The following is a 57671-nucleotide window of genomic DNA, read 5'->3' as shown; positions in this document are numbered from 1 at the left end:
ACGCCTGGCTTAAAGCTATTCATGATGATAATCTTACCTGGACACATGTAAGCGATCTCCAGTTCTGGAATAATGCAGCCGCAAGATTATATGGTATTGAATCTATCCCCCAGAATTTTTTATTAGACCCACAGGGAAAAATCATCGGGAAAAATTTAAGAGGAGCGGAATTACTTGAGACGCTGGAAGAGGTGTTGGGGAAGTAGAGATTTGAAATGTCACATACATAAAACTTGATTATATACCCCCGTTTCAGATTTCTCAATTTCAAATTTGAAATTTCAAATCTGAAACGTACCTTTGCCGCCCCAAAAAGTTCTTTTTTGAATTTGGGAGTCTCGCCTTAGGCGGGACGCTATCACCAAAAACGTATAAAACATGGCAAAAGAAATCAGTGGCTTTGTAAAGCTACAGGTAAAAGGCGGCCAGGCGAACCCTGCGCCTCCGGTAGGTCCTGCTTTGGGTTCCAAAGGTGTGAATATCATGGAATTCTGCAAGCAGTTTAACGCTCGCACACAGGACAAAATAGGAAAAGTACTTCCCGTATTAATCACTGTTTATTCAGACAAATCTTTCGAGTTTGTCATCAAAACTCCCCCCGCAGCCGTTCAGTTATTGGAAGCCGCTAAGGTGCAGAGTGGTTCTAAAGAACCTAACCGCAACAAAGTAGGTAAAGTAAACTGGAACCAGGTAGAAGCTATCGCAAAAGATAAAATGCCTGATCTTAACTGCTTTACACTTGAAAGCGCCATGCGCATGGTGGCAGGTACAGCACGCAGCATGGGTCTTACTGTTGAAGGTAATGCCCCATGGGAAAACTAAGTAATCACTTCCAAAAATTGAATGAAAATGGCGATCACTAAAAAAAGAAAAGCTGCACAAGCTAAAATAGATAAAAACAAATCGTATTCGCTGAAGGAAGCCTCATCTCTGGTGAAGGAAGTGAATACTACAAAATTTGACAGTTCTGTTGATATTCACCTGCGTTTAGGTGTTGACCCTAAAAAAGCAGACCAGGCTATCCGCGGTACTGTAACGCTTCCTCACGGCACAGGTAAAACGAAAAGAGTATTGGTGCTTTGCACACCTGATAAAGAAGAAGCTGCAAAAGCAGCCGGCGCTGACTATGTAGGACTGGATGAGTTTGTAGCAAAAATTGAAGGTGGCTGGGTTGATATTGACGTAATTGTTGCAACACCTGCCGTAATGCCTAAAATTGGTAAGCTGGGTAAAATATTAGGTCCCCGTAACCTGATGCCAAACCCTAAAACCGGAACAGTTACTAATGATGTTGCTGCTGCGGTAAACGAAGTAAAAGGTGGTAAAATAGCCTTTAAGGTAGATAAAGCAGGTATTATACATGCTTCCGTGGGACGCGTTAGCTTTTCTCCTGAAAAAATTGCTGAGAACAGCCAGGAGTTTATCAACGCCATCATTAAGGCAAAGCCTTCAACCGCTAAAGGAACCTACCTTAAGAGCGCGTATATGGCAAGCACCATGAGCCCCGGCATTGCTATCGACACAAAATCATTAATGAACTAATGCTTTTTACAGCATAAAAATCTTTTTGTATGACCAAACAGGAAAAAAACGAAGTGATTGAGTTGCTTAAAGGCAAGTTCTCACAATACAATAACTTTTATGTTACCGATACTGAATCTCTTTCAGTAGAGCAGATTGGTAAATTACGCCGCGCATGTTTCGACAAAAAAGTTGAAATGAAAGTGGCAAAAAATACTTTGATCAAGAAAGCGCTTGAATCTATTGACAGCACAAGGTATACCGGCGTATACGAATCGCTGAACAATGTAACCGCTTTGTTGTTCTCTGAAAACCCGAAAGAGCCTGCTTTGATACTGAGCACCTTCCGTAAAGAAACCAACGGACAAAAGCCTGAATTGAAAGCTGCTTTTATTGATGGTGATGTGTTTGCGGGTGATAACCAGCTTACTGCACTTACTACCCTTAAGAGCAAAAACGATCTTATCGGAGAAATCATCGGCTTATTACAATCTCCTGCTAAGAATGTTATTAGCGCATTAAATGCCGGTAACAAATTAGCCGGGTTGATAAAGGCTTTGGAAGATAGAGCACAATAATAATGTGACAATTTGAAAATATGCTAATTTGAAAATGCAGTAAGCTGCTTTCATTTTCAAATTTTCAAATTGATTCATTTTCAAATTACTTATCCCAGCCTGAGGGATAATATACAACCAAATTTTTTTAATATCTCCGCCGGAGCACAGGCAATGAAGGCGGTAAAAATTTGAAACAATGGCAGATTTAAAAGCATTCGCAGAACAATTAGTAAATCTTACTGTAAAAGAAGTAAACGAATTAGCAACTATTTTGAAAGATGAGTATGGTATTGAGCCTGCAGCTGCTGCAGTAGCTATAACCGGCCCTGCTGCCGGCGGCGGCGCTCCTGCTGCTGAAGAAAAAACTTCTTTCAACGTAGTATTGAAAGCAGCTGGCGCTAACAAACTTGGCGTGGTGAAAGTTGTGAAAGATCTTACAGGTCTTGGCTTAAAAGAAGCTAAAGATTTAGTAGATGGCGCACCAAAACCAGTTAAAGAAGGCGTTGCAAAAGCTGAAGCTGATGAAATCGCAGCTAAATTGAAAGAAGCTGGCGCTGAAGTAGAAATCGCTTAATCCGGTTTTGAAAATAATGAAAAGGTCATCCTTTAAAAGGGATGACTTTTTTTTATTGTGGATAATGGAACGCAGAGGATACGGATAGTATGGAATGACACGGATACCTTCCGTGTATATCCGCCTAATCCATCTCATCCGTATTCCATTCTTTGCGGTCGTATTTCAATTTTTCGCTGGGGTGCTGGTATGCTGGCAGATTCCTCCTGCGTAGGAATAACAAGCTGAAGCATACCTGTTGAACAATTGTACTAATGTCGAACAATTGCTCAATAGCCGAACATACCCCCATCGCCTGTCATTCCTACGCAGGAGGAATCTGTAGAAAATTGCCTTATCGCGAAAAATCTAAATACACCCCTTCTTTGCGCCCTCTCAATTTACTCGTTGCTAATAACTATTTTCGCTAAAGATTAACCGAAACTATGCATTCACACAAAGCGATTGTTACAGGAAGCGGTGTTGCCGGTCTGGCTGTTGCTATAAGATTGTCTGTTCAGGGATACGCCGTAACTGTCTATGAAAAAAATGGGGAGCCTGGCGGCAAACTTTCCATATACAAAAAAGATGGCTACAGTTTTGACACCGGTCCTTCGCTATTTACCGATGCCGATGAATTAAAGGAGCTGTTTGATTTTGCAGGAGAAGATATTGCAGCATATCTCAGCTACCATCAGTTAGATTCCGGCTGCAAATATTTTTTTGTAAACGGAAAGACTTTTAACACATGGACAGATAAAGAAAAACTGGCGCAGGAGTCTACAGAAAAAATTGGTGAACCAGCTAAAAATATTTTGCGATACCTGCAGAAATCGGAAAAGTTATATGAGCGAATAGGGAAAGTTTTCCTGAATAATCCGTTGCAAAAAAGATATACCTGGAAAAAGAAAGCATTTTTTAAAGCATTGACCTCCGTTCGCCCCCGGTTTTTATTTTCAACACTCAATGAATACCACGAATCAGCTTTCACCACAGGAGAAGCTATACAGGTTTTTAACCGCTTTGCTACCTATAACGGTTCTAATCCCTATACTACACCGGCAATGCTTAGTATTATTCCGCATATCGAGCTGAATAAAGGCGTATTTTATCCTGAAGGAGGCATGATAAGCATAACCGATGCGCTATATGAACTTGCCCTTAAAAAAGGGGTTCAGTTTATTTTTAACACGCCTGTGCAACGTATCATCTGTGTCAATAACAATGCGAAAGGTATAGTGGTCAATGATAAAAATATATTTTCAGATATAGTGATCAGCAATGCTGATATTTATTTCACCTACAAAAATCTTTTACTCGATAACCGCAAGGCAAAGCGAATTGAGAAAAAAGAAAAAAGCAGCAGCGCTGTTGTTTTTTTATGGGGTATAAAAAAACAGTTCTCTCAAATGCATTTGCATAATATTTTTTTCAGCGGTGATTATAAAGCAGAATTTAAAACACTTTTCCAGTTAAAATCTGTTTTTAAAGACCCTACTATATACGTCAATATCACTTCAAAAATGGAAGATGGTCATGCACCGGAAGGAAAAGAAAACTGGTTTGTAATGATAAATGTGCCGGCAGATAGCGGGCAGGATTGGACAAAGATCATTGCTTTTTTAAAACAACAGGTTTTAAAAAAGCTTCGTGGCATGTTGAAAGAAGATATTGAACCATTGATTGAAACAGAAAAAATTATCAGCCCGCCTGAATTGGCAGCTGCCACTTTCGCAAATGCCGGCGCTATATATGGCGTCAGCGCTAACACATGGAAAAATGCTTTCCTCCGTCATCCCAATTTCAGTAAAGAAATAAATGGCTTATACTTTTGTGGAGGCACTGTTCACCCCGGAGGGGGAATACCATTATGCTTGAAGAGTGCAAAGATTGTGGGGGAAATGGTTAGCAATAGTGAATAGGCAATCGGTACACTTCACTATTGCCTATTCACAAGTTGTTTTATTTCTGATCCGCAACATAAATACCGCTTACCTCAGGAGCGCTTAATGCTTTGGTATAAACCCTGAAATCATCTACAAATCCTGCAAGTGCTTTCCTGGTATCGCTGCTTGCATTATATTGCCCTGTTCCATCTTCCCATATTGTAAAAGGATAATCGTTGACACTGTCCCATAAAGGTCCTTTCAGGTTATTAAGATCAAGAGGGGGTGCATATTCATACACATTTCCATCAAGATACATATTCCAGCGCTTGAGAGACTGATCAACTACAATGGTTATCATATGCCATTGGTCATCAGCCAGTGCCGGCGCCTGCGGTGTTGTTTCGTTTGCTCTCCAGTTTATCCGGTTACTCTCTCCTCCTGCATCGCCGGCCAGCTTACCCAGCCAACCCCTGCCCGTTGATCCAGGACCCGTATAGGTGAGCGCACCATCTGTTGCAAATATGAAGCCGGGGTTGCCGCCACTATCCCAATCGGAATTACCAAAAAAGCAAGGATCCGAACCAATGGCTGCAAGCTTTATCCAGAAGCTGACACTAAAACTTTCTGTAAGTCCTGGCCTTAATAAATTATGTTTAGGCAATACAGCATAGGAGCCTGCCGCAAATGATGCCACTCTTCCTCTATGCGCATCCGTTACAAAAGTTACTTTAGCTGAGGCTGTTGGTCCCTGCATGGCATCAAACCTGTTTCCACTCACATCGCTCAGATCATTATCCATCGGCAGGTAAACCAGCAGGCTGTTACCGCTGCCGCTTGTGGTAGTAAAGCTCCAGGAGGCGGGCGTTAAAAACCCTTCAAAGGCCTTACCACCGGCATCTGTAATACTGCCCGCATCGGCAAGCACATAGTAAGCGGTACCAAAGTCAAGCGGGGTTCCCAACGTAAAGGATACGGATTTACCATCAACGGCTACGGAATTGCCGCTAACCGGTATTTCTGCAACCTTTACATTTCCATCAGTTTTATATACACTGATATTACCACTACCTTTTTGTACATCAGCGGCAAAGGTTAATCCCAAAGTAAACAAAGATGCGTCTGTGCTACCGGGCACAGGGCTCATTGCACTTAATGCCAGTCCGCTGGCACCAACAGTTTTAAAAGTCCATACTGTGCCGGACGGCATTCCCATATACTGGTTTCCCAACAGGTCTGTAAAGGTTCCTGTTCCTATGGTAACGGTATAATGCTCATCAGCTTCCAGGTCAGCCGGCGGATTAATGGTTACTACCCGTGCATCTTTATCTATGGTTACAGCATCTGATTCTACATTGATATGCATGGTATCAGACTCACCCATGATCATTACTTCGCCACTTCCTTTTTTCACATTTTCGCTGAAGGTTAATACCAGGTTACTGGTAACTGCAACACCTTCAACTGCTGTAGCAGGATTATAACTTACAACAACCGGATTGGCTGTATCGATGGTATGATCGAATTTTTCTTTACACGATATCACCAGCACAATAATCAACACCAGCACTGATACCAGCAAACCAAATAACTTATTATTTTTTCTCATCCGTATGTTTTTTAAAAATTTTTTAATGTTGCCCCGCTGTGGTTCGTGTCTCACGAACCTCCTGTAATATCTTGCCGTTTTGTGATACGCAAATCACGTACTCATAACAAACACTTCCGTTTATTGCCGGGTGAGTGTTACTTTAAAATCTCCCCCTGCCGTGGTTCGTGTCTCACGAACCACTTACCCAACCCAGTTTATGATTCGTGAGACACGAACCATGGCGACCCGCGACCCGTCTCTTTTATTGCCGGGTGAGTGTTACCTTAAAATCTCCTTTACCGGTTTCTTTTGTATCCGTATTTTCCCATCCCATATAAAAAGATAGTGTTAGTGTAGACCCGGTAACCTTTACACTAAATTCATCCAGGGGTTCCACTCCCACTATATTTACCATGGCGCTGTCCTGTGCCCCGGTAACAGTCCAGCTGCCTGCACCTGCAGTGCCAAATACAATCGGGCAACCCTCTGCCAGGAATTTTGAAGGCTTGCCTTCAGCATCTGTAGTAAACACAAGGCGCATCGCTCCGAATACCTCCGGCGGAACATTGCCAGGCGTAACAATATTGCCGGGGTTCGCCCAGGTACCGGCTATCCGGCCCGATACCAATTGCTCCGGAGACAACACTTCATGTTTCAGCTTGTCTTTTGTGCAGGATGCTGCTCCTGTAATACCTGCAATCAGCAGCGCTGCAATGATTTTTGCATTCAGTCTCATTTCCTTGTTTTTTATCTGGGCACTTTAAATAAACGGTAAGGCACATTTGATTTCAATACACTTCCTTCCAATCCCCAACCGGAGTTTACACTAATTCCAAAGTGACTCAATATATTAACGGCAATATCGGTCAATCCCATTCCATAGTAAGGATGCCGCTCGCTGGCAGGGCCAACCAGTTCCCCATTATGACCTTTACCGCTATAATCGGTAATTACAGTACCTCTTACTTCATCCAGCTTCAGGTAAAGATTAAGAGAAGCTTTGTTGGGATGATTACCGTTTTCAATATTGCGGAGGTACATGTATTTTTTAATTGTTTCGCCGGAAAGCGCGTCGGTAAATATTCTCAATTCATTTAAAGAGCCTGCCCAATTGGGCGCTCCGCCGCCATATACCTGTGAGCCATCCTGGCCCAGGCATATATAATCGTAAGGAGAAGCCATATTATCCGCGTCTTTATACGTAAGCACTGATTCATTTACCTTTTCCCCATCCTGGTATATGGTACAAAGCTTTGTTTTATCAAATACAACAGCAATATGATGCCAGTTACCATCTTCCAGCACTTTGGAGGAGCCAATATCATAACGCTCGGTTTTCTGGTTGGCGATATTAATCTTCCATGTTGATCCGCTCCTGCAAATGGTAAAGCCCGGATTACCACCTGAGTCCCAGTTCTTATCTCCGATAATGGAAGGATCACTGGAATTTGCATCTGCTTTCGCCCAGAATTCGATAGTGAATTTATTCATGCCCTGCAACGGGGTACCCTTGATGGGAATACGCACATATGTTTTATCGCCGGAAGCCGCCTTATTAATCCTTAATATATTATCCGCGTTTTCACGTGGCGCCAGCGCTGTGCCGATCATTTCTTTCTTATCCATTTCAGCGCCTGAAAAAATGATAGGCACATTTATTTCTTCAGGTGTGGAACTTTGCGGGATGCCTGATTCAGTTCCTCCACGGGTAGATGCCAGGAAAATATTCCAGTCTTCATTAGCATAGCTGCTGCGGGATTCAATAGCAGCGTGTAATCCCGCCACATATTCATCAATCTTCTGGATAGCCAGCACATACTGTGCCTGCCGCAACTGGAAGCCTACTGCTTGCCCTACTTCTGCAGGACTGCTGAATTGCAGGAATACCGCGCCCATATCTGCCTGCTTCAACAACTCCACCGATTTACTATAAACCTCATCATCAGTTGAAAATTGAAATTTCTGGTCTGCAGCCCCGTTGAGCAAAGTATTTACTTCCGGTGTGCGCACAACAGAAGCAACAACCAAAGAAGATAGCGCTGACTTCATACGGCTGACTACCGAAGGGTATTGTGCAAAATTATTTCCTGAAAAAGATTCATTAACAGTAACGCCGTGCTTATCAGACGAAACGCCTGTGAGCATGGTAGACCAGCCCGAACTGGTATAAGCAGGAACACCGCCGTAACCACTCATGGTATAGGAGCCATTTACCCTGAGCGCACCAATACCAGGCGTAGCCGCATAATCAATGGCGGTATTAATAATGCCATCTATACCAATTACCAGTATTTTTTTGGCTTTTGTTTGTGCAGAAACCAAACCACCCTTTAGCAGCAGAACCACCAGTACCAAACAAGCATATTTAAACAAGTGTCTCATTTGTATATCTTTTTAATGCGCCGCTTCGCGGCTTGTATTTTCGTTTACTGTTTATACCCTACACCTTACTTATACAATCTAACCACATAACTACCGGGAAGCCCTATCACAAAGTTGAAATTGTACGACTCATAGCTCACCTGTTCCACGCCTCCAACTTCGGTAACTATTTTCCAGGTAGCGTAGGTATCTGCTTCCTTTACCGGAAATTTTACACTCCATATCTCTCCATCATTCGTATCGTTTACAAAAGTGCCTTTAAAACCTGCAGCACGGTCTTTGGTAAAGTCAATATAATCTCCGGGAAGCGGCTGACCATTGAGATATGCCACAAAACGGATCTGGTTCGGCGTCTCACCCACGCGTTCAATTTCCGGCACCTGTGCCATGCCCGACGACCAGGAGAGTACATCCATTTCCTTAAACTCCACTACAAGTGCATCTGTCAATAATTTACTTCCCGACTGGTTTGTTACCGATATATCAAAATGATACTCACCCGCAGGAACTTTGTTGCCTTCCTGTATCTCCAGCACACCGGTATATTCATTAATAGCTACGGCAGGTACCATCACAGTATCAGACTTCAGCGCCAGCTCTGCAGCGTTTTCATTGCCGGAGATCGCTTCTTTATAGCGTATCACAGGAATTTCCTCATTCAAAGCGTTCACATTTTTGCCACCGGTTTCCCGTATCTGCACAATTTCAAACTTCAGGGGCAGCGTGGAGGTGGAAGGCTGAAAATCGCCGATATTCAGTTGCAACCCGGATATAGCATACTGTTTCCTGTTTTTATATGTAATATCCGGAGCAATACTACCCTCCTGCGGAATTTTAGTGCAGGCACCGGTGAGCAGTAAGGCAGATGCCGATACCGCCACTGTTAAAAATTGAAATATCCTGTTGCTGTGTGTCATCTCTTAGCTAATTAAATCCAAAAATGTGTGAATCAGCAGCGAGCACATGTACTACGCCGTTTGTTGAATGCAGGTCAGCAGTTTCTACCTGTACAGACTGGTATCGTTCCGCTCCTCCCGGCGCTCCCTGGTTAAGCGAAAAAATAATATACTTCGCGCCCATATTCAGGTTTCCGAGGTAATCATCCTGCACTATATTAAACCGCGCTTTGGTGCCGCCATAAGTGGTGTTATAACTATACGTAGTGGCCAGTCCGCTGCGAACAATTTCTTTCCCGGGAATAATATAGTTCTTCAATATTTCCGCAATTATTTCCATATCCTCCTCAGTGATCTCGCTGAATGTTTTAGGCCGCTTCTCCGGATCAGGGTATACCAGGTTAAAATAATTATGAATGGAATAATTTTTCGGTGCCAGGAATGTAGAGCCGCTGGTATTCACAGCCGATTCCAACCCTGTCATACTAATTAATGTGGTTAATGTATCAAATATTTCAGGATGGCTTTTCAGGTAATCCATGGTAGATACTCCAAGCGTTTCTGTTTCATCCAGGCTGAGCGTACCTCCGTCTGCATAATAATCCTTGCTGCAACCCGAAATAAACACCACCACTACAAGCGCTATTGCGATAATTGGTTTCATTCTTGTTTGTTGTTTAGGTTTCAGCTGTCAGCCGTCAGCTGTCAGCCTTTGGTTTCAGTATCTTTACATTTTGCGTTTCATATTTCACCTCTCACGTTTCACTATTGCCTATTCGCTATTGCCCCTATTGATTGAACTGCCAGTAATAGGTTTGCTCCATATTAGGATTGTTGGCAAAAGCTTCGTCGCTTACAGGATAAAAACCAGCGCCATTCTTTTCTCCATCAGCAGTGATGGCTGTATTAAACTCGTGTAAACGTCCCAGCCTTACCAGGTCGTACACACGTTGAAATTCACCTATCAGCTCCCTGCGTCTTTCTTCCAGCACTTCTTCAATCACCGTAGGTGCATCATCACGGGTAAATACGGGAATGCCCGCGCGGGTACGCACCGCGTTGAGGTTAGTAAGGGCTTCGGCCACATTACCCAGCCTGGCATCTGCTTCCGCCTTCAGCAACACTATATCTGCATACCTGAAAACAGGCACCGGCGCCTCCATCAGGCTGTAGCTGCGGTCTTTTACTTTTCTGAATTTGGCAAACATGATAGCTCTTTCCCCGTTAGCGAGCGGATCTGATAATACAGGCCGCAGCTCACTGGCACTTACTGAAAAATCGATGCTTTCAAAAAATGCAGGAACTCTTTTGTCTGACTTATCCCTGGCATAATCAGGATATATTTCCAGTATTCTCGACTTCGTTACTGCCAGTGTGAGATTACTCCTTGATGTGTAGGGATTGGTAAGATAGTAAGTCATGATATGACCATAGTAATCCGCATACTCACCCTTCTTTATATCATAATACATTTCGAGGATCACTTCTTCTGATTCACCGGCATCAAATAAATTGTGGAACTGGTCTATCGGCACCAGTTTAAAAATATTGGCATTCATGATCTCTTTCATAGTGTCAGAAGCACCCTGGTAATCCTTTAACCACATTAATGCATGAGCTTTCATGGCTAGCGCCGCGCCTTTTGTACCCCTCGACATTGATTCTTTGATGGTACCATCATATTTCCAGGGAAGGTCGGGTATAGCAATATTGGCTTCTTCCACCACCATCTTCATTACATCATTAAGTGGTTCCCTGCCGAGTGGTTTTACATTACGGGCTTCGAGGTTTACCGGCACATCCCCCCAAATACGTGCCGCGTAAAAATGTGCTAAGGCACGCAGAAAATGAGCTTCTGCCAACAATTGCTTTTTCTTATCCTCAGTAAGCCCATCGGTAATGGCCGGGATTTTTTCGAGCACCAGATTGCACTGTTCAATAGCTCTGTAAAAAAGCCTCCAGTTGGTCATGGGCTCCAGCTCTGTACGCTCAATTAAATGATTAGCGAAACAAGCCTTCCAGTCGCCATCATCATTGGGTGTTATCCAGTCGCCGGAGCGGGCATCACCCCAGAAATAATAATCACCCCAGGATCCGTTGCGGGTGGTTGCGGGTGTATCATCCTTGGTTAATCCCGACAAAGCCCTTCTGAAGATAGCGAAAGCTGCCGCTACCGCGCCCTCAGCATCAGCCCCGGTTTTCCATGCCTGGTCTTCTGTTACGGTATTAACAGGCAACTGGTCAAGCCACTTTTTGCACGACTCGCCCAAAAGAGAAAAGAGTACTATGCAAATAATAATGCTATGTTTATTTTTCATATTCAACTTACTTTATTTTATCTGGATCAGACGCATCATAATATTTATAGTGAAATAGAAACACCGAACAACAACATTCTTCGCATCGGATATCCTTTTGAATCGTCAAAACCATCAATTGTAATGAGCTCCGCATCTGGTCCGCTATATTTCTGGAAAGTAACCAGGTTATCCGCCGTAACATATACACGCATTCTTTCAAAAGGAAGCCGCTGTATTACTCTTTTATTAAAAGTGTAAGACAAGGTAGCAGACCTGATCTTGAAATAAGAACCGTCTTCTATATACTCGGAATCATAATTGATAACCTGTGTGGCATCGCTCCAGGGATTGAGCGTTGGATATTTGGCGTTATCACCGCTTTTTTCCCAGATGGAATATTTGTCGAAATCGGGAAGGGATGAACTTCCAGCAAATCCTTTACCCAATTTGAGCCGGTCGAGCAGGGCAGTATTCACAATATCCCTGCCTATCACGAAAGTAGTGACCAGGTTAAGGCTGAATCCTTTATAGGTAAAATCATTGGTCCATCCGCCATTCCATTTCGGGTTGGGATCGCCGGAATACACACGGTCTGATACATCAATAAGATAGTCCCCGTTCTGATCGCTGAAATTACGATCGCCTACCTCCAGTTTTTTGTTTTGCAGCCCAACCAGTTTTTTACCGGTTTTGGGGTCTACCGGAATTTGATTTTCTGCCTGATAAATGCCCTGCGATTCATAGAAGAAGAAACCATTGAGCGGAGCGCCTACGCGAACAATAGAGCCGAAATCCTGGCCTGAAGTGCTGACTTTAATAATATCGGCATTACCATCCGGCAACCTGATAACCCTGTTTTTATTATACGCGAAGTTGAGATTGGTGCTCCAGGTAAAATCACTGCCAAATTTGAGATTGTTATTTACAGTAAACTCCAACCCACGGTTCAGCACATCTGCCGCGTTGCGGTAGACTTCGTTATAGCCCGATGTAGTAGGGAGTGCGGTAGACAACAGCAACCCTTTGGTTACTTTTTCATACGCGTCAAAAATGAATTCCACCTTGCCCTTGAATAAACTTAAATCTACACCAAGATTGGCCATATTGGTTTTAACCCAGGTAAGATTATCGTTTTTAAAACCATCATACCAGGTAGGTGTGAATCCTGAAATACCACCATAAGCTATTTGTATCAAAGAATTATACTGGTCGAGTTTACCACCATCCATAATACCCAGTGCCAGGTAGTTATTATCCCAGGTAGTTCCGGAAAGCCCATAACTACCCCTGATCTTACCGCTGGTTAACCAGCCGGCATTACGAAAAATATCTTCTTTATAGAAATTCCAGCCGGCAGAGATAGAAGGGAAAACACCCCAGCGGTTGGCCTTACCAAACTTGGAGGATCCATCTGTACGGATAGAAGCACCCAGCAGGTACTTTTGTTGAAAATTATAATCAAGACGGCTGAAGTAAGACATGAGGGTACTTGCTCCATAATTACTTGAGCCGATACTATTACCCTGGGGCCAGTTCACCGTTTGGGAAAGGCTGGGCGCATCGGCAACACTGCTCACCTTTGTTATTTTCGCTTCTGTTTTTTCCATGCTCTGCCCCAGCAATATGCTCAGGCTGTGCCCGTTTCCAAACTTAGGCGTATACGTTACCGTATTCTGGAAAAGCATATTCTGGTTTTCACCGGCAACGCTCTTATTACCCAACCTGAGCGTACGTCTTGATGAAGCCAGTGAGTCAAACATTGTACGCAGGTACTCCAGGCTAAGACTGGCTTTATAAGCTACATTACGGGCAATGTTAAGGGTAGCATCAGAACTGAAACGAACACGGTCATTAAGATTAGACATATACCCCGGGGTATATACTTCTGCACCCTGTACCATAGGGTTATCCGGTAGTGGCAGCAGGGTTGACTTATTAACTGAAAGCGCGTCACCATTTCTGCTCTGGTCTGTTCTTGAAACAGCCAGCGTATTATTAATGACCAGCTTATTCTTAAGAGCATTGAAGCCTGTGCTGGCCATTAAGCTATAGCGTTTAAACCCTGTATTGAACAGGATACCTTTGCTATCCATATAACCCATGCTGATACTGTATTGCCCAAAATCGCCTGCCCCGCGAATGGAGGCGCTGTAATCCTGTGTAACAGAAGTATTATACAAATAACCCTGCCAGTCTGATGAATTATTGTAGAAAGGATTGGTAACATCCGTATACATTGATGGCATGGATACGCCGTAAGGCGCATAGAGATCATAGAGGCGTTTAACCTGCACCCGCTCTTTAGCGCCACCGGCAACATCACGCAACTGCGGCACAAAATTTACGCCTGTGCGAATATTAAGATTTATCTGAGGCTTACCTCTTTTTCCTTTTTTAGTAGTGATAAGGATCACGCCATTTGCTGCCCTGGAGCCGTATATAGCGGCAGCAGAAGCATCTTTTAATACTACCACATCTTCTATATCGCTGGGGTTAAGATCTGCCAGCACATTGGTGCTGGTAACCGCAAACTCACTGCTCATTCTTGAAATAATGGGAATACCATCCACCACATACAAAGGTTCTGAAATGGCGGAAGCATCGCCACGGCTCACGGCGGCCAATCCACGGATTATAATAGCAGGAGTGGCGCCGGGTTCTCCTGAATTCAACTGTATATTAACACCGGCTACTTTACCCTGCAACAGGGAACCAAAGGATTCCGCGGCCTGCCCTTCTGTTATCTTATCCATTTTAATAGTGGATACAGCACCTGTTATTTCTGTTTTAGCCTGGCTTTTATACCCTGTAACGACTACATCGCTGAGGGTCCTATTTTCCTCGGTAAGCCTGATAGAGAGATCCCCGGCTTTTCTGAATACAACCTGGCGTGACTCAAATCCTATAGATGAAAGCGTCAGCGTATCGCCCACGTTCAACCGTATCCGGAAATTACCGGCGGCATCGGTAGTAGCACCGGTACTTTTACCCTTGATTCCTACAGAGGCGCCAACAACAGGTTTACCATTTGAGTCGGTAATTTTACCCGTCATTACTGACTGCGCATAACCCATTAAGGAGATCATCAGTACTGCAACAAGGAAACAGGCTCCTTTCATTAATGCCTTCATTACATTAGTTTTTTCGGTTGAACTTTTTATTCGTTCCAAGGTTACTTCCAATAATTGTTCTGGCTCCATCCATTACCCTTAATACTGGTTGCCGACAATGGCCAATACGCAGCGCCGTTGGCAACATCAGCTTCAGTAAATACAGGTATATAGGTGGATACTTCATCAAACCTGATCAAATCAAACATGCGTTGCCCGGTTGCCACCAGTTGGCGTTGTCTTTCCTGCAGCAATGCATTTCCGAATGTTTCTTCGGTTAAGGTGCTATAATCTTCTGTGGCACCGCCGGAGGCGTTGATCAGTCTTTCTTTGGCTTCTTCAAGCCGGTCTGAACGCCAGGCAGCTTCTGCCAGCAACAAATCGATTTCATTCACCCGCAGCAGGTCTACCTTACTAACATCACTTACAATAAGCGTAGCACTATTGCCTGAAACATTAAACATGCTGCTACGGCGTGTATCACCAACCGGATAAATTGTATTGAATGTTGCAATAGGCATGCTTAGCACATTCTTGCTTAATGGCGCTTCCGGTATCTCTGTACGCCTGTCTTCTCCAATTGCCAGTCCAAAACCGGACAAACTATCTGCCGCACTGCCGGTAAAAGTATTAGTGAGTATATCATATGCGCTTTGTCCATTGCCAAGCCAAAGTGCCTGCTGGGCAATAAGTGAGGTTACAGCGGTTTTGCTAAACCGTACTGCTGTCAGGGCAGCGCTTTCTATACCATCATCATTAAGTAATCTCCAGGGAAGCAGCTTTTGTGCTTCTGTTGCATATCCCATTGCCTGGGTTACTGCCTGTTGTGCGGTAAGATGTGCGCCAAAATTATTTTCTTCGGCTGAGGGCACTTCTCCCCAAATCCTGGCCACGTAGAAATAGGCCATAGATTTAAGGGCAAGCGCTTCGCCCCTGTATGTATTTTTCTGGTACGTGCTTAATATATCTTCTTCAGCATTATCTACAATATCCAGCACATCGTTGGCATCTTTAATTACATCATAGAAATAACCCCAATCTGATAACTGCACCAGGTTTTCGTTAGCGGCAGTAAGTTGCTGGTTGGCCACCTGTTGCTGATAGTTAACTGCAACCTTCAGGTCTCCTGCTCTTGCTTCGCCATACATCATCCATGCGTAATTAGCAAAAAGCGCTCTCCGTAAATCCGTATATCCTCCTATTACTGCCTGCTGAATACGAGGCGCTGAATTATAATATCCTTCTTCAACAGTGTTGTTTTCCTGGTCTACGGTAAGGCTCTTTCGGCAGGAACCAAGGAGCAGCATTACTACCAATACAGCAAAGTATTGTTTACACAATCCAGGCATAAGCAATTTCCGGTATTTCATCCAATGTGTCATGTTGTTCATTTTTAATAGCATCATGCTTAAAAAACCACTTTAATACCCAGCGCTACCGAAGCAGGCAGAGGTGTTCCTGTATACATCAGATCATATCGCCGGCTTCCTGTAATATTCTCTTCCGGGTTAATCCCGCTGTACCGGCTAAGGGTAAGCAGGTTATCACCACGTACAAATATTTCCAGGTCGCTTAATGCTTCCACTTTTTTAGATATAGCGTTGAAACGATACGAAACCACAGCCCTGCTCAGCCGCATAAAGCTGCCGTCTTCAATCGTTCTGATGCCCTGGTAAACCGTACGTCCATCAGCGTCTTTATCAATAAAATAATAAGGCGTTTCAGCATTTTTAACTGGGAAATCGTAATTGATACTTTGCGCATCATAGCGGCTGTTGAAAGATGCTGCAGCAACATCAGCACCCCATGCATAGGTTACAACAAAAGCTGCTGAAATATTACGGTAGCGCAATGTATTTGTAAATCCTCCAAAAGCTTTTGGCTCACTGTTGCCAATCTTTTTTGCAGTACTGCCCTGCCATGCAACAAGTGAAGTAACCGGCGCACCGGAAACCGCAGCAAGATGCGCTAAGCTGGTATTGTCAATATCTCCGGGTAATGATTTTACTTTGTTTTTGTAGAAGGCAATATTCAGGTTAGTGCCCCAGGAAAAATTGGTGGAATGTATCCAGTTGCCGTCAAGCGTTATTTCAATACCTGACAAGCCGAGCTTGCCGCCGGTTTCAAATGTATACTCAATCCCACTGATATTAGGCTGGTATCGCTGATACATGAAATCGCTGTATGTTTTATTAAAGTAATCAACAGAAAGATTAAGCAGGGAACCAAGTGCAACCGTTACTCCGGCATCTACCTGAATCACACCAATGCTCTTAGCACCGCTGAACCCGGGATACAATTGTCCTATGCCCAGGTAATTGCCTCCATAATAATCTCCATAAGCATCCAACTGGCCACGGTATACTTCCGGTCTGTTCAACACACCTGTTTTACCAATGCCCGCATTGATCTTTACAGGTATGTCCAGGCTGTTCTTCAAATCATAATGAATACCGAGCGCAGGGTAAAATGCCCATTTCTTATCATATAAAGAGCTGCCATCAGCACGGGCTACCAGGTTAACGTCAAGGTCTTTTTTGTATTTAAACTTCCATGTTCCGTAAAAAGATAAGAGCTTCTCTATATTATGATTGGATAATGCGATTGTTTGACCCGCGTTGTAGCCTGTCACCACTTTCACGAAGTTCGATCCGCCGTTTTCCAAACTGCGCTGCCCGTTTACAGAGGTTAGCCGGTCATCAGTATTACGCAGCTCCCCGCCTAGTGTCATATCCATTTGCAGGGCATCAGAAAAATCATGCAACCAGTTCGCGGAAGTATTCCAGGTGATGAGTTGTCTTTTGTAGGCTGCACTTGATGCGTAAATTTCACCGTCAAGCAAATTGGAAGGGATATACATATCCCTGCTAGCGCCTTCATATGATAAACCTGCTACAGTGCGGATGGTAATGCCGTATCCGAGAAGATAATTTAAACCCATAGAAGATACAAGCCCCAGGTTCCGGTTCCTATCCATAAAAAATTCTTCACTGCCAACAACCGGGAGGATTAAATCGCGGCTGTATTCCCCGCTATAACGCCCGTTGCGGTTGGCCATCGTCATATTATTATAGAAATGGGCCGTGAAGCGATCGGTAATATTATATTTAGCATTCAGGAATAAATTTTGACGACCAAATCCTGATCCTTTAATAATGCCTTTATCCTGGTGATTGGAAAGTCCAAACAAATAAGAGCCATAACTACCCGCGCCATCTACAAGCAGTGTCTCATCATTCATCATTCCACCATCTTCATATACATCTCTGCGGGCTGTGGTATTAAAGTTGTAGAAGGCATCCCTTTTGTAATCCATATTCTGGAGAAAGTTTACACCGGCGTATGCGCTGCCGCGAACATGGATGGAGCCTGACTGCCCCTCCTTCATAATAATATTCAAAGCCCCGTTAGGCGCCTGCACACCATAAGCTGCGAGGCGATCAATATCTTTAATTACTTCTATGCGGTCAATTTGTTCGGGCGTAAAATAAGTGAGCGGGTTGATGCCGGTTATATTGGATGGACCGGCCACCATGGGTATACCGTTGATAAGAATCAGCGGCATAGTAGATTGATCTGTGGGATCGAGGCTTAAACCGCGTAAATTAAGCGTGGATTGGGCACCTGTGGTACCAGACCAGCTTTTGACTCTAAGCCCGGCAACGCTTCCTTGTATAATATTCTCCAGCCCGCTTCTGTTGGCTAAGACCAGGCTATCTACCCTTAGCGAATCCTGGGCCGGAACACTCATAGCAGCACCAAAAGATACGAGCAGGAAAAACAGGATTTTTCCACCCGGTTTAGGGATTAATCTCATAATATATAGTTAGTTCTATTTATTAATAGTCCTTGGTATTTCTCAGGAGCATCTATAATCGGGGAAGGTGTAAATGGCTTAAATAAATGTGTTTATACTGTTTTCAAATATTTAGTTAAAATAAACAAAAGTTTACAATTACTAACTATGGAAGTACAAAAAAAGTTATCCACATTGTTTGCTTTTTTAATGATTGCAACTAAAAAATCAACACCTGCAATTGTTTAACAATATTAAACTTTGTTTATTACCGCTATGTTTTATTAAGATTAAGTTATTGTAAAGTTGCGATGAGCTATCAGTTGTCAGCAATTAGCTTTCAGCAGTCGCTATTCGCTATTGCCCTATTGTCCATTGCTTCCTTTTCACAATCTTTCTCCCCAAACTTTTCCTGCTCTTTTCCTTTTCTTAACTTGCGCCCATGCAGGATTATTTAAAAGGATTGAATGAGAGACAAAGAGAAGCAGTAACCCATATTAATGGGCCGCTGATGATCATAGCCGGTGCCGGAAGCGGCAAAACCAAAGTGCTTACTACCCGCATAGCCCACCTGATGGCAAATGGCGTGGATGCTTTTAATATACTGGCGCTCACCTTTACCAATAAGGCGGCAAAGGAAATGAAGGAAAGGATTGAGCACATTCTTGGCAATGGAGAAGCACGTAATTTATATATAGGTACATTCCACAGTGTTTTTGCCAGAATATTGAGAGGCGAAGCACAGCGCCTGGGCTATCCCAGCAATTTTACCATTTACGATACAGAAGACGCGAAAAGTGTTGTAAAAACCGTCGTTAACGAAATGAATCTTGATGACAAGCATTATAAGCCCAATACGGTATACAACCGTATTTCTTCTGCCAAAAATGCCCTGGTAACGCCTGAAGAATATGCCAATGATTATGCTATTCAGCAGGAAGATATGCGCAGCAACCGGCCTGCTATCGCGAAAATTTTTGACGCGTACAGTAAGCGCTGCTTCAAAAACGGCGCAATGGATTTTGACGACCTGCTGGTAAAAATGTATGAGCTGCTCAAAAATTTTCCTGAGGCCTTGAGTAAGTACCAGCGCAAGTTCAAATATATTTTGATTGATGAGTACCAGGATACCAACCCTGCCCAGTATGAAATTATAAAGCTGCTTGGCGCAATGCATGAAAATGTATGTGTGGTGGGGGATGATGCGCAGAGTATTTATAGTTTCCGTGGCGCTACCATTGAAAATATATTGCAGTTCCAGAAAGATTATGATGATGTGAAAGTGGTAAAGCTTGAACAGAATTACCGCAGCACGCAGAATATCCTGAATGTAGCGAATGAAGTGATCAGTAATAATAAAGGACAGATTGAAAAAACTTTATTCACTGAAAATACGGTTGGTGAAAAGATCCGTCTTGTGCGCACCATGAGCGATAATGATGAAGGGAAATTTGTGGCTGATACCATACAGGAACAAAAGCTGAGAAATCATTTTCACAATAAAGACTTTGCCATTCTTTACCGCACCAACTCGCAAAGCCGTGCTTTTGAAGAAGCATTGAGAAGAATGGGTATTGCCTATACGATTTATGGCGGCATCAGTTTCTATCAGCGAAAAGAGATAAAAGATTATATCGCATACCTGAGGGTATTGGTTAATCCGCATGATGAAGAAGCTTTAAAACGCATCATCAATTACCCGGCAAGAGGTATAGGAAAAACATCGGTAGACAGGGCGATACTTGCAGCTAATGAAAATAATATTTCGTTCTGGCAGGTATTGGAACGTGCAAAAGAGTTTGGGTTTAAAGCAGGCACATTAGAGTCTGTTGAAAATTTTGTACTGATGATCAAAAGCTTTTCAAGCATGCTAAAACATAAGAATGCTTATGAAGTGGCTGTGCATGTTGGCAAGCAAACCAATTTTGTAAAAGAATTGTTTAACGATAAAAGCGCCGAAGGCCTTGCCCGTTATGAAAACATACAGGAATTGCTCAACTCTATAAAAGAATGGGTAGATGATCCTCAGCAGAAAGAAGGCGATTTTGAACTGAAGGAATACGATGACGATTTTATTGATGATAATTTTGCAGAAGGACTATTCAGTAAAGATGAAGTAAAGGAAACCATTGATACTATTAATACAACGGCAACAGACGATGAGAATGCACCGGCGCCAGAAGATAAAAGCCTTGGTGCTTACCTGCAGCAAATCACTTTGCTTACAGATGCAGATGATAAAATGCAGGACGCAGACACAGTAAAGCTTATGACCATACATGCCGCAAAAGGGCTGGAATTTGGTTGTGTGTTTGCTGCCGGGCTTGAAGAAAATCTTTTTCCCAATGCAATGAGCATTAATACAAGGGAAGAACTGGAAGAAGAGCGGCGTTTGTTTTATGTGGTGATAACAAGAGCCAAACAAAAGCTGTGGATAACACATGCTGCTTCACGTTACCGCTTTGGATCTTTAATACAAAATGAACCCAGCCGTTTTATTGCTGAAATACCGGAAACATTTATGGACAGAAGTTTTGCCGGAAGCTCATCACGCAATAATGGCAGCTCAGGATTAGGCAGTGCATTTGAAAGAATGAATCGGGGAGGTTTTGGCGGTGCTGCTTACCAGGCTGAAAAGCAATATGGACCCCCTCCTGCTAAAAAGGCGAATACTGCGCCTTCTTATCTTGCACCCAAACCACAAAACAGGGTGGTTGAACATAAGGCATCTGCTGATTTTGTAGCAAGTGATATCAGGCTGCTTAAAGAAGGTGATAAAATTGAGCACCAGAAATTTGGTTTCGGGTATGTGGTGAAAATAGAAGGCAGTTCACAAAATCCTATTGCGCTGGTAAAATTTGATATAAACGGCGAAAAGAAGATCATGCTGAATTATGCTAAACTCCGCATCATTTCCTGATGAGTTATGCAAACAGAATACCTCGTCATAGGTGGAGGAATTGCGGGTACGCTTATCAGTTATGAGCTGATGAAGCACAACAGACCTGTTGTTGTTATTGATAATACCAGCGCTGTTAAGGCAAGCACTGTTGCAGGCGCAGTACTCAACCCCGTAAATATCAAGCAATGGAGCATAGCAAAAGATTACCGGCAATATATTGCTGAAGCGCTTGACAGTTATGCATCATTGCAGAATTTACTCAAGGTTCCTGTGATCAGCGAAATACCGATCATAGCTTTTGATGCCCCTGCCACAAGGGAAGATATTTTGGTTCAGCCGTTCCTGCATAATATTACGGAGGAAAATGCTGTATTGATCAATAATGCTTTTGCAACTCCGCTTACAACCAAAATAATTGCGCCGGTTTCTCAAATATATGCAGAGTCATTACTCAATGCGTGGCAGAAATTCCTCCATACCCAAAATGCATTTTTAAGCGAACGTTTTGAAGCAGAGAAGCTAAGCATTACCAATGGAATAGTTGTGTATAAAGATATCCGCGCAGCAAAAATTATTTTTTGCGAAGGTGTTGCGGCCATACAAAATCCGTGGTTCAATAACCTGCCATTTACAAAAAACCGTGGTGATGCTTTATTGGTATCGGTTCCCGGTTTGCCTGAAAAATTTATTTATCATTATGGTATACGGCTGATCCCTACAAGCAACCGGTTATTCTGGTGCGGAACTAATTATACCTGGAACTATACAAACCTTGCGCCCGATGCTGAATGGAGAAACTACACAGAAGAAAAATTATCGCGGTGGTTAAAGATACCATTTAGTGTAGAAGATCATATTGTTGCAGAACGACCAACCACTGCCGGGCAACAGCCATTACTGTTAATGCACCATTCATTGCCTGCCGCTTTATTTAACGGCTTGGGAACAAAGGGCTTTTTAATAGCGCCATTGCTGGCAAAGCAGTTCGCAAAACAGTTGATTGGCTGGCGTCTCTGAGGCGGGGTCAGCTATCCTGTTTTCATTTATTTTATTCAGGTTACTCTGCATACGAAGTGTTTAAATAGCTGCAGCACCGCGATAATTTTTGTAGCACTATAATGGATGTGACATTTTCGGATGCAGCGCACCGTAATATTAAAATATAAATGCGTCAGGTTAATATAACGCCGCTCTGCGGCTTGCTCCATATTATTTGCTGTGCTACAAATATTAAGATGCGCTGCACCTGATCCGGGCATTAGCAATTAAAAACATCTATTTGTGAATACAGGTAGCTCCCCAAATGGGAAAAAGGTTAAAACACAAAATCCAACGCTACAAAGATGCTGGTGAAAAAACTGGTAATTGCCGGTTAGTATTACAAATGCTGAAGCGGAAGTTATTTGTTTATTAAAGATATACAGCGCCACTACACGATGTGCGTGGCGAAGACGCCACGCACAGATATCTTGTCGCCTCTGGCGACACTGATCAAAAGCCTGAACGCACTCCTGTAGCAGCAATGATTTTTCTTTGCGCTCTCTGCTCCATAGCGTATTTTGCATGAAACTTATCTGCCGCTTATTATGCGTACATTGTTTTTATCACCGCTCTTTATTGTAATCACCATATGCAGTTATGCGCAAACATCAGATCTTTTCACCATCAATAAAGACAGCTCCGGGTTTGAACTAACCATGAAAGGAGCATCACTCTTAGCTTCTCTTCCATTAAAATGTATTGACCAGGAATATCCTAATAAAACAAGTCATACCTCTGCAAGCGACAGCGATCATATATTAACACCAAAGCAAATTCACCCGGCGTTCTTTGGCTGCTTCGACTGGCACTCCTGTGTGCATGGGCACTGGATGATGATACGCCTGTTGAAAAAATTTCCTGGCCTGCCGGAAGCGGCTGTAATACGCAATGCCATCAGCAAAACTATTACTGCTGACAATATACTTACCGAAGTAAAATATTTTGAAGCGCCCATGGCAAACGCATGGGAACGTACTTATGGCTGGGCCTGGCTGCTTAAATTAGATGAAGAGCTCAGCACATGGAATGATGAGGATGGAAAAAAATGGCATGCCGCATTACAACCACTTACAAAAAAGATCATTGCGAGATGGGTGGCTTTTTTACCTAAACAAACCTATCCTAACAGAACGGGCGTACATCCTAATACCGCTTTCGGATTGGTATTTGCATATGATTATGCAAATACAGTTAAAGATACCGCTTTTGAAAAAGCCATTGTCTACTATTCAAAAAAATTATACGGCAATGATAAAAATGTACCTGCCTCATGGGAACCTGATGGCAGTGATTTTCTTTCTCCCGCGCTGGAAGAAATTGATTTGATGAGAAGGGTTTTGCCACCGGATGCGTTTATGAAATGGTTCAACAGCTTTATTACTCCTGCCGGGCTAAAGCATCTTACCAAATCACCAATCGTATCAGACAGAACAGATTACCAGATCGTGCATCTTGACGGGTTATGCTTCAGCCGTAGCTGGTGCATGAAAGGGTTGGCTTCAGCGTTACCGGCTTCAAGTCCTTTTAAAAAAATGATGATGCGCTCAGCTATACAACATTTATCAACTGCTTTACCTGAAATAGTAAGCGGCAATTATGGTGGCGAACATTGGCTTGGGAGCTTTGCGGTATACGCGTTGCTGCATTAGTGCTTTTCATTTGCCATTTTTAAAATAATGCCTGCTTTAGCCACCTGCATGGATCAGCAAAATGTTACACCTCAGATTTACCAGGTATATTCCGAAAGGATATTTTGTTTATGCATTCCATTATCTTGCACCCCAAATTTTCTTTCATGAAATTAGTTTCTTATCTCCGCGACGGGCAGGATCAACTGGCATTGCTTGTAGATGGTTTGTTATATAATATGGATGAGGTTCATCCTAACTTACCTGGCAGCATGGGTATGTTTTTAAATTATTGGGAAGACGCTTTGCCGCTGGTACAACAGGCAGCCGAAGCCATTAAGACAAAACGCTTTTTGCAAAACAAGGGTTTCCCCTATGAAAACGCGCAACTGCTTTCACCGGTCGCATTTCCTACATCACTAAGAGATGCTTACGCATTTCGCCAGCATGTTGAAATGGCAAGAAGAAATCACGGAGCGGGGATGATACCGGAATTTGACCAATACCCTGTTTTTTATTTTTCCAATCACCATAGTGTACAGGGTGCTGGCAATATACGCTGTATGCCCGATCATTTACAGCAACTTGACTTTGAACTGGAAGTGGCTATTGTTATCAATAAGCACGGCAGAAATATAAAAGCAGAAGATGCAGATGAATATATTGGCGGCTTGATGATCATGAACGATTTCAGTGCCCGCCAACTTCAACTGGAAGAAATGAAATTAAATCTTGGTCCTGCCAAAGGAAAAGATTTTGCTACAGCATTAGGACCGGTACTGGTTACACCCGATGAACTGGAACCTTTTGAAATTCCTGTTAAAGAAAATCATACAGGCAGGCAATGGAATCTTAATATGAAATGCCGTGTGAATGGCATTGCAGTTAGTGCAGGAAACCTGGGTGATATGGAATGGACTTTCGCTGAAATTATAGAACGAGCCTCTTATGGCGCAGATCTTTTCCCTGGTGATATAATCGGCAGCGGAACGGTAGGCACAGGTTGTTTTTTAGAATTGAACGGTACCGGCAAACGTAATGATCTTTTCTATACCGAACAATGGTTGCAGCCCGGAGATGTGGTGGAGCTTGAAGTTGACGGATTAGGAATGTTACAAAATACCATCGTACAGGAAGACGAAGGAGAGGATTGGAGCATCCTGGCAAGAAAGAAATAAATACATTTTTTTAAGAAAAGACCTTGCAGACCTTCTCAATGGATATAATTATTTTAAACGGTAATTGATTTCCATATAAAAACCTCAACTTGCATTTCAATTAACAATATTACTATGTTTAAAAAACTTTGCCTTACTGCTATTATCGGCTTAACTATATTACTTACTTCATGCCTTGACACGGAAGAAAAAATCGTGATCAATAACAACAACAGCGGCAACTATACTGTAACCATTGATATGAGCAAAATGCTGAAACTAGCTGCTTCAATGGGAGGCGCTGATAAGGATGATGCAAAAGAAAAAGAGAAAAAAGATTCGACTGTTTTTTTCAAGCCATATGTAGATACTGCAACTGCATTGACAGCAAAAGAAAAAGAAATGTTCCGTGACGGCAGCATGCGTATAAAGGTAGATGAGGCAGCGAATGAAATGTCTATTACTGTTCATTTTCCATTTAAGCATGTATCTGTTCTTCCGGAACTGAAAGCAAGCTATATGCAAGTGTTGGATAAGCTGAATATCTCTGACAAAATGAAGAATAAGGAAAGCCCTGATACAGATCAGGTTGAGCAGGAATTATCAAAAAACAAAGATGCGCTCAACCCAACACAGGAAGCATACAGCTTTAGCGCAGCCCCGGGAAAAATTACAAACACATTAATAAACAAAGCCCTCATCACAGAGAAATTGGCAAAAGATTCTTCTATGCAGATGATGCAGCAAATGACGATGATGATGGGCGATATGAATTACAAAACAATAATTGTATTGCCCAAGCCTGCTAAAAAATATAATGGCAACGAAGTACAGGCATCTGCCGATAAGAAAACGCTTACTTTCATAACAACACTTACAGATATACTGAACAGGCCCGAAGCTGCTGAATACAACGTGGAGTATTAGTATTGAAATTTCCGAAAAATGAGTGAACTAACCCAACAGACTGAAAAATTTTTCAGGCACTTTGAAAAATATATAAATCTTAGCGACACCTTAAAAGATGAACTCCTAAAAAGGATTTCGTTCAGGACCTTTAAAAAAGGGGAACTGGTTCACGATGCGGGCAAAATATGCAGATACAGCTATTTTATAGAAAAAGGAATTTTTCGCACCTATTTTATCAAAGATGGAAAAGAGATCAGCGAATATTTTTGCGGAGAAGGGGAATGGGTAAACTCACCCCGCAGCTTTATACAACGCACCACAGACATTTACTATATTGATGCCATAGAACATACGGATGCCTTTTGCTTACACGTTAATGACCTTGTATACCTGTTTGAAAATTTTCCTGAAATGGAGCGGTATTCCCGCCTTTCCATGGGTACTATTTTCGGGCATTTAATAGAACGGATAACATCGCTGCGTTTTACTTCGGCTAAAGAAAAGTATGAACATTTTTGCCTCACATACAACGATATTTACAGCCGCATTCCGTTGGGAATGATAGCTACCTATCTGGGAATTACACAGGAAACATTAAGCAGGATCAGATCAGAGAAATGATTTTTTGATATAGGTCAAAGGCAAGGTTGACGATTATGATCAACTTCGCAAAAAAAGGAAATGAACCTGTTTAAATCAAAACAAACAATCTTTATTCTATGCCTGATCATCTTATCGGCTAAAATTTTTTCCCAGGACACCTTACGGGTTAAAAATGTTGAAGCTATATTGTACACAGGCAACGGAAAAAAACAACCGTTAATGGTTGGACTCGGCGGCTCAGAGGGTGGCAATGCCTGGGCAAGCAATCGCTGGAAAAAAACACTGGATGAATTTATTGAAAAGGGCTATGCTTTTTTAGCGATAGGATATTTCGGCTGCAAAGGAACGCCTGAAATTTTAGATAAAATTGCCATAGACGATGTATATAATGCCATTGCGGCAGCAAAGGAGAATAAAAAAATCGATCCGAAAAAAATAGCCGTGATCGGTGGTTCCAGAGGCGCTGATTTGGCTTTGTTGCTTGGTAGTTATTATGATGATATTTCTGCTGTTGTAGGAATGTCTGCAAGTCACGCAGTTTTTCCCGGTCACACGCAGGAATTTACAACCTCCTGCTGGGCCCTTGGAGGAAAAGAACTGCCATTTATTCCTGTTAATGAAGAAGCGGTTCCGTATTTAATGAAAAGAGATTTGCGGGGCACTTTTGAAACAATGATGAAAGATACTGCTGCCGAACAAAATGCATCCATACAAGTAGAAAACATAAAAGGGGCAATACTATTACTTGCTGCAACAAACGATGAAATGATACCTGCAGCAGCTATGGCTGAAAAAATGGTCTCCCGGTTAGAAAATAATCATTTTAAATTTCCTTACGAACTGGTTGTTGTAGAGGGCTCGCATACAGAACCGACAAAGCATTTCGATAAAATATTCAGTTTCTTAAATGCTCATTTTCTTTAAAAATTAAATTTGTAAAGTGACCCCGGAAATTAGAACCATTGCAGAAAAAAAATTGGTTGGAAAGCGACTAACCATGAGTTTTGCAAACTACCAGGTTGTCGGACTTTGGAAAAGTTTTATGCCAGGGCGAAAAGAAATCACAAACAATTTAACTAATGACCTGATTTCTTTGACGGTTTACAAGCCAAATCATTTTGCAGATTTCAAACCGACAAATGAGTTTGACAAATGGGCAACGGTTGAGGTTTCGGATATTGATAACGTCCCAACTGAAATGGAGATCTTTACATTAACCGGCGGACTTTATGCCGTTTTTGACTACAAGGGTTCAAATACAGACCTTTCGGTTTATCAATACATTTTCGAAACCTGGCTACCCGGTTCAGACTATGTTTTAGACGACCGGCCACACTTTGAAATATTAGGCGATAAATACAAAAACAACGACCCGTCATCCGAAGAAGAAATATGGATACCGGTAAAAGCGAAAAATACAGGAAATTAAAATCGGTAAAATGAATTATGAGAAGGCAACTTACTTTGCTTGTAAACAAAATGTATACAAAGGAAATTGAAGCCATACGCAGAAAATATAATCCTGTTCAATACGCTTTGATCAACGCTCACGTTACATTATGTCGGGAAGATGAAATTCAGGATATTCAACAAATCCTAGAAAACTTAAAAAATCTCAATCAAAAACTAATAACCATAAGCTTTGAAAAAGTAGAAAGATTTTCTGACGGAAAAGGCGTTTTAATTTCAGCTCACGAACACAATACCGGATATCACGCTTTACGAAAGAAAATACTGGAAAATACAAACCAGGAAATAAGATTTCCGAAACCGCATATAACGCTGATGCATCCGGAAAATTCAACCTGTACAGATGAAATATTTGAAGAAATTCAACAACTGAAATTTCCAAAGACCATAACATTTAATATCATTTCGCTGATTGAACAATTCAATACCGGGAAATGGAAGATTTTACAGCAGTTTAGAATATAACACCAACAGGCATTTAAAAAATAGCGGCTTAAACTAAACGTCAAATGAAGTGCTGCTTTTGAACTTCTCTGCCGGCACTTCTCTTTTTACCATCACATTGCAAATCCTTAACTGCGTCAATACAAGTTCATGCTTAATATTATATTCCGGATCCATTTTATTCAATGATAACAAATTTGAACTATCCACCCACATTAGTTTGTTTACCTTTGCTGCTCAATTTTGATACACTTATTGTATGCAGTGGTATTGCGAATCATTAACAGAATATAAACGCTTAAAAACCAGGGAAGTAAATGTGGGAGACCTGCTTATAGGCAATTTTAACCCCATACGTGTGCAAACCATGACGACCACGGACACGATGGATACCATTGCCACCGTGGAGCAAACCATCCGTTGTATTGAAGCCGGCGCGGAACTCGTCCGGATAACAGCCCCCAGCAAAAAAGAAGCGGAAAACCTGCTGAATATTAAAAATGAATTGCATAAAAGAGGTTATAAAACACCATTGATCGCTGATATTCATTTTACACCTAATGCGGCTGAGATTGCTGCGAGAATTATTGAGAAAGTACGCGTCAACCCGGGCAACTATATTGACAAAAAGAAATTTGAATTTATTGAATATACTGATGCGGAATATAACGCAGAGATTGACCGAATCCGCGAGCGCTTCACTCCTCTTGTTAAAATTTGTAAGGAATATGGTACTGCTATGCGCATCGGCACCAATCACGGGTCGCTGAGCGACAGGATCATGAGCCGTTATGGTGATACTCCGATGGGCATGGTGGAAAGCGCCATGGAATTTCTGCGTATTGCCAGGGATGAGAATTATCATAATATTATTCTCAGCATGAAATCGAGCAACCCGCAGGTGATGGTGCAGGCATACAGGTTGCTGGTCCGGCAGATGACGGATGAATTCCACGAAAACTATCCATTACACCTGGGCGTAACCGAAGCAGGTGATGGCGAAGATGGCAGAATAAAATCAGCTATAGGTATTGGTACGCTGCTGGAAGACGGCATCGGTGATACCATACGGGTATCCCTGACCGAAGATCCGGAATTTGAAATACCGGTATGTAAGGATATTGTGAAAAGGTATGGGGTGTCGGCTGTGAGCTATCAGCAGTCAGCTATCAGCAGTCAGCTATCAGCAGTCAGCGGTCAGCAGTCAGCGGTCAGCCATCAGGAGCTATCAGCTATCAGTCTCCTCCTTCACAACCCATTGCTCACAGCCCATTGCCCACAGCCCATTGCCCACAGCCCCTTTGAATACAAACGCCGCGATACTTTTGTGGTTGATAATATCGGCGGGCACCATGTGCCGGTAGTTGTTGCTGACGTAAGCAAGGCTGGCGAAATAACACCTGCTGTTCTTCAGCGCGTTGGCTATACTTATGATGAAAACCTGGATAAGTGGAATATCGGCGATATGGCTGCCGATTATATTTATGCTGAAAACGGCGCATTACCTTTTGCATTACCCGGAACACTGAAAGTGATTATTCCCGCAGCACAATGGGCATTATGCAGTGATAAGGATAAATATCACCCTATATTTTCTTTAGAAGCATTCATCACAGCACCGGCTGATGCAAAAAGCCAGTCAATCAATTTTGTGATGCTGGATTGTAAAGGCAATAACAATATTGCTGCTGATGTTTTGAATATAATAAAGAACGATCGTACAGTTGTATTATGCTTGAGCAGCACCAACAAAAACGCGATGCAATCTGTGCGCAGTATGTTTACCTTACTTGAAGAAAAACATATTGATAACCCGGCAATACTGATAACAGATAGCGGCTGGCAAACACCGGATGAACACCTGATACATTTTGCTACAGAAACAGGCGCATTGTTTTTAGACGGATTTGGAGATGGTATTTGCCTGGGGATGAAACAGGCAAGCTACGATCTGCTTTCTAACAATTATGACCGGCTTAATGCCAGCGGAAGAAATTACATCAACAACAAAAGCGCAGAACAGTTCATCAATAATACAGCCTTTTCGATCTTGCAGGCAACACGTACCCGCATTTCAAAAACCGAATATATCTCCTGCCCTTCCTGCGGAAGAACATTGTTTGACCTCCAGGAAACCACGGCGAAGATCCGCGCTGTAACCAATCACCTTAAGGGCGTTAAGATTGCTATTATGGGCTGCATAGTAAACGGGCCGGGTGAAATGGCCGATGCAGACTTTGGTTATGTAGGGAGCGGGCCTGGAAAGATCACTTTATACAAAGGCAAGGAAGTAGTTAAGCGGGCGGTGAACAGTGATATAGCGGTGGAAGAACTGATCAATCTGCTTAAAGAAAATGATGCGTGGTTAGAGCCATAGAATGCCTATTCACACGGATATCCTGATAGTTTAACAGAAGTATTAAAAGTTAATGAATCAAGGTTCTTGAACCTAAACTTTTCATTTTCATCTACAATATCGCCATATCCTTCTGTAAAGCTATCTCCATCTGATTTAAATGCAACCTGCCTTATCGACTGTGTTCCTTCTGACATAAATGTATAATCTGCAACCAGTATATTTTCCTTCATATATCCTTGTATAGTGCCCATATTCTTGTCTTTTTCTTTTAGCTTATAAACCAATGTGCCTGTAACAGATGCTCCAACCCTGATTAATTTTAAAACAACAGTATCTGATGCGCTTTCATATTTATAGCAATTAATAATGGATGACGAATTGGTTTTATTGGCTTCCGGGGTTTCATTTTTCGGTTTCTCTCCTGCGGGATTACATGATACATATACACCGAGGAGCATTAATATATAGAGTGGTTTCATGTTTTTTAATTCAAGTTACAAATATTGTTTAAATGCCTGCATTCATTTAGCTGCCAGGTTGCTTTTACCGGTAGCGCCAGGATATAATTATTTATTTCAACCATCAATTTAAAATTCTTCCTTTTGGTGAAAAAGTTTTGTAGCTTAATGCATTACAAAATGCAATGCTTCAACCCAAACATTTTCCTGTAGCCGATAATGCCCGCTCCGGTGTATTAGATGTGTTAAGAGGATTTGCTTTGCTTGGAATTTGCATTGCTAATGCGGGTTATTTTTCAATGTATATTTTTCAGAAGCCGGAGCATATTGCCGCATTTTCCACGGCAGCTATTGATCGCTGGCTAAAATATTTCAATACTGCTCTTATTGATGGCAAGTTTTATTCCCTTTTTTCTTTGTTATTTGGTATAGGCTTCGCTATAATTTTTTTTCAGAAAAATGAAGGCAGTACCAAAGGTTTACTCTTTTTTTACCGAAGGATTTTCTTTCTTGCAATATTCGGGCTTGCACATAGCTTTTTATTGTGGGATGGTGATATTCTTTTCTTTTATGCTATAACCGGAGCAGTTTTGCCGCTATTCAGAAAATGCAGTAACAAGACGCTTATTATTTCAAGTATAATTCTACTGGCTTCTCCGCTCTTGTTTGATTTAGCAAAAGTTCTTACAGATGGCAAATGGAATATTAGTCACCCATTTGCAATGGCTGGTATTTATTATGATAACAAAGCCGGAATAACAGAAGATAATATACCAACATGGGTTATTGCTCATAAAAATTATAAAGGCATTTTATTATGGAATCGCTCTGGGTTCTGGTGGGGCTGGCAACACAGGATGGATACAAACCGCTTACCCAAAGTACTAGCTATGTTTATTTTAGGTTTGTGCGTTGGAAGAGCAAAACTCTATGAACGTATTGAACAAAATAAAACGCTTCTGAAAAAAATTAGTATTTGGTGCCTGGTTACAGGCTTTTGCTCGGGTTTGGGATATACATATTTCGATGATGATAATATTTCTTTGCCGGCACCTGGCGGACTTTGGGATACATTATTTTATTGTTTGAATGTAGCGCCTCTGAGTGTAGGTTATGCGTCAACAGCTATATTGTGGTATCATCGCAGTCCTTCAAAATTTAGCTGGCTGCAGCCTATAGGAAGGATGGCACTCACCAACTATATTGCTCAAAGCGTATTTGGTATTATACTGTATTATGGCATAGGCTTTGGACTTGGAGGTAATAAAGGCTTGGCATTTTTTATACCTGTGGCAATACTGATTTTTTTAGTACAGGTTCTATACAGTCATTACTGGATGCGGTATTTTAATTACGGACCGTTGGAATGGTTGTGGCGTCAACTCTCCTACGGAAAGAGACTACCAATAAAAAAACACATTTAATTTATTCCTCTATAAACCAAAGCAACAATGAAATACCTTCTTTTATTTACCGGCATATTATTTTCTGTATTACTTAATGCGCAGGGCAGTTTTGAAATTTATGCACTGAAATATGCAGTTCTTAAAGCGCCTACTCCTGTATCCAACTGGGTAAATAACGGACCGGAAAAAGACAGTGTATCCATAAGTTTTCATTTCTGGCTGATCAAATCTCCTGAGGGAAAAAATATATTGGTGGATGCAGGTTGCAGAATGGACCTGTCAAATGCCATCGACTTCGGCCTTACCGACTATGAAAGACCTGATTCCGTTTTACTACGGTTGGGCATACCCGCAGATGCAGTTTCGGATATCATCATTTCACATCCGCATTGGGATCATATTGATGGATTACCATTGTTTCCGGGTGCTACGGTATGGATGCAAAAGGAGGATTATACATACTATACCGGGGAAGCATGGCAGAAACCCGTCAAACCAGGTGGCATTGCACCAAGAAACGTGGAGTTTCTGCTGCAATTGAATATGGCCGGCAAATTAAAATTGGTTGATGGTGATAATAAAGAGATCATCAAAGGCATTACAGTTTTCACAGGTTCCCGGCACACTTATAATTCTCAATATGTAGTAGTGCAATCAGGTGTGAATAAAGTAGTAATTGCATCGGATAATATCTGGATATACTATAATCTGCATAAAATGCTGCCGCCGCCATCGTATGGAACAATGAACGCTGCTGGTTACATAAAGAATATGCAGCGGATGAAAACACAGGCTTCAAAACCTCAATACATTTTGCCGGGGCATGATGACGCCATGTTTAAAAAGTTTCCGGCTATTAATGAAAGAGTCATCAGAATACTTTAGGAAAAACTATCTACTCCTTCATCAAATCCATATAGCTGATCAACTGAATATGCTTCTTTTTTATAAAAGCCTTTATCTCTTCATCTGTAAACAGATCTGTTACGCCCTGCCTGTCTTCTGCCACATTTTCATAGCCTATATGATGTATGGCGCGCATTTCCGCGTCATCAAACGCGGGATGCTCAACAAACAAATAAGTATTGCCGGGTTGTAAGGATTCCAGTGTTGCAAGAAAACCTGCTTTCTTTTCAGCAAAGGTTTTATGAGGCCCGGTAAAGCCAATGCTCTTTACTTTTTTCTCAGCAAGATCTATATGTATTTTATATGCTTTGGAAAGTTTTTCGACCATTTGTTTTACCTGCGGATTGATATTTGTACAGCCCATATGCGCGGATATATGGCTGATGCGTGGAATTTTTTTCAGCGCCAGCTCAATCTGTGCCCTGAATTCCTTTTCAATATCTTCTAATGTAAAGGGATGGTCCAGTATAGCGCGTTGGGGATAATTTTTATTCGGCCATATCATCGGGTAAAAATATCCGTCTTCATCTTTTAAAGATGGGCAATCAGAAACCGGTCTCCATTTTACATTATCCCATTCGCTGGTAATAGCAAGATGAATACCAACATCTATGGCAGGATTTTCTGCCAGCAGCTTTACCGCCTCCGGAAACCAGGGTGAAGGAACAATTACTTCAATAGACGTGGCAATACCGTCTTTCCATGTTTTGATCAACGCAAGGTTGCCGCTATGCGCAAAACCCATATCATCAGCACGAACAATCAGCCTGGGAGGGTTTTGTGCATCAGCAAATCTTATGGAAAGAAGAAAAAAGAAAGCAAGGGATAATTTTTTCATGACAAGTTCTTTTGATTACCAGTTAAAGAAGAATATGATACCTTAGCTATGCTTCCCCGATATTAGTAAATCCTGATCAAATGAAGACTGACAACTTGTATTTTAAATTTTTACATTTAACCCTGCTAATAAAAAATCGGGAGATACCCAATATAAGTATCTCCCGGATTGTTTTCAAACCTGAATACGCGACCCCAAACGGACCAATTATTTTCAGCAAAATTTGTTTGTTTATCTAAGCATCCAGCGCTTTTCTTAATACCGGTACTAACATCAATCCGGATGCATCCCTGCTATCTACCTGTAAAACTTCACCCGGGCTATTAAAGCGATATCGCCTGCCGGTTATAGTTCCTGTTACCGTTAATGCCGTATTACCAATATACTCAAACCGAACATTTGCGCTTTTGTTATGGTTGGCATATTCTTCAGCAGGCGAAATAATACCTGTGGCAGTTGAATGTTGCTGAGTAAGGTATTCCCGTTTACTTCCGCAGTTGCACATAGTTTTAAATTTTAGTCTTCTTTATAATCCGGTGTATTAGTTTTTTTATTGCCGGTAAATTGTTCAAGCAGGCAAACAGCCCCTGATATAGCCAGCCAGTACAACAATATTTCCCACCACCTGTTACCGAGCCATATTGCAAATGGAACCGCAACCCAAATGCTTACGCAATAAAAGCAGTCGAGCAGGCTTCCGAAGAAGCCTGTTCCTGCTTTTTTTCTTATGTAATAGATAATGTCAAAAGGTCCGTCTTCCGCCTGCAGCAGGTGTGTAAGCCGCCAGGCTGCCAGCACACTTATAAACATATACCAATACATATTTTAACTTTTACACTAATTATGGTTTACGAACACAGAATCCTCTTGCCAGTGATGAATAATGATAGAATCCGCTGCTGTGCACAATTGTTCTGTCAGTGCCTGCAATCCATACATTATATCCGCAGGGTGGTATAGTAGCCGGCGTTTGTATCTGCCATGTACCTGCTTGCCCTGTATTGGCAAGTGTGCCGCCGGCAAATGATAATGTAGATGTAATCACAGCATCAATAGAAATTACTGACCCTGCTGCTTCGGCTGCAGGTGTTATGCTTATTGACATCGAATGGCAATGATCATCTGCAATTGAATAAGTGCCAGCAATAGTATCTCCCGGAATAAAGTCGCCGCAATTACCGGTTCCGTTTGTAATGTTAATGTCTACAACAGGATATGTTTTATCTACATTAAACATTACGGTATTGCTGCTGTATATAATGTTGTCCGTAACATCAAAAAACTCCATCCTTATAAAATGCTTACCTTCTTTTGTTGGCACAAATTTTCCAAAGAAATCATCTACGATTACTGTATTTGTAAATGGATTTGCCAGGTAATCCATCCAACCATCAGGCGCAACTGGTGTAAGCGTAATGAATGGAGATATTACACCAAGCGTATCTGTTTTTATATTCACGGCATCCATTACCGGATGTTCCGCTGTTGCAGGCTCTGTGATAAGCAACCTGTATTTGAAAATATGATTATTCTGGTTGAATAATCTTCCTCTTATCATAATGTTTCCATCAAACGGACTGTCATTAGCTGTAAATCCAAGTGTATGCACACCGGTAGCATTACCTGTTATTGCGCTTATCAAATCTACCGGCATTCCGCCCAGCAATTCAATAAATGGATAAATTTCGCCCGGCGGCACATCTTTAGGCAATGGTTTTATTTCAACATTGCATTCTTCCCGGTCTCCCCAGGGCGCAATCCAGTCCGGGTTCACCGGCGGCACTACACTCCAGGAAAGTATTACCCTTATTTTTGCTTTGCCTGTTTCGCACCACTTTTTTTGATATGGTGTGAGATAAACATGCAATGGCGCGTTGTACCACAATCCTTCCCGCGGTATGGTGGGAATATCATGCACATTTACAGCACTGGTGCCCATGTATACCCAGCCTCCGCCAAAATCCATATAATAAGCCAGGTATTCCATGCTGCCTTTTGTGCATAAGCCGCCGGAATAACCGGTTGGTCTTTTTATTTGAACAGCGGCGTTGAGCAAATTATAATTCCTGTTCAACCCAACACATTTTACTTCTTCATAGCCTGTATTAAATTTATTTTGCTTTAAAAAATCAAGTATGCTGCCCAGGTTAAGGTCATATTTTTTAAAGAGCTCAAACTTATTACTTGTTATTGCTGAGTTGTTATTGAACAAAGCATATGCAAGCTGATGACCAATCCTGGCATCTTCTACCTGCCCGGAATAATATTTCTTAAGCTCCTGTATTGAAATATTTTCTTCTTTAACCGGTGGCACACAATCAAGGTCTGCTGTTGCATCATCTAACATTGCAAATTGTTGCTCATTAAGTTTAATATCCACTTGTGTAAACAGCTTATCAAAATAACAGATAATGCTTTTTGATGGAGCCGCCTGTATATAAGCTTCAAGCCTGTTGCCCCAAATGGGTATCCACCACCAGTTACCGGGAGGCGGAACGGTATTCCATGAAAGGATGGCTCTTACAAGAGGCAATACCGCATTTTTATCGCAGCAGCTTTTTCTTTTCGGCTTAAATGTTTTACCAACCTCATAACATATATCACTGTCAAAGTTCAGGTCGTGTGCATCAAAATCAACCACGCCTTCATCATCCCATGTAGCGCCATTATCGTAGCTTACAAAAAATCGTACAAATTCTTTGCTGCCCGCGGTGCATGCGCCACCGGCATAGCCAAAGCTTTGCTTTATTTTTATATTGGCGCTTAACCACTCTTTGGCCGGATTATAGCTCACACAAGTCAGCTCTTCAAACGTGGTGTTGAATAAAAGCTCAACTACAGGCTTAAACGCCAGGATCTCCTTATTCTCCTTATCCTGCACTCCAAAATAATTGGGGTTTTCAAGAAGCAATAATTTACTGTTGTTCCGGAATTCAACAAGCTTCGCGGAATCCTGCTGCCCTTTTTCATTCTTCTTCATAATAAAAGTTTTATTTGTTTGTAATAGAGGGTATAGGGTGGATGGTATAGGGTATAGGGGTGGGAGATATAAGGCCTTAAACCCTACACCTCACGCCTTTCGCCTTTAATGGAGGTTTCTGAAAGATATTATTGAGCGGCGCCTTATTGCGAAACCATATGCCGTAAATATTGTTACCTCCTGGTCTGCGACATTAACGAATACATTTTTTTAAACCCGCGCAATTGCTTTTCTTTAGCCTTTATCTTTACCGCATGAGCACTATCAGAAGGCAAAGCATTATCTCATCAATAGTTATATATGTTGGTTTTGCCATTGGTATGCTCAATGTGTATTTTTTTACCAAAGAGGGGTTATTTGCAGAAGATCAGTATGGATTAACCGGCGTTTTTATCGCCATCTCACTGGCTATGCAGGCATTCGCAGCATTTGGTATGCCTTCTTTTGTTTATAAATTCTATCCCTACTACAATTATCATTTGCCTGATAAAAAAAATGACATGCTTTCCTGGGCTTTGCTGGTAAGCATTATAGGTTTTATAATAGTGATGATTGGTGGCTGGCTGCTCAAAGATGTTGTTGTAAAAAAATACAATACCAATGCACCGGAACTGGTGAATTATTATTACTGGATCTTTCCCATGGCATTCGGGCTAACTATTTATACCATATTGGAAGCATATACGCAGATCATAAAAAAACCTGTATTAACCAATTTTCTGCGTGAGGTAGAATGGCGGCTGTTTACAACTGTACTGATCGTACTATTTATTTTTCATGTCATTAAAGATTTTTCCCTGTTCATTAAGCTATATGCTTTGGGATATCCTGCCATCGCACTAACCTTGCTCATTTACCTTGTCTATTCAAAAAAACTCCGCATTAATTTTTCCCCAAGTAAGGTAACAAGGCGCTATCTTAAAAAGATCATTTCGTTTTGTGTATTTGTATATTCCGGTACGCTGGTTTTTACTTTATCACAGGTTTTTGATACTATGGTTATAGCCTCTGTATTGGATGGAGGGCTTGAAAAAGCAGCGATATTTACACTTGCACAAACCATGACAAGTATTATACAGGCTCCGCAGCGCGGAATTGTGGCAGCATCTATCGCGCATTTGTCGCAGGCATGGAAAGATAAAAACATTTCAATGCTGCAGAAGATATACCAGCGTTCTTCCTTAAACCTTCTGCTTTTTGCAGCCGGTATTTATTTGCTTATTGCTCTAAATTATACTGAAGCAATTGTTACATTGAACCTGAAACCGGCATACCTGCTGGGCTTTACAGCCTTTGTTGTATTGGGACTTACTAAAGTTGTTGACCTTGGCACCGGTTTGAATGCACAGATCATCGGCACATCAAATTACTGGAGGTTCGAATTATTTTGTGGTATCATACTCCTGGCGTTTACGTTGCCGCTTACATATATTTTTGTAAAGAAGTTTGATATACTCGGCCCACCGATGGCTACATTAATATCAACGATAATTTATAATACTATCCGGATCATTTTTCTCTGGAAAAAATTTAAACTTCAACCATTTACCAAAGAAACCATTTATACTTTGTTTATCGCGCTTATAAGCTATGTGATATGTTATTTCACATTCAGGAATATGCATGGTTTTGCCGGGCTTATACTACGCAGTTTGGCTTTTGTATTATTATACGGTGGCAGTATAATAGCGTTCAATCTCTCTCCTGACGTAAAGCCTGTATGGAACAGTTTAAAAAACAGGTTGAGATTAAAATAATGCAGAACACCGCATATTCTAAGAAGCTGTTTAAAAACGATTACGGGGATTTTTTCATATAATGATTGCGTACACTTTTAGCCACGATTCACACTCATTATCACGAATAATTCCGGTGTAACAACCTGGTTATTTCACAGAGGTACACAAAGGCTACACAAAGAGCCACAAAGGATAATAAAACACTCTGTGTAATTTTGTGTATGCTTTGTGGCTCTTTGTGTAGCAAATCCTGTGCGAAATCTCTGCTGATATACAGTATGCCGCATCAATTTTCCCTACATCATCTTATCTTGCACTAAACATAGTCAAATCTTATGCAAACTGACTTTCTTGTCATTGGCTCTGGTATAGCCGGACTTACTTACGCGTTAAAAGTTGCTAAAGCCTGCCCGGATAAAAAGGTATTGATATTCACCAAAACAACTTCTGATGAAACCAATACCAAATATGCGCAGGGCGGCATTGCCGGTGTGTGGGATAATGAAAAAGACAGTTTTGACAAGCATATTGAAGATACACTGATAGCCGGTGACGGGTTATGCAATGAGCATGTAGTAGAAATAGTAGTAAAAGAAGGCGTAGACCGTATAAGAGAAATTATTGACTGGGGAGCAAGGTTTGATAAGGATGATGACGGGGATTATGCTTTAGGCAAAGAAGGCGGACACAGTGAGTATCGCATACTGCATCATAAAGATGTAACCGGCCGTGAAATGGAAAGAGCCCTGCTCGAAGCCATAAAACAGCAGCCAAACATTGAAATGATCACACATTGCTTTGTGGTTGATATCATCACACAGCACCACCTCGGCTATCTCGTTACCAAAGCCACACCGGACATTGAATGCTTTGGGGTATATGCCTTAAATCTTCATACAAAAAAAATAGAGAAAATTTTAGCCTCCATTACGCTGCTGGCAACCGGAGGTAATGGGCAGGTATACCGCACCACTACTAATCCTGCCATTGCCACAGGCGATGGTGTTGCTATGGCATACCGTGCAAAAGGAAGAATAGAGAATATGGAGTTTATACAGTTTCATCCTACCGCGTTATATGAAGCAGGATTAAGGGGTCAGGCCTTTTTAATTACTGAAGCTGTGCGGGGCGACGGCGGCATTTTACGCAATATCGATGGCGAAGCTTTTATGGAAAGATATGATGAGCGTAAAGATCTTGCGCCACGTGATATTGTGGCAAGAGCTATAGATAACGAAATGAAGCGCACCGGTACAGAGCATGTTTGGCTTGATTGCCGGCACATGGATAAAGAGAAATTTATTCATCACTTCCCTAACATTTATAAAAAATGCATGTCGATGGGTATTGACATCACCAAAAATATGATACCTGTTGCACCTGCGGCACACTATAGCTGCGGCGGTATTAAAACAGATGAATGGGCAAGAACATCTATCAAACACTTATATGCCGCAGGCGAATGTGCTTCCACAGGATTGCACGGTGCCAACCGTCTTGCCAGCAACTCACTGCTTGAGGCAATGGTATTTGCGCACAGGGCTTATGCAGACGCAGTAAAGAAAATAAAAGACAGCTCCGGCGAGGAATGGGGAATATGGGATAGGGATAATATTCCGGACTGGAGAGCCGAGGGTACAACCGCGCCCAAAGAAATGATCCTCATCACGCAAAGCCTGAAAGAACTGCAATTGCTGATGAGTGATTATGTTGGTATTGTAAGAACCAATGTGCGTTTGGAAAGAGCTATGCGCCGCCTCGACCTGCTGCATGAGGAAACAGAAGAATTATATAAAACCACGGAAGTATCTCCCCAGCTTTGCCAGTTGCGTAATATGATCACTGCCGGGTATCTTATTGTAAAATCTGCAACCTTCCGACATGAAAGCAGGGGCTTGCATTATAATACTGATTATTTGCAGAAGAGTGGAATTGTGCAGAATATTGTGTTGTAGAGAGCTATGAGCTCTGGGCTTTGAGCTATCAGCAGCCAGCGGTCAGCCTGAGCGTACAAGTATCCTGTTTTAAGCACGAGGAAGATTAATGGGTGAACAGCAATGCATTGTCAACGGCGGCAAATGCCAATAGAAAACAGACAATAGCACACGTTTTTTGCACTCACTGCTGATAGCTCAAAGCCCATAGCTGATAGCTGACCGCTGATAGCTAATATCAAATTATCTTTGCCTGATGTATTATATAGTTTTGGCACTGCTGTATTTATTTTCATTCCTTCCACTCTGGATCATCTACCGGGTTTCTGATTTCTTCAGTTTTATACTCCATTATATTATAGGTTACAGGAAGGAGCTATTGATGAAAAACCTCACTATTGCCTTTCCTGAAAAAACAGAAAAGGAAAAAAAGCGGATCATTAAAAAGTTTTACAGGAATTTTACCGACACCTTTCTTGAGGCGATCAAACTGCTCTCCATGTCGCAAAAAAGCCTTGAGAAGAGAATACAGTTTGACCATTCCATTTTTGATGAATTATATGCTTCAGGAAAAAGCTGCCAGGTACACCTGGGGCATAACTTTAACTGGGAATGGGTAAATGTAAGAGTAACCCGGCAGCTTGCCTACGAGTTCCTGGTAGTATATATGCCTATAGGCAATACAGTAATTGACCGGCTGTTTAAGCATTTCAGGGAAAAGATGGGTTCTAAAATGCTGGCAGCCACAGATATGAAAAACGCGATGTTGCCATACAGGAATTCGCAATACCTGTTAGCCCTTGTGGCAGATCAAAACCCCGGCATTCCGCAAAAAGCATATTGGGTAAATTTTTTTGGACGCCCAACACCTTTTGTAAAAGGCCCGGAAAAGAATGCACGGTTCAATAATATACCGGTAGTATTTGCCCGTTTTTATAAACCCAAACGTGGGCATTATGTTATTGAAACCAAGCTGGCGGCACTTAAACCGGCGGAAATGAATGATGGACAGTTGACTTTGGAGTATGTTCGCTACCTGGAAGAAGTGATCCGCAAGCAACCCGAAGTTTATCTATGGAGCCATAACCGCTGGAAATTTGAGTATAAAGAAGAATATGCGCATTTGAAGGTAGAAGATCAAACAGGCACCACAATTAATCCATAACATATCCTGGCAAACACTTCGCTTTTACATAACGCCTTCATATATATCCTGCAGTGTAACAGTAAAACCAATACTGTTGATACACATGGCATCGGTTTTCTCTTTATATTCTTCAAACCGCCATGCATTATCCGCTTGCTTTCTGCCAGTGCGGATAAACATTTTTACCGAATCTATCATGATGTACGCTTTCAAAGATTCAATCTGCATGTTGTAGAAAAACTTTTTGCCGGTATCATAATCTTCCGTTGAACATTCCAAATTTTCGCTGATTGGTGTCTCACCGCTCACTCCCAGCGCAAAAATTTGAAATACAACCAAACCGGAGCAAATCCTCCAAATTTTGCCTCTTGTAATTTTTTTTATCAGGTTAAACCGCCAATAAGCCTCTCAAAGAAATCCCGGTAAGTTCAGCCGCAATATTTTTATCTTGTGTATAAATAATCATCGCTTATGTATGCAAAGAGTTTTTTAATTGCAGTAGCATGTGGAATGCTTACTGTTACAGCCGTTGCGCAAAAGAAAGGCGCTGCACCGGCGGCTGATACTACCAAAAAAGCTGCGCCGCCAACGCCGCCCAAAGCAAGTATTGCAGATAAAACAAAGTCAAGCAAAAAAATTGAAGGGCTTTTTGTTGTATACCAGGATACTGCTACCGGCAGCGTGCAGTTGTATATCAAAAAACCCCAGATTGGTAAGGAGTTTATTTACCAGAGCTTTTCAATGGGTGGACCAACCCGTTTGTTCCTAAACCAGAACATGATCCGCCAAACATTTACGTTCAGCATTAATAAGAGTTATGACAAGCTGGAATTTGCGCAGCAGAACACTAATTTTTACTACGACAGCACAAATGCTGTGAGCAGGGCGGCCAATGTAGATGTCGCTCCGGCAAATTTCTTTACAGAAAAGATCGTAGCGGAAGATTCAACAGGATATCTTATTGCTGCCGATGGATTGTTTTTGAGTGAAAAGCTCGATCCCATCAGGCCTACCATACCTCCCGGCATTCCGCCAACCTTGGTGTTTAACCTTGGCATGCTGAACGTTGCGAAATCAAAATATGCTAACATCAGGTCTTATCCTGACAATACAGATGTAATCGTTGACCTGGCATATGATAATCCAATGCCTTTTAACGGTGGAGGCGCTGATGTTACCGATGCCCGCTATAACCGCGTCCGCATGCAACATTCTTTTTTGGAAGTGCCGCAAAATGATTTTAGGCCTCGCAGGGATGATCCACGCGTAGGGTATTTTGGTGCGGAAGTAACGGATCTTACCTCTATTTCGCCTGCTCCATATAAAGATTTTATCAGCAGGTGGAACCTGGTAAAGAAAGACCCTGATGCGGCCATAAGTGAACCCGTTAAACCCGTAGTATACTGGATAGAAAATACAACCCCGGTGGAGTATCGCCAGATCATTAAAGAAGCCGGTGAAAAATGGAATGAGGCATTTGAAAAGGCAGGCTTTAAAAACGCGATTGTAATGAAAATCATGCCTGATACCGCAACCTGGGATCCTGCTGATATCCGTTATAATGTTATCCGTTGGGTAAGCAGCCCTTATCCAAGCTATGGCGCTATCGGGCCCAGCTTCTTTAATCCCAGAACAGGGCAGATATTAGGCGCTGATATTACCGTTGAATGGAGAAGTGGCGCAGGCACACCCGCTTATGATGATCTTTTTAATGGTAATACAGGTGCTACAGGCATTGGAAATGTAGCTTTGCCGTGGGAAGCCAAAACTACCGATGATGTTAAATCACCTCATTTAAGCTTCGGCAAATCACATCTTGCATATTGCAATATTGCGCAGGAACTGCAATCGCAATATACTGCCGGGCTAACTATGCTTGAAACGCTCGACAACAAACCGGAAGAAGTAAAGCAAATGCATAAGGAGTTCCTTATCTATCTGATTATGCATGAAATGGGGCATACCCTTGGCTTAAATCACAACATGAAAGCAAGCCAGATGTTGAGCCCTGCGCAGGTAAATGATAAATCAATTACTGAAAAGATCGGGATGATCGGCTCTGTAATGGACTATCCTTCCATCAATGTAAGTCTTGACAGGGCCAAACAGGGCAACTACTATACAACAAAGGCTGGACCTTATGACCTGTGGGCAATTGAATATGGCTATACAGCTTTTTCACCCTCGGAAGAAAAAGCCGGACTTGATAAAATATTAAGCCGCAGTACAGATCCGCAACTCACTTTCGGTAATGATGCTGATGATATGCGTTCTCCCGGAGGAGGTATCGACCCCCGTGTAATGGTTAATGATATGAGCAATGATATGGTCGCGTATGCTGAAGACAGGTTTAAGCTTATCAATGCTATGCTGCCTAAGCTGAAGGATCGTTACAGCCAGCCCGGGCAAAGCTACCAGCTGCTCCGCCAGCGTTATTTAATGCTGCAGAATCAACGCCTGCAAATGGCTAATGCCGTTAGCCGTTATATTGGCGGCGTGTATGTTGACAGAAGCTTTACCGGTCAGCAAACTACCACCAAACCATTTACACCGGTATCTGCGGATCTTCAAAAGAAGGCGTTGGCATTGCTGAATAAATATATATTCTCTCCCGCAACTTTTAATACAGACGCAACCTTGTTCCCATATTTGCAAATGCAGCGTCGTGGCTTCAATTTCTTTGGCTCTACTGAAGATTATAAACCACAATCTACTGCGCAAACCATTCAGCTATCGCTGCTTGCACAGTTATTGCACCCGGTAACATTGCAACGTATTAACAATAGTGGTTTATATGGCAACACTTACACCACCGCAGATGTGATGGCTGATCTCAACAAATATATTTTCGCGGAAGATTTAAAAACAAATGTGAATTTATATCGCCTGAACCTGCAAACAGAATACGTAAAAGCTTTATCATCCATAGCTACAGGTACTGTACCTGCTGCTTATGATAATGCTTCAAAATCTGCAGCGCTGTCTTCTTTAAAAAAGATAAAAGCAATGCTTGCAACAGCGGTATCTACCAATGAGCAAACAAGAGCGCATCGTACAAATCTGAATTTCTTAATAGATAAAGCTTTGGCGGTGAAATAATTTCCGGCACAGGTAATAAAAGGCAAATGCTTCAATTTTAAAGTTGAGGCATTTGTTTTTTTATCTCTTCAATCTCACCCTTTTTTCCACAAACTTATGCTTGCCCCATTTTTCCGTTACATCGGTACCATCAGCCAGTGCAGCTTTTTCAAAACCATAAAAGATCAAAGTATCACCCTTAATCTCCCACCGTTGCGTATCCCATGCATCAACATCTGTCGTGTCAGTTGCATAAGCAAACGTTTCTTTATACATATTTCCATTTACTTCGTAAGGCCCTGCACCGGCATAATAAAAATTACCTGCAGCGTCGTACATCACAAAAGCATAATACCCGTCATGAAACATTTTCACCTGCTGGGGAAACCTTTTCGGTTGTGTCATCTTTCCATACACTTCATTTGACACAAGTACCCAGTTGCCTTCTATTGGTGAATAAGGTTTCGCGGTATCTTTCTCTGAAATTGCAGCCTCCTGGTTGTCAATATTGCTATTGCATGCTGCAAAAAATATTACAGCAAAAAATAAACAGTATCTCATATATAATAGCTTTAAGTTCACTTAATGTTACTTAAGAACCGAGTTGCCTTTTAAGGTCATCGTGATCCCAGCTGATTTGTATATCTGTTATTTTATTATCGGGGTTAAGGCGGAAGATGAAAATATGATCGCTGTCAAAATGCCCTCCTTTATTTGGGATATCGCCAAAATCCTTTTCCTGTGTACCTCTTATCACCACCTGGCAACGTACGGAATCTTCCCCTTCCGCAACCGCCGCATCAAGCGTATTATCAATATCAGGAAAACAATCTATCAACGCAGTCCATATACCCTTTCCAAGCTCATGTATCTTTCCCTTTCCTGCTTCACCAAGGGGTTTAAAATATATTGTTCCATCAGGGTCGCAAAAGCCCAGCATTTTATCTACATTTTTTTGCTGGTAGGCGAAAATGAAGCTTACACATGCGTTTTTAAGGCTTAATGCGTGTTGCTCTTTAATAGCTGAGGTCATAAAATAAAATTTATGTGTGAAAAATATTATTGCATTACAGGGTGCTGTATAAAAGGTTGCCCGTTTTCTCATACGCGTTGCCGTAAGTTAGTGATGCAATGCCGGCCCAATAAACAGGTGCTAACGCTATAGCAGGCACCATAAAGGGGAAATAGAAATCCTGAAACCCGCTCATGAGGCATAGTACGCAGAAAACTATTCCCGCCAGGCAAACAATATTCAGTATTACAAATTGCCATTTTTTTATCTCCGCTTTTTTGGCAAGCTCAAAAATCAATACCATTGCTGTTATATAAAGGGAAATTCTGGCCGCGGTTCTCCACGCAATATGAAAATCAAATTGAGCAGAAAAATCGTTTGCATTCTTCCCGCTTTCTGTCCAGCTTTTCATATCGCCGCTTAACATAAAGGAGCTATAATTATCCCACACATTCAGCAATGCAGTTGCAATAAGAATGAACAGGAATAATTTTGAGCGCAAGGTTTTAACAGGAGATAATATAGAGTATCCTCCTAAAAACAATAGCAGTATAGCCAGCATCAGCATTCCATACCTGAACCGCTCTATCCCCGGGTCAGTCAATAAAGTTGCATCAATTCTTGGCGGGCCTAAATGTAAGGGTATCATCGCCGCCAATCCTATTCCACAAAAAAGCCAGCCCCAAACTTTCCCGTTTTTCTTCAGCAAAAAAATCAATACTATACCAAAAAGTATAATGGTTAAACAAATGAAAATATAAGTGGAAAAAATTTGGTTGTTAACCTGCCTTTCGGATGGAAAAAAATTTTCCGTAATTGGATAGAAAGGCAACAATATAAGTATTAAGGCCGCCGCTGATCGAAGTATTTTTTTTAAAAGCATACTGTATTAAATTTACTGCAACAACGTGTAGATATACATTGCGAAGTAAAAATAATACCCTCCCCGGCCAATTGCATTGTAAAACTGCGGCAAAATAGATTTCTTTACATTTTAATGCAATGATTGTGTAACTGGTTTATTCACAATATTAGCCAACTCACTGTTTGCATCAAGGTATTGCTGAGGGGTGCGCCCCGTAAATTCGAGAAAATCTTTTATAAAATGAGACTGATCATAATAAGCGCAATCATTAAATAGCTGCATCCAGTCAACATTCTTTTTTCCGGATATAATATTCATTAAATAAGAGATGCGCCGTATGCGTGCATAATACTTGGGGCTAAGCCCGACTTTTTTGAAAAACTTTCTTTCAAAATTCCTTCTCGACATATATACTTCCCGCAAAATATCATTAACATGCAACATGCCGTTTCTTTCAACAATCAGATTAGCGGCGTTATCAATGCTATCAGCAACAGGGATATTGCTATTACATAATTCCAGCACAAATTGCTCCAGCAATTTTGCTTTATTATCCGCAGTAGCAATAGTCCTTATCTTCTGCTCAATACGCGTTACCGTAGCAACATCAAATTTCTGCCTCAGATCAATCCGCTCTTCCGTAAACTCATACACAGGTAAATTAAAAAGTGAAGCCAGCCCCGCCGGCTTAAAAACAATGCCAGCCATTTCAACAATGCCGCTAAGCCGGAGTGAATAACTATATAGAGACTGCCCGGCAATAAAACTACCAGGCACAGTCAGGTTATCAAACTTTTTGTTAGTTAATGTATATGCATCTCCGGCATTAAACACAATGGAGCAAAAACCGGATGGCGGAGATTCAATAACCATATTATCAACCATATCCCCTTCAGAAGTCCATACATAATAAGCTTCAACAAAAGGAATAAGTATTGAAGACGGACTGAATTTTTGATAAAGCATAATGCCTGCTCTTAATAATATGCGTGGTCCTAATGTACGAAATATCATTAAACCCACGCAACGTTTACTGTTTCTTCAATGTCACTATGCAAAATCATTGCCATGACCCTCCATATCACCACAAAGCCCGGCATTGCTACAGCCATCGTATTACTGCTTGTTATCTTTTCCGGATGCTCAAAAGATAATGCCTCTAAAAAGCAAACATATACCTACACTATCACAACCCCGGTGCTGAAATCAAGAGCTGAAATATTTGCTGCACTTAACGGCAGTATATCAGAACCCGTTAAAACTGCAGGAAAATTGTATATTAAAGGGCAATATATTTATTTGAACGAAGTTGAAAAAGGTATTCATATCATTGACAACAGCAATCCTTCCAAGCCTAAACAGGTGGCTTTTTTAAATATTCCGGGTAATCTTGATATTGCGGTAAGAGATAATATACTCTATGCCGATACCTATACAGATCTGCTGGCTATTGATATCAGTAACCCTAAAAAGGCTACTGTAGTAAACTATATAAAGAATTTTTACCATCGTTATTACTATTATGATAATACAGCGCCTGACATGATCGTTGCAGCAGTAATTAAAAAAGATACAACAGTAGAAGTAAATACCATTTGGGCAGATTGCGCGAATTGCATGTATGCCACTTCAGCACAATCAAACAGCGGCCCAAAATCAAATAGCGGAACAGCAGGCTCTATGGCAAGCATGGTATTAATGAACGATCATCTTTATGCATTACAGGAATCACATTCTTTGGGCATTGTGGATATCTCAACTCCTTCCTCTCCCAGGTTTGATACTACGTATTATGCCGGCTTTGACCTGGAAACAATATATCCCTTTGAAGGAAAATTGTTTTTAGGTTCTATGACAGGAATGTTTATGTATGATATGACCAATCCTCTTGCACCTGTGAAGCTGGGTGAATTTTCACATGGCCGCGCCTGTGATCCTGTGGTTACTGACGGAAGATACGCATATGTTACATTGCATGCCGGCACCTCCTGCGGTGGCGCTGCTAACGAATTGAATGTAATTGATATTAAAGACCTGATGAATCCTACATTGGTTAAAGCGTATAATCTTACAAAGCCAAAAGGGCTTTGTAAAGATGGCGACCTGCTTTTTGTTTGCGATGATAAAAGTGGGGTGAGATTGTATGACGCCGCTAATGTATCCGGACTGAAGCAGTTGAGCAGCATTAATATTGAGAACTCTTATGATATTATCGCGGGCAATAAACATGCAATGGTAGTAACAGATAATGGGCTATACCAGTATGATTACAGCAATACTAAAAATATACGCTTTCTCAGCAAATATGCATTGAAGAATTAGACCCTCTATTTTTATACTTCGGCCATATACCTGATAAGGGTGTATGGCTTTTTATTTTTCTCAAAATAAATCTTTATCTTAACCTCTTTCACCAAAACTAATTCATGTCCTCATCATCGCACCTCACCCGCTCGCTTGGTTTAAAACTGGCAATAGTAATTGTTATCGGTAATATCATCGGCTCAGGCGTGTATAAAAAAGTAGCGCCCATGGCAGCCGAACTGCATGCACCTGGCTGGGTGCTTGTGTGCTGGGTGCTGGGCGGAATAATAACTTTATTTGGTGCATTAAGTAATGCTGAGCTTGCGGGCATGCTGGCTGATACAGGTGGTGAGTATGCTTACTATAAAAAAATCTACGGGCGCTTCTTCGCCTATCTCTATGGCTGGTCTGATTTTGCTGCAATAAAAACCGCGGCTATTGCAAGTCTTGCCTATGTATTTTCACAATCGCTTAATCATATCATACATCTTCCACCCATACTTACATCGCTGGCTGATGTAAATATTGCAGGTATATTTTATCCCTTTGCCAATTTTAATGAAAAACTGGTTGCCATTGCATTGATATTGCTGCTTACGTATTTGAATTGTACAGGCTTAAAAACCGGCGCGGGATTCAGCACATTTCTTTTACTCCTGATGCTGGGCGGCATACTGTTGATTGTGTTTTTTGGATTAAGCAGTCCTGTGGCCGATATATCTTCCGCATTTTCATTGCAAACACCACCAGACCACCCCATTACCATGAGCGCGATATTTACAGCTATGCTTGCTGCATTCTGGGGTTATGAAGGATGGAATTCCGTTGGCTTTTTAGGAGGAGAAATTAAAAACCCCCATCGCAATATTCCATTGAGCATTGTGCTAGGATTAGTGCTGGTGATCATTGTTTATTTTCTTGCTAATCTTGCCTACCTCTCACTAATGCCAATCCCCTCGCTTGAACAGGTTCATGCGCAGGGCAGCAGCATCGCTGCTGTTGAAGCGGTTAAAATTTTCTGGGGAAATGGCGGACAATTATTCATGTCAATACTTATTGTTATCTCCACATTAGGTTGTACGCATGCTACCATACTCAGCAGTGCAAGAACCTATTACGCGATGGCTGCCGAAGGCTTGTTTTTTAAAAAAACCGGCGAATTAAATAAAGCGCATGTGCCTGCAGGCGCATTATGGTACCAGGGTATATGGGCTTGTGTGCTTATTCTTTCCGGCACCTTTGACCAGATTACAGACATGCTCATATTCGCAGCGTTCATATATTATGGCGCTACAACAATTGGCGTATTTATTCTGCGAAAAAAAATGCCTGATGCGCCCCGCCCTTATAAAACCTGGGGCTACCCGGTTATCCCGGCAATATTTATTTTGTTTTGTGTGATACTGATTTTTAATACTATTGTTGAAAGACCAAGAGAAGCAGGCATAGGGCTGGCGTTGATATTGGCAGGAATCCCATTCTACCTGAAGTTCAGAAAGAATATTTCATAAAAGATTTCAGAGCGCCGACGGCAACATTACAGGCTCATGAAATCATTATCATGAGGGAACACCGGGCGTCTGTGTCAGATACCCAAAACCAGGGTTAACCGGAAGTTACACCCCCTGGTATTTCCTCTTTTTAATATATGCATAAATAAACGCGAACAAAATAATACAGGCAGAGGGTAGCACCAGGTTGATCATCTGCCAGGTTGATCTGCTTTCTTCTACCTTTTTCTTATCCAATAAGCGGAGTGTATAATCTTTCCCCCTTGTTTCTAATATACCCGGGTTACCGATAAGATACTCCATACAATTCAGAAAAAATTCTTTATTGGCGTAAGCATAACCAGTATATTCATTCTGCCCCATTTGCAACGGACCTTTTTGTTGTGAAACAACATTGGTTACTATATCTCCGTCAGAAACGACAATCATTTTATTGGCTTCAGCAGCGACAGGCAAAAACGGAGCTTTATACATGTCCGATAAGCTATCTTTTGTTGCAGCCGAAATACGGTTGGTGTATAAAGAATTAAATTGACCTTCCAGCAGCACTGCTACCGGCACATTGGCGCTGGTAAATGTTTCCAGATCTTCTTTATTCTTTACGCTGTTTAGTTCAACTTTTGCAGGTGTGCTTATAATACGTGCATTGGGAGATGTTGCCAGCAATACTGTTTTACTGATACCCTGCGCTTTTACCGTATCAATAGATTGCGGAAACTGCGAAAGCACGTAATCCAGGTTTTTTGAAATGGGGTTGTTATTGTTACCTGATAACAGCGGAAAATACGCCCAGGGCATTAATTGCATTTGTGGGCGATCACCCATCATACCTACAATCTGTGGTATTTCCGTACAATTCATATCCTGTACTATATCCGAATTTATGCGAACGCCATATTTAAACAATATATCATCAAGGTTTAATCCCATATCAAACGCTATGAATGAACCTTCGCTTCTTCTTAAGCTATCCTGCGTTGCAAACAATTTATCAACCAGCCAGAAAACTTTTCCGCCGCGCATAACATACTGATCAATTTTCAGTTTCTGGCTTTCCGTAAAACCAAGTTTTGGTTTTATGATCAGCATGGCATGAAAAAATCCGGGAATAACCGGCACACTGTCTATGGGCAGCATACTGAAACCATAATTAGGCTTTATCGTATTTTCTATAAGATCATATACTTCATAATTCAGAGGCTCACCATTACCTGTTAAATAACCCACTACCGGCACTGAATCCTGCATTACCTTATCTAATGTATTTGCCAGCTTATATTCTAAAAGCGCTTCAGCATTATTTAAAGAATTTATACCATCAACTGAGCTCTGCCCCTTAAGTAAATCAACACCCGCAACCCTGTCTTTATATTCAATAATAATTCCGGGATATACCAACCTTTGCTCTTCCCCCTCGCCCTTTTTCGTTTGAGCGCGAACGTTAGTAGCATTGATGCCCATCCGCTGCAATGAATCAATCAGTATAAGTTTAGCCGTATCATTTAAGTTATCTCCCGGCCTCCGGAAATAGTATTGAATATTGTTTCCCGCAATTTCCCTGAACTCCTGCAGCATATCTCTTGTGCTGCCCTGCAGTTTTTTAAAGCCTGCCGGCAAATCACCATCCAGCAAAACGGTGATGGTAGCAGGTTCATCTAAGGATTTAAGCAAGCTTCGGGTAGCGTTTGAAATGGTATATCTTTTTTCTGAAGTCAGATCGACGCGGGTATGTATTTGCGAAGCAATATAGTTAACCAGCACAATCGCTGCCAGCACCAAAAGCCAACTATATTTTGATTGAATCAATTTTTTCATGAGATCAACGATTCACTAATTTTTTATAGGTAAGGAAAAGAAACAGCAACACAACACTCAGGAAATAAATAATATCCCTGCTGTCTACCGCGCCGCGGCTTAAACTGCGGTAATGAAAATCTATACCTATCATTTCTATAATATAATCCAACCCGCCCTGTAAAGACGGGATTTTACTTACCGCATTAAACCCATTGTATAAAATAAAACATGCAAAAGCACTCAGCAAAAAAGCTACAACCGCATTTTGCGTAAGGCTGCTGCAGCATATGCCAATAGCGGTAAACGCCGAGGCCAAAAAAATTAAACCAATATAAGAACCAGCAATACCACCGGTGTCTATTCCGCCGGTTGAAAGCTGCTTAATTGTAAATACATATATTAATGTGGGAAGTAAAGCAATAATCACCACTACAAGACTTGCCAGGTATTTGCCGGTTATGATCTGCCATTTGGTCAAGGGCCTTGTCGCCAGTATTTCATAAGTGCCGCCTTTAAACTCATCTGCAAAGCTGCGCATGGTAATAGCCGGTATCAACAACAGCAATACCCAGGGCGCCATTTCAAAAAACTGCTCAAGGGTAGCATACCCATAATCAAATAAGTTGGTTTCGGGAAAAATAAAAAGGGATAAGCCCGTGAGCAGCAAAAAAATCACAATTGCCATATAGCCTGTGAGGCTGCTGAAAAACTGCCGGAGCTCTTTTTTTAAAATAGCGACCATTACAATAGTTTACTCTGGATTATCGGAAACGCTCAAAAATACAATTGTGTATTCAAACACATAAAAATTATTGATTTTACATATAAATTTTTACTTAACTTTCATTCGCTGACTATTTCACCAATTCCTGTGAGCCTATATTTTATTCATCAACACAACGGGAACTACCATGAAAAAGCACCTGCTAACACTGCTTATTACAGCACCATTCTTTATTAATGCTCAACAAACCTATACATGGACCGTATCCTCAGGTTCATGGGCAATAGCCTCCAACTGGTCGCCGCAAAGAACAAATCCCGCGCCTGACGATATTCTTCAATTTAACGCCAATACAACCGTTACAGGTTTGCCTTCAAGTGAAAGTATTGGTAAAATAAACGTATATAACAATGCTGTTATAAATTTTAGCGCAGCAGCAGCAAGTAGCATCAACATTGGGAATGCAACTGTAACTGCACCACATTTTATAATAGCAGCCGGATCTGCTGTGAATATTACAGGTATTAATGCTATTGCATTAAATATCACTCCAGGTTTTTCAGCGCAGGTTCATGGTAACCTCAGCTTTGGCGGAACAGCGCACCGTTTAACCGCCACTACTGCAAATGCTATTATATTTTCTACCGGCGCTGTATTTACCGCTAACGCGGGTTTTGGAGGAAACGCGTTCGGCAATACGTCTGCCAATGAAAACTCTGTGGTTTTTCAAAGTGGCGCAACTTATATACGTAAAGATGGAGGTAATCCTTTCGGGCTTTCCGCTCCTGCCGCCGTAACTACTTTTAATAGTGGCAGTATTTACCGCCACCAGGTAAATGGCACAGGGCCTTCACTTGCCGGAAGAACCTATGGCAATGTATATATCGAATCGAATGTAAATTTTTCCGGTATCGGTTCGGCAAGAGATTGCATTATACAAAACGACCTGAATGTACTTTCCGGGTTCTTTTCTTTCAAACCCAATTCCCTGGGCATACATACAGGCAATTTTAATATTTATGGAAATATACTTGCTTCGGGCTCAACATATATAGATATCGGCAGTGATAATATGCCTGGCGCAGTTCAACTGCTCAGCATAAACCAAACCATTGGAGATGGCGGTGGTTCAGGAACAATTACATTTGGCAATCTTATCGTTAATAATACCACTACTACATTATTAAGACCGGTATCTTTGTCAGGCACGCTTTCCCTGCAAAATGGTAAGATAATCAGTTCCGGTGCCTCGCTGCTGACACTTACCTCTACAGGAATTATTCAAAGTGGTTTGCATGACTATTTCAACCTGCCCTATACCAATATAGGTTCCGATCTTTCTTATATTGAAGGACCTGTTCGTAAAATGGGGCTTTCCGGTAGCGATTTTGTTTTTCCGGTGGGCATAAACGGTAAACTAAGGCCTGCCGCTGTGCGGAATGCAACCGGAAATTTTACGGTTGAGTTTATCCGGGGCGATCCATACCTCAACATCGGTAACACAACAGGGACGGGTATTCACCATATCAGCCATTTGGAATACTGGAATATTAGCGGCATCGGCTCAGGTAATGTGGAGTTAAGCTTTTTTGACCCCAACAGCGGAGGCGTGACAGATATGAATGCCTTGCGTGTTGCGTGGTTTGATGGATTTCAATGGGTTGATCCGGGCACAGGCAGTTACCTGGGCTCACCGGGAGCCAATGGATCTGTTACCAGTAATACCGTCAGCAATTTTGGAAGTTTTGCGCTTGCCGGAGCTTTGGGATACCCCAATAATCCGCTGCCGGCTAATGCAATAATTTTTAATGCTGCTATACAAAACGAAAATATCCTGCTGAGCTGGTCGGTTGCGGATGAAACAGCATACCAATATTATATGGTTGAAAAAGCTTCGGCACAGAGTAGCTTTATATCAATCAGCCAGCCAATATACACACAAATAACTGAAAATCAAATATATAAATTCATTGATACCAACCCCTCCGATGGTAAAAATGAATACCGTTTAAAGCTGGTGAAGCGGGATGGAACAGTTATTTACACTGCTGTTTCAACCATTGATTTCAGGAATAAATTAACCATATTTATATACCCTAACCCGGCCCGGGAAAAAATATTTATAAAAATTCCGGAATCAAGCAGCATTTCCGAAATAGCACTTGTCCATATAAACGGCTTCGTTATTAAAAGGTTAATTACCAAAAACCAAACAACTGCTACTGTGGATATTCACGATCTCGCTAACGGAGCCTATTACCTAAAAATAATACAGGCGGGCTCATCCACAATTGTACCAATTGTTAAGTATTAAATAGCCCCAAAACCAACTGCGAAAGGCTGCTCACAAAGCAGCCTTTTTGTTTAATACCTGGTTTGTGTAAGAAAAGTTATTTTATAGGTATAACTGGAATTATAAATGCTCCAGCAAAAAATTACCATCAATTTTAAGCGCTTTGTATACTCCTTTTAAAAATGGAATATCAGGCTTACGCTTACCTGCCAGAATATCAGAAATCTTTGATTGACCTATACCAATTGCGGATGCAAGTTTTGCCTGTGTCATTTTGTTTTCAAACATTTTTAATTCAACTATCTCAACAATTGATTCAGGTATTTTTTTAGGCTGAAGACCTAATACTTCATCTTCATATTTTTCTGCGGCAACAGACATCTCCGCCAATTTTTTCAGTTCACTTACCGATAAATTTGCTTCGCCTTTATCCATCAATTTATAAATAGCTATCATAGTTTCATGATAGCCTTTTCTGGAATTAATTTCGTACTTCATATTCCCCATTTTTTATAAATAACTTTCCCCGCGTTTATTTTGTCATATTCTTTATGTGTTCCAATAAAAAGAATAAAAACTGTTCTTACTTTAAATATTATTAATGCAATTAAGCGATATTGATTCCCCTTTATATCGAAGATGTACCTGTCATTTCCAACACTACCTGTTGTATTAAATGTATTTTTTAATTCAGCAAAGTTTTTCCAATCCGCAGTTTTTGTTTCTTCATACCACTTTTCCAAAGCAGCTGCACTGCCAGGGTGTTCATTAATGAAGGTTTGCAATATGGTTTTTGAAATGATAACCATTGTAATAATAACCTTTACAAATATATAAATATTCCAGTAAATAGATAAATATTACAATTATTATTATTTTAATATAAGTAACGATCTGACTGATAATTACATCAGAATGAATATGCCAGCGCCACTCCATTTTTTGCAGGCTGAAGCCGCAAACTGCTTCCGCCATACTGTTTCATTTTTCTGCTGCCTATTGCCCAAAGTGGAATACCTCCACCTTCCATTCCAAGACCGAAAATAACACAAACAATACCGCCAAGTATTTTACGATCACCTGGTGTAAGCTCATCATAATATCCATTATAGTCATCTGTTTCTTTGCTTCCGGAAGAAATCAGCACAACACCGGTTGCCAGTAGGCCCGCGCCTACACTGGTAAGCACAATACCCGTATTCCTCATTCTTTTGAACCGGATATATTTCTTCTCGTTGTAACTGGCTGACAGCGTTTCCTGAAAAGAATAATTACTTACGGGCTGAGTTAAAAATTTTTGGGTAAATGTGTACGATGACTCCGGGTCCTGGGCCTGAATAAAAGACGCGAACAGCAGGCATAGCATTACACAAAGAGGTTGACGTTTTTTCATATTTCTAGGTTTATTAAAGGTTGATAACTGCAATTTATTATTTTAATTGCATTTTAATTAACCCAAGTTGCTAGTTAAATGAGGAGAAAAAGAGCATCAATAAAAGATAATTTTGAGTTACCACACACAAAACTCAATTATCAATGCTCACAGCTGATAAAATTATAGGTATTTATTG

At 41.5% G+C, this 57671-nt stretch carries 50 protein-coding genes (1 of these 50 running past the window's edge); 25 read left to right on the top strand and 25 right to left on the bottom strand.

Annotated features, from left to right (window positions below; genetic code table 11):
- The 6 genes from DC498_RS14835 to crtD form a co-directional block, all read left to right on the top strand.
- On the top strand, positions 1-206 hold the 3' portion of the coding sequence (locus DC498_RS14835; protein WP_116874962.1) for a TlpA disulfide reductase family protein. 916 nt of this gene lie to the left of the window's left edge; 206 of the gene's 1122 nt are visible here — the last part of the coding sequence; its start codon lies off the left edge, out of view; it ends in the stop codon at positions 204-206.
- Positions 207-378: 172 nt separating this feature from the next.
- A complete protein-coding gene (gene rplK / locus DC498_RS14830) occupies positions 379-822 on the top strand; it encodes a 50S ribosomal protein L11 (RefSeq protein WP_116874961.1) in 444 nt (147 codons plus the stop codon).
- A gap of 27 nt (positions 823-849) precedes the next feature.
- Positions 850-1542: a 50S ribosomal protein L1 gene (gene rplA, locus DC498_RS14825; RefSeq protein WP_116875038.1), complete on the top strand. Its 693-nt coding sequence runs from the start codon at positions 850-852 to the stop codon at positions 1540-1542.
- A 29-nt stretch (positions 1543-1571) separates the two neighbouring features.
- Positions 1572-2099, top strand: coding sequence for a 50S ribosomal protein L10 (rplJ, locus tag DC498_RS14820; RefSeq protein ID WP_116874960.1), 528 nt, complete (start codon positions 1572-1574; stop codon positions 2097-2099).
- 178 nt (positions 2100-2277) lie between these two features.
- Positions 2278-2655: a 50S ribosomal protein L7/L12 gene (gene rplL / locus DC498_RS14815; protein WP_116874959.1), complete on the top strand. Its 378-nt coding sequence runs from the start codon at positions 2278-2280 to the stop codon at positions 2653-2655.
- A gap of 425 nt (positions 2656-3080) precedes the next feature.
- Positions 3081-4556: a 1-hydroxycarotenoid 3,4-desaturase CrtD gene (crtD, locus tag DC498_RS14810; protein WP_116874958.1), complete on the top strand. Its 1476-nt coding sequence runs from the start codon at positions 3081-3083 to the stop codon at positions 4554-4556.
- Positions 4557-4596: 40 nt separating this feature from the next.
- Here the strand turns inward: crtD and DC498_RS14805 are convergent, their stop codons facing one another.
- The 9 genes from DC498_RS14805 to DC498_RS14765 form a co-directional block, all read right to left on the bottom strand.
- Entirely contained in the window at positions 4597-6129 is a 1533-nt protein-coding gene (locus DC498_RS14805) for an Ig-like domain-containing protein (RefSeq protein ID WP_116874957.1), read from the bottom strand.
- 244 nt (positions 6130-6373) lie between these two features.
- Positions 6374-6847, bottom strand: coding sequence for a hypothetical protein (locus DC498_RS14800; protein WP_116874956.1), 474 nt, complete (start codon positions 6845-6847; stop codon positions 6374-6376).
- Between the two features lie 11 nt (positions 6848-6858).
- Entirely contained in the window at positions 6859-8493 is a 1635-nt protein-coding gene (locus tag DC498_RS14795) for a LamG-like jellyroll fold domain-containing protein (RefSeq protein WP_116874955.1), read from the bottom strand.
- Between the two features lie 65 nt (positions 8494-8558).
- A complete protein-coding gene (locus tag DC498_RS14790) occupies positions 8559-9410 on the bottom strand; it encodes a DUF5007 domain-containing protein (protein WP_116874954.1) in 852 nt (283 codons plus the stop codon).
- A 7-nt stretch (positions 9411-9417) separates the two neighbouring features.
- A complete protein-coding gene (locus tag DC498_RS14785; RefSeq protein WP_116874953.1) occupies positions 9418-10053 on the bottom strand; it encodes a fasciclin domain-containing protein in 636 nt (211 codons plus the stop codon).
- Between the two features lie 124 nt (positions 10054-10177).
- The gene (locus DC498_RS14780) at positions 10178-11707 is read right to left on the bottom strand and encodes a RagB/SusD family nutrient uptake outer membrane protein (RefSeq protein WP_116874952.1); all 1530 of its coding nucleotides are present in this window, start codon (positions 11705-11707) and stop codon (positions 10178-10180) included.
- 44 nt (positions 11708-11751) lie between these two features.
- Positions 11752-14820, bottom strand: a complete 3069-nt coding sequence (locus DC498_RS14775; protein WP_165813855.1) for a SusC/RagA family TonB-linked outer membrane protein — start codon at positions 14818-14820, stop codon at positions 11752-11754.
- Between the two features lie 41 nt (positions 14821-14861).
- Positions 14862-16181, bottom strand: a complete 1320-nt coding sequence (locus tag DC498_RS14770; protein WP_165813854.1) for a RagB/SusD family nutrient uptake outer membrane protein — start codon at positions 16179-16181, stop codon at positions 14862-14864.
- A gap of 26 nt (positions 16182-16207) precedes the next feature.
- Entirely contained in the window at positions 16208-18616 is a 2409-nt protein-coding gene (locus tag DC498_RS14765) for a TonB-dependent receptor plug domain-containing protein (RefSeq protein ID WP_116874949.1), read from the bottom strand.
- A gap of 421 nt (positions 18617-19037) precedes the next feature.
- On the opposite strand from DC498_RS14765, the gene DC498_RS26575 reads away from it, so the two are divergent.
- The 9 genes from DC498_RS26575 (at position 19038) to DC498_RS14720 (ending at position 28770) form a co-directional block, all read left to right on the top strand.
- Positions 19038-21515 carry an ATP-dependent helicase gene (locus DC498_RS26575; protein WP_240628022.1) on the top strand — a complete coding sequence of 826 codons (2478 nt, stop codon included), beginning with the start codon at positions 19038-19040 and terminating at the stop codon, positions 21513-21515.
- Positions 21516-21521: 6 nt separating this feature from the next.
- On the top strand, positions 21522-22514 hold the full coding sequence (locus DC498_RS14755; protein ID WP_116874948.1) for an NAD(P)/FAD-dependent oxidoreductase: 993 nt from the start codon (positions 21522-21524) through the stop codon (positions 22512-22514).
- Between the two features lie 569 nt (positions 22515-23083).
- Positions 23084-24187 (top strand): DUF2891 domain-containing protein, encoded by a 1104-nt coding sequence (locus tag DC498_RS14750; protein WP_116874947.1) that lies wholly within the window; start codon positions 23084-23086, stop codon positions 24185-24187.
- Between the two features lie 146 nt (positions 24188-24333).
- Positions 24334-25344 (top strand): fumarylacetoacetate hydrolase family protein, encoded by a 1011-nt coding sequence (locus tag DC498_RS14745; RefSeq protein WP_116874946.1) that lies wholly within the window; start codon positions 24334-24336, stop codon positions 25342-25344.
- A 114-nt stretch (positions 25345-25458) separates the two neighbouring features.
- Positions 25459-26250 carry a hypothetical protein gene (locus tag DC498_RS14740; protein WP_116874945.1) on the top strand — a complete coding sequence of 264 codons (792 nt, stop codon included), beginning with the start codon at positions 25459-25461 and terminating at the stop codon, positions 26248-26250.
- Between the two features lie 18 nt (positions 26251-26268).
- Positions 26269-26853: a Crp/Fnr family transcriptional regulator gene (locus DC498_RS14735; RefSeq protein WP_116874944.1), complete on the top strand. Its 585-nt coding sequence runs from the start codon at positions 26269-26271 to the stop codon at positions 26851-26853.
- A gap of 60 nt (positions 26854-26913) precedes the next feature.
- Positions 26914-27759 (top strand): alpha/beta hydrolase family protein, encoded by an 846-nt coding sequence (locus DC498_RS14730; protein ID WP_116874943.1) that lies wholly within the window; start codon positions 26914-26916, stop codon positions 27757-27759.
- Between the two features lie 16 nt (positions 27760-27775).
- A complete protein-coding gene (locus DC498_RS14725; RefSeq protein ID WP_116874942.1) occupies positions 27776-28264 on the top strand; it encodes a GyrI-like domain-containing protein in 489 nt (162 codons plus the stop codon).
- A gap of 17 nt (positions 28265-28281) precedes the next feature.
- Positions 28282-28770, top strand: a complete 489-nt coding sequence (locus DC498_RS14720; RefSeq protein ID WP_116874941.1) for a 2'-5' RNA ligase family protein — start codon at positions 28282-28284, stop codon at positions 28768-28770.
- A 33-nt stretch (positions 28771-28803) separates the two neighbouring features.
- Here DC498_RS14720 and DC498_RS26650 read toward each other — a convergent pair whose 3' ends face one another.
- Positions 28804-28935, bottom strand: a complete 132-nt coding sequence (locus tag DC498_RS26650) for a hypothetical protein (RefSeq protein WP_255415847.1) — start codon at positions 28933-28935, stop codon at positions 28804-28806.
- A gap of 73 nt (positions 28936-29008) precedes the next feature.
- On the opposite strand from DC498_RS26650, the gene ispG reads away from it, so the two are divergent.
- Positions 29009-31126: a (E)-4-hydroxy-3-methylbut-2-enyl-diphosphate synthase gene (gene ispG, locus DC498_RS14715; RefSeq protein WP_116874940.1), complete on the top strand. Its 2118-nt coding sequence runs from the start codon at positions 29009-29011 to the stop codon at positions 31124-31126.
- 5 nt (positions 31127-31131) lie between these two features.
- On the opposite strand, the gene DC498_RS14710 is transcribed toward ispG, so the two are convergent.
- On the bottom strand, positions 31132-31587 hold the full coding sequence (locus tag DC498_RS14710; RefSeq protein WP_133176863.1) for a hypothetical protein: 456 nt from the start codon (positions 31585-31587) through the stop codon (positions 31132-31134).
- A gap of 164 nt (positions 31588-31751) precedes the next feature.
- Between DC498_RS14710 and DC498_RS14705 the strand changes: the two genes are divergently transcribed.
- Positions 31752-32990, top strand: coding sequence for a DUF418 domain-containing protein (locus tag DC498_RS14705; RefSeq protein ID WP_116874938.1), 1239 nt, complete (start codon positions 31752-31754; stop codon positions 32988-32990).
- Between the two features lie 27 nt (positions 32991-33017).
- Complete coding sequence (locus tag DC498_RS14700) at positions 33018-33857, top strand: N-acyl homoserine lactonase family protein (RefSeq protein WP_116874937.1); 840 nt, start codon at positions 33018-33020, stop codon at positions 33855-33857.
- Between the two features lie 10 nt (positions 33858-33867).
- On the opposite strand, the gene DC498_RS14695 is transcribed toward DC498_RS14700, so the two are convergent.
- The 4 genes from DC498_RS14695 to DC498_RS14680 all read right to left on the bottom strand — a co-directional run bounded on the left by DC498_RS14695 (position 33868) and on the right by DC498_RS14680 (position 37696).
- Complete coding sequence (locus DC498_RS14695; RefSeq protein WP_116874936.1) at positions 33868-34716, bottom strand: polysaccharide deacetylase family protein; 849 nt, start codon at positions 34714-34716, stop codon at positions 33868-33870.
- A 235-nt stretch (positions 34717-34951) separates the two neighbouring features.
- Entirely contained in the window at positions 34952-35221 is a 270-nt protein-coding gene (locus DC498_RS14690; protein ID WP_116874935.1) for a hypothetical protein, read from the bottom strand.
- An 11-nt stretch (positions 35222-35232) separates the two neighbouring features.
- Positions 35233-35538 (bottom strand): DUF1360 domain-containing protein, encoded by a 306-nt coding sequence (locus tag DC498_RS14685; RefSeq protein ID WP_240628021.1) that lies wholly within the window; start codon positions 35536-35538, stop codon positions 35233-35235.
- Positions 35539-35557: 19 nt separating this feature from the next.
- A complete protein-coding gene (locus tag DC498_RS14680) occupies positions 35558-37696 on the bottom strand; it encodes a hypothetical protein (protein ID WP_116874933.1) in 2139 nt (712 codons plus the stop codon).
- A gap of 254 nt (positions 37697-37950) precedes the next feature.
- Here DC498_RS14680 and DC498_RS14675 point away from each other — a divergent pair, with 254 nt between their 5' ends.
- From DC498_RS14675 to DC498_RS14665, 3 genes are all read left to right on the top strand, one after another.
- Entirely contained in the window at positions 37951-39453 is a 1503-nt protein-coding gene (locus tag DC498_RS14675) for a lipopolysaccharide biosynthesis protein (RefSeq protein WP_116874932.1), read from the top strand.
- Positions 39454-39770: 317 nt separating this feature from the next.
- Entirely contained in the window at positions 39771-41390 is a 1620-nt protein-coding gene (nadB, locus tag DC498_RS14670) for an L-aspartate oxidase (RefSeq protein WP_116874931.1), read from the top strand.
- Positions 41391-41625: 235 nt separating this feature from the next.
- Entirely contained in the window at positions 41626-42534 is a 909-nt protein-coding gene (locus DC498_RS14665) for a lysophospholipid acyltransferase family protein (RefSeq protein WP_116874930.1), read from the top strand.
- 24 nt (positions 42535-42558) lie between these two features.
- Here the strand turns inward: DC498_RS14665 and DC498_RS14660 are convergent, their stop codons facing one another.
- Complete coding sequence (locus DC498_RS14660; protein ID WP_133176862.1) at positions 42559-42795, bottom strand: Uma2 family endonuclease; 237 nt, start codon at positions 42793-42795, stop codon at positions 42559-42561.
- 192 nt (positions 42796-42987) lie between these two features.
- Between DC498_RS14660 and DC498_RS14655 the strand changes: the two genes are divergently transcribed.
- Entirely contained in the window at positions 42988-45615 is a 2628-nt protein-coding gene (locus DC498_RS14655) for a zinc-dependent metalloprotease (protein ID WP_116874928.1), read from the top strand.
- A 60-nt stretch (positions 45616-45675) separates the two neighbouring features.
- On the opposite strand, the gene DC498_RS14650 is transcribed toward DC498_RS14655, so the two are convergent.
- The 4 genes from DC498_RS14650 to DC498_RS14635 all read right to left on the bottom strand — a co-directional run bounded on the left by DC498_RS14650 (position 45676) and on the right by DC498_RS14635 (position 48485).
- Positions 45676-46155 carry a hypothetical protein gene (locus tag DC498_RS14650; RefSeq protein ID WP_116874927.1) on the bottom strand — a complete coding sequence of 160 codons (480 nt, stop codon included), beginning with the start codon at positions 46153-46155 and terminating at the stop codon, positions 45676-45678.
- 31 nt (positions 46156-46186) lie between these two features.
- Positions 46187-46627 carry a nuclear transport factor 2 family protein gene (locus tag DC498_RS14645; RefSeq protein ID WP_165813853.1) on the bottom strand — a complete coding sequence of 147 codons (441 nt, stop codon included), beginning with the start codon at positions 46625-46627 and terminating at the stop codon, positions 46187-46189.
- A 34-nt stretch (positions 46628-46661) separates the two neighbouring features.
- Positions 46662-47489 (bottom strand): hypothetical protein, encoded by an 828-nt coding sequence (locus DC498_RS14640; RefSeq protein ID WP_116874925.1) that lies wholly within the window; start codon positions 47487-47489, stop codon positions 46662-46664.
- Positions 47490-47600: 111 nt separating this feature from the next.
- On the bottom strand, positions 47601-48485 hold the full coding sequence (locus DC498_RS14635; RefSeq protein ID WP_116874924.1) for a DUF6597 domain-containing transcriptional factor: 885 nt from the start codon (positions 48483-48485) through the stop codon (positions 47601-47603).
- Between the two features lie 54 nt (positions 48486-48539).
- Between DC498_RS14635 and DC498_RS14630 the strand changes: the two genes are divergently transcribed.
- The gene (locus DC498_RS14630) at positions 48540-49793 is read left to right on the top strand and encodes an LVIVD repeat-containing protein (protein ID WP_165813852.1); all 1254 of its coding nucleotides are present in this window, start codon (positions 48540-48542) and stop codon (positions 49791-49793) included.
- A gap of 104 nt (positions 49794-49897) precedes the next feature.
- Entirely contained in the window at positions 49898-51286 is a 1389-nt protein-coding gene (locus DC498_RS14625; protein WP_116874922.1) for an APC family permease, read from the top strand.
- A gap of 105 nt (positions 51287-51391) precedes the next feature.
- Here DC498_RS14625 and gldG read toward each other — a convergent pair whose 3' ends face one another.
- Both gldG and gldF read right to left on the bottom strand, forming a co-directional pair.
- Positions 51392-53101 carry a gliding motility-associated ABC transporter substrate-binding protein GldG gene (gene gldG / locus DC498_RS14620; RefSeq protein WP_116874921.1) on the bottom strand — a complete coding sequence of 570 codons (1710 nt, stop codon included), beginning with the start codon at positions 53099-53101 and terminating at the stop codon, positions 51392-51394.
- A gap of 4 nt (positions 53102-53105) precedes the next feature.
- Positions 53106-53825 (bottom strand): gliding motility-associated ABC transporter permease subunit GldF, encoded by a 720-nt coding sequence (gene gldF, locus DC498_RS14615; RefSeq protein ID WP_116874920.1) that lies wholly within the window; start codon positions 53823-53825, stop codon positions 53106-53108.
- 169 nt (positions 53826-53994) lie between these two features.
- Between gldF and DC498_RS14610 the strand changes: the two genes are divergently transcribed.
- A complete protein-coding gene (locus DC498_RS14610) occupies positions 53995-56121 on the top strand; it encodes a T9SS type A sorting domain-containing protein (RefSeq protein WP_116874919.1) in 2127 nt (708 codons plus the stop codon).
- Between the two features lie 99 nt (positions 56122-56220).
- Here the strand turns inward: DC498_RS14610 and DC498_RS14605 are convergent, their stop codons facing one another.
- The 3 genes from DC498_RS14605 to DC498_RS14595 form a co-directional block, all read right to left on the bottom strand.
- Entirely contained in the window at positions 56221-56598 is a 378-nt protein-coding gene (locus DC498_RS14605) for a helix-turn-helix domain-containing protein (protein WP_116874918.1), read from the bottom strand.
- The gene (locus tag DC498_RS14600; RefSeq protein WP_116874917.1) at positions 56595-56909 is read right to left on the bottom strand and encodes a type II toxin-antitoxin system HigB family toxin; all 315 of its coding nucleotides are present in this window, start codon (positions 56907-56909) and stop codon (positions 56595-56597) included. Before DC498_RS14600 ends, DC498_RS14605 begins: the two co-directional genes overlap by 4 nt.
- A gap of 101 nt (positions 56910-57010) precedes the next feature.
- Positions 57011-57493 (bottom strand): hypothetical protein, encoded by a 483-nt coding sequence (locus tag DC498_RS14595; protein ID WP_116874916.1) that lies wholly within the window; start codon positions 57491-57493, stop codon positions 57011-57013.
- Between the last annotated feature and the right edge of the window lie 178 nt (positions 57494-57671).

This window comes from Terrimonas sp. (assembly GCF_003075435.1).
GTDB lineage: Bacteria > Bacteroidota > Bacteroidia > Chitinophagales > Chitinophagaceae > Agriterribacter.
This window is presented reverse-complemented; position numbering and strand designations above follow the sequence as displayed.

Bases quoted from the DNA above. Each gene is read 5' to 3' on its own strand.
- rplK (WP_116874961.1), top strand. From the start codon at position 379: ATGGCAAAAGAAATCAGTGGCTTTGTAAAGCTACAGGTAAAAGGCGGC.
- rplA (WP_116875038.1), top strand. From the start codon at position 850: ATGGCGATCACTAAAAAAAGAAAAGCTGCACAAGCTAAAATAGATAAA.
- rplJ (WP_116874960.1), top strand. From the start codon at position 1,572: ATGACCAAACAGGAAAAAAACGAAGTGATTGAGTTGCTTAAAGGCAAG.
- rplL (WP_116874959.1), top strand. From the start codon at position 2,278: ATGGCAGATTTAAAAGCATTCGCAGAACAATTAGTAAATCTTACTGTA.
- crtD (WP_116874958.1), top strand. From the start codon at position 3,081: ATGCATTCACACAAAGCGATTGTTACAGGAAGCGGTGTTGCCGGTCTG.
- DC498_RS14805 (WP_116874957.1), bottom strand. From the start codon at position 6,129: ATGAGAAAAAATAATAAGTTATTTGGTTTGCTGGTATCAGTGCTGGTG.
- DC498_RS14800 (WP_116874956.1), bottom strand. From the start codon at position 6,847: ATGAGACTGAATGCAAAAATCATTGCAGCGCTGCTGATTGCAGGTATT.
- DC498_RS14795 (WP_116874955.1), bottom strand. From the start codon at position 8,493: ATGAGACACTTGTTTAAATATGCTTGTTTGGTACTGGTGGTTCTGCTG.
- DC498_RS14790 (WP_116874954.1), bottom strand. From the start codon at position 9,410: ATGACACACAGCAACAGGATATTTCAATTTTTAACAGTGGCGGTATCG.
- DC498_RS14785 (WP_116874953.1), bottom strand. From the start codon at position 10,053: ATGAAACCAATTATCGCAATAGCGCTTGTAGTGGTGGTGTTTATTTCG.
- DC498_RS14780 (WP_116874952.1), bottom strand. From the start codon at position 11,707: ATGAAAAATAAACATAGCATTATTATTTGCATAGTACTCTTTTCTCTT.
- DC498_RS14775 (WP_165813855.1), bottom strand. From the start codon at position 14,820: ATGAAGGCATTAATGAAAGGAGCCTGTTTCCTTGTTGCAGTACTGATG.
- DC498_RS14770 (WP_165813854.1), bottom strand. From the start codon at position 16,181: ATGACACATTGGATGAAATACCGGAAATTGCTTATGCCTGGATTGTGT.
- DC498_RS14765 (WP_116874949.1), bottom strand. From the start codon at position 18,616: ATGAGATTAATCCCTAAACCGGGTGGAAAAATCCTGTTTTTCCTGCTC.
- DC498_RS26575 (WP_240628022.1), top strand. From the start codon at position 19,038: ATGCAGGATTATTTAAAAGGATTGAATGAGAGACAAAGAGAAGCAGTA.
- DC498_RS14755 (WP_116874948.1), top strand. From the start codon at position 21,522: ATGCAAACAGAATACCTCGTCATAGGTGGAGGAATTGCGGGTACGCTT.
- DC498_RS14750 (WP_116874947.1), top strand. From the start codon at position 23,084: ATGCGTACATTGTTTTTATCACCGCTCTTTATTGTAATCACCATATGC.
- DC498_RS14745 (WP_116874946.1), top strand. From the start codon at position 24,334: ATGAAATTAGTTTCTTATCTCCGCGACGGGCAGGATCAACTGGCATTG.
- DC498_RS14740 (WP_116874945.1), top strand. From the start codon at position 25,459: ATGTTTAAAAAACTTTGCCTTACTGCTATTATCGGCTTAACTATATTA.
- DC498_RS14735 (WP_116874944.1), top strand. From the start codon at position 26,269: ATGAGTGAACTAACCCAACAGACTGAAAAATTTTTCAGGCACTTTGAA.
- DC498_RS14730 (WP_116874943.1), top strand. From the start codon at position 26,914: ATGAACCTGTTTAAATCAAAACAAACAATCTTTATTCTATGCCTGATC.
- DC498_RS14720 (WP_116874941.1), top strand. From the start codon at position 28,282: ATGAGAAGGCAACTTACTTTGCTTGTAAACAAAATGTATACAAAGGAA.
- ispG (WP_116874940.1), top strand. From the start codon at position 29,009: ATGCAGTGGTATTGCGAATCATTAACAGAATATAAACGCTTAAAAACC.
- DC498_RS14710 (WP_133176863.1), bottom strand. From the start codon at position 31,587: ATGAAACCACTCTATATATTAATGCTCCTCGGTGTATATGTATCATGT.
- DC498_RS14705 (WP_116874938.1), top strand. From the start codon at position 31,752: ATGCTTCAACCCAAACATTTTCCTGTAGCCGATAATGCCCGCTCCGGT.
- DC498_RS14700 (WP_116874937.1), top strand. From the start codon at position 33,018: ATGAAATACCTTCTTTTATTTACCGGCATATTATTTTCTGTATTACTT.
- DC498_RS14695 (WP_116874936.1), bottom strand. From the start codon at position 34,716: ATGAAAAAATTATCCCTTGCTTTCTTTTTTCTTCTTTCCATAAGATTT.
- DC498_RS14690 (WP_116874935.1), bottom strand. From the start codon at position 35,221: ATGTGCAACTGCGGAAGTAAACGGGAATACCTTACTCAGCAACATTCA.
- DC498_RS14685 (WP_240628021.1), bottom strand. From the start codon at position 35,538: ATGTATTGGTATATGTTTATAAGTGTGCTGGCAGCCTGGCGGCTTACA.
- DC498_RS14680 (WP_116874933.1), bottom strand. From the start codon at position 37,696: ATGAAGAAGAATGAAAAAGGGCAGCAGGATTCCGCGAAGCTTGTTGAA.
- DC498_RS14675 (WP_116874932.1), top strand. From the start codon at position 37,951: ATGAGCACTATCAGAAGGCAAAGCATTATCTCATCAATAGTTATATAT.
- nadB (WP_116874931.1), top strand. From the start codon at position 39,771: ATGCAAACTGACTTTCTTGTCATTGGCTCTGGTATAGCCGGACTTACT.
- DC498_RS14665 (WP_116874930.1), top strand. From the start codon at position 41,626: ATGTATTATATAGTTTTGGCACTGCTGTATTTATTTTCATTCCTTCCA.
- DC498_RS14655 (WP_116874928.1), top strand. From the start codon at position 42,988: ATGTATGCAAAGAGTTTTTTAATTGCAGTAGCATGTGGAATGCTTACT.
- DC498_RS14650 (WP_116874927.1), bottom strand. From the start codon at position 46,155: ATGAGATACTGTTTATTTTTTGCTGTAATATTTTTTGCAGCATGCAAT.
- DC498_RS14645 (WP_165813853.1), bottom strand. From the start codon at position 46,627: ATGACCTCAGCTATTAAAGAGCAACACGCATTAAGCCTTAAAAACGCA.
- DC498_RS14640 (WP_116874925.1), bottom strand. From the start codon at position 47,489: ATGCTTTTAAAAAAAATACTTCGATCAGCGGCGGCCTTAATACTTATA.
- DC498_RS14635 (WP_116874924.1), bottom strand. From the start codon at position 48,485: ATGATATTTCGTACATTAGGACCACGCATATTATTAAGAGCAGGCATT.
- DC498_RS14630 (WP_165813852.1), top strand. From the start codon at position 48,540: ATGACCCTCCATATCACCACAAAGCCCGGCATTGCTACAGCCATCGTA.
- DC498_RS14625 (WP_116874922.1), top strand. From the start codon at position 49,898: ATGTCCTCATCATCGCACCTCACCCGCTCGCTTGGTTTAAAACTGGCA.
- gldG (WP_116874921.1), bottom strand. From the start codon at position 53,101: ATGAAAAAATTGATTCAATCAAAATATAGTTGGCTTTTGGTGCTGGCA.
- gldF (WP_116874920.1), bottom strand. From the start codon at position 53,825: ATGGTCGCTATTTTAAAAAAAGAGCTCCGGCAGTTTTTCAGCAGCCTC.
- DC498_RS14610 (WP_116874919.1), top strand. From the start codon at position 53,995: ATGAAAAAGCACCTGCTAACACTGCTTATTACAGCACCATTCTTTATT.
- DC498_RS14605 (WP_116874918.1), bottom strand. From the start codon at position 56,598: ATGAAGTACGAAATTAATTCCAGAAAAGGCTATCATGAAACTATGATA.
- DC498_RS14600 (WP_116874917.1), bottom strand. From the start codon at position 56,909: ATGGTTATCATTTCAAAAACCATATTGCAAACCTTCATTAATGAACAC.
- DC498_RS14595 (WP_116874916.1), bottom strand. From the start codon at position 57,493: ATGAAAAAACGTCAACCTCTTTGTGTAATGCTATGCCTGCTGTTCGCG.